The organism is Cytobacillus sp., assembly GCF_032154635.1.
Classification (GTDB): Bacteria; Bacillota; Bacilli; order Bacillales; family Cytobacillaceae; genus Cytobacillus.
Map to the genome: position 1 here is coordinate 1 of NZ_JALDXW010000008.1, position 57,671 is coordinate 57,671.

Annotated in this window: 61 protein-coding genes (1 of these 61 running past the window's edge); 14 read left to right on the top strand and 47 right to left on the bottom strand. The window is 37.4% G+C overall.

Annotated elements, in window-relative coordinates; translation table 11 throughout:
* Window positions 1-449: 449 nt before the first annotated feature.
* From RUH74_RS07575 to RUH74_RS07640, 14 genes are all read right to left on the bottom strand, one after another.
* Window positions 450-1,175, bottom strand: coding sequence for a (S)-benzoin forming benzil reductase (locus tag RUH74_RS07575; protein WP_313799676.1), 726 nt, complete (start codon window positions 1,173-1,175; stop codon window positions 450-452).
* A 114-nt stretch (window positions 1,176-1,289) separates the two neighbouring features.
* Window positions 1,290-3,881 carry an ABC transporter permease gene (locus tag RUH74_RS07580; RefSeq protein ID WP_313799677.1) on the bottom strand — a complete coding sequence of 864 codons (2,592 nt, stop codon included), beginning with the start codon at window positions 3,879-3,881 and terminating at the stop codon, window positions 1,290-1,292.
* A complete protein-coding gene (locus tag RUH74_RS07585; protein WP_313799678.1) occupies window positions 3,878-4,561 on the bottom strand; it encodes an ABC transporter ATP-binding protein in 684 nt (227 codons plus the stop codon). Before RUH74_RS07585 ends, RUH74_RS07580 begins: the two co-directional genes overlap by 4 nt.
* Window positions 4,562-4,648: 87 nt before the next feature.
* Window positions 4,649-5,656, bottom strand: a complete 1,008-nt coding sequence (locus tag RUH74_RS07590) for a sensor histidine kinase (RefSeq protein WP_313799679.1) — start codon at window positions 5,654-5,656, stop codon at window positions 4,649-4,651.
* Between the two features lies 1 nt (window position 5,657).
* Window positions 5,658-6,341 carry a response regulator transcription factor gene (locus RUH74_RS07595; protein WP_313799680.1) on the bottom strand — a complete coding sequence of 228 codons (684 nt, stop codon included), beginning with the start codon at window positions 6,339-6,341 and terminating at the stop codon, window positions 5,658-5,660.
* 93 nt (window positions 6,342-6,434) lie between these two features.
* The gene (locus RUH74_RS07600) at window positions 6,435-6,956 is read right to left on the bottom strand and encodes an RNA polymerase sigma factor (protein WP_313799681.1); all 522 of its coding nucleotides are present in this window, start codon (window positions 6,954-6,956) and stop codon (window positions 6,435-6,437) included.
* A 31-nt stretch (window positions 6,957-6,987) separates the two neighbouring features.
* Window positions 6,988-8,934, bottom strand: coding sequence for a DUF6449 domain-containing protein (locus RUH74_RS07605; protein ID WP_313799682.1), 1,947 nt, complete (start codon window positions 8,932-8,934; stop codon window positions 6,988-6,990).
* Complete coding sequence (locus RUH74_RS07610) at window positions 8,909-9,814, bottom strand: ABC transporter ATP-binding protein (protein ID WP_313799683.1); 906 nt, start codon at window positions 9,812-9,814, stop codon at window positions 8,909-8,911. Before RUH74_RS07610 ends, RUH74_RS07605 begins: the two co-directional genes overlap by 26 nt.
* On the bottom strand, window positions 9,801-10,196 hold the full coding sequence (locus RUH74_RS07615; RefSeq protein WP_313799684.1) for a GntR family transcriptional regulator: 396 nt from the start codon (window positions 10,194-10,196) through the stop codon (window positions 9,801-9,803). The genes RUH74_RS07610 and RUH74_RS07615 overlap by 14 nt, the downstream gene beginning before the upstream one ends.
* Before the next feature lie 211 nt (window positions 10,197-10,407).
* Window positions 10,408-12,474: a formate dehydrogenase subunit alpha gene (gene fdhF / locus RUH74_RS07620; protein ID WP_313799685.1), complete on the bottom strand. Its 2,067-nt coding sequence runs from the start codon at window positions 12,472-12,474 to the stop codon at window positions 10,408-10,410.
* A 193-nt stretch (window positions 12,475-12,667) separates the two neighbouring features.
* Entirely contained in the window at window positions 12,668-14,038 is a 1,371-nt protein-coding gene (locus RUH74_RS07625) for an ABC transporter substrate-binding protein (protein ID WP_313799686.1), read from the bottom strand.
* 20 nt (window positions 14,039-14,058) lie between these two features.
* A complete protein-coding gene (locus RUH74_RS07630; protein ID WP_313799687.1) occupies window positions 14,059-14,871 on the bottom strand; it encodes a carbohydrate ABC transporter permease in 813 nt (270 codons plus the stop codon).
* Complete coding sequence (locus RUH74_RS07635; RefSeq protein WP_313799688.1) at window positions 14,868-15,785, bottom strand: carbohydrate ABC transporter permease; 918 nt, start codon at window positions 15,783-15,785, stop codon at window positions 14,868-14,870. Before RUH74_RS07635 ends, RUH74_RS07630 begins: the two co-directional genes overlap by 4 nt.
* Window positions 15,782-16,915, bottom strand: coding sequence for an ABC transporter ATP-binding protein (locus tag RUH74_RS07640; protein ID WP_313799689.1), 1,134 nt, complete (start codon window positions 16,913-16,915; stop codon window positions 15,782-15,784). The genes RUH74_RS07635 and RUH74_RS07640 overlap by 4 nt, the downstream gene beginning before the upstream one ends.
* A 170-nt stretch (window positions 16,916-17,085) precedes the next feature.
* Between RUH74_RS07640 and RUH74_RS07645 the strand changes: the two genes are divergently transcribed.
* A complete protein-coding gene (locus RUH74_RS07645) occupies window positions 17,086-17,934 on the top strand; it encodes a glycerophosphodiester phosphodiesterase (RefSeq protein WP_313799690.1) in 849 nt (282 codons plus the stop codon).
* A gap of 116 nt (window positions 17,935-18,050) precedes the next feature.
* On the opposite strand, the gene RUH74_RS07650 is transcribed toward RUH74_RS07645, so the two are convergent.
* The 6 genes from RUH74_RS07650 to RUH74_RS07675 all read right to left on the bottom strand — a co-directional run bounded on the left by RUH74_RS07650 (window position 18,051) and on the right by RUH74_RS07675 (window position 24,459).
* On the bottom strand, window positions 18,051-18,818 hold the full coding sequence (locus RUH74_RS07650) for an IclR family transcriptional regulator (protein ID WP_313799691.1): 768 nt from the start codon (window positions 18,816-18,818) through the stop codon (window positions 18,051-18,053).
* Between the two features lie 30 nt (window positions 18,819-18,848).
* Entirely contained in the window at window positions 18,849-21,023 is a 2,175-nt protein-coding gene (locus RUH74_RS07655) for a malate synthase G (RefSeq protein WP_313799692.1), read from the bottom strand.
* A gap of 172 nt (window positions 21,024-21,195) precedes the next feature.
* Window positions 21,196-22,458: a coiled-coil domain-containing protein gene (locus RUH74_RS07660; RefSeq protein ID WP_313799693.1), complete on the bottom strand. Its 1,263-nt coding sequence runs from the start codon at window positions 22,456-22,458 to the stop codon at window positions 21,196-21,198.
* 662 nt (window positions 22,459-23,120) lie between these two features.
* Entirely contained in the window at window positions 23,121-23,981 is an 861-nt protein-coding gene (locus RUH74_RS07665; protein ID WP_313799694.1) for a DUF421 domain-containing protein, read from the bottom strand.
* A gap of 14 nt (window positions 23,982-23,995) precedes the next feature.
* Window positions 23,996-24,202: a DUF1657 domain-containing protein gene (locus tag RUH74_RS07670; RefSeq protein WP_313799695.1), complete on the bottom strand. Its 207-nt coding sequence runs from the start codon at window positions 24,200-24,202 to the stop codon at window positions 23,996-23,998.
* 56 nt (window positions 24,203-24,258) lie between these two features.
* Entirely contained in the window at window positions 24,259-24,459 is a 201-nt protein-coding gene (locus RUH74_RS07675) for a DUF1657 domain-containing protein (protein WP_313799696.1), read from the bottom strand.
* A 188-nt stretch (window positions 24,460-24,647) separates the two neighbouring features.
* Between RUH74_RS07675 and RUH74_RS07680 the strand changes: the two genes are divergently transcribed.
* From RUH74_RS07680 to RUH74_RS07705, 6 genes are all read left to right on the top strand, one after another.
* Window positions 24,648-25,664 carry a DUF3231 family protein gene (locus tag RUH74_RS07680; protein WP_313799697.1) on the top strand — a complete coding sequence of 339 codons (1,017 nt, stop codon included), beginning with the start codon at window positions 24,648-24,650 and terminating at the stop codon, window positions 25,662-25,664.
* A gap of 96 nt (window positions 25,665-25,760) precedes the next feature.
* Window positions 25,761-25,883: a hypothetical protein gene (locus RUH74_RS07685; protein ID WP_313799698.1), complete on the top strand. Its 123-nt coding sequence runs from the start codon at window positions 25,761-25,763 to the stop codon at window positions 25,881-25,883.
* A gap of 150 nt (window positions 25,884-26,033) precedes the next feature.
* A complete protein-coding gene (locus tag RUH74_RS07690) occupies window positions 26,034-27,116 on the top strand; it encodes an endospore germination permease (RefSeq protein ID WP_313799699.1) in 1,083 nt (360 codons plus the stop codon).
* Window positions 27,113-28,573 (top strand): spore germination protein, encoded by a 1,461-nt coding sequence (locus RUH74_RS07695; protein ID WP_313799700.1) that lies wholly within the window; start codon window positions 27,113-27,115, stop codon window positions 28,571-28,573. Before RUH74_RS07690 ends, RUH74_RS07695 begins: the two co-directional genes overlap by 4 nt.
* A complete protein-coding gene (locus RUH74_RS07700) occupies window positions 28,570-29,742 on the top strand; it encodes a Ger(x)C family spore germination protein (protein WP_313799702.1) in 1,173 nt (390 codons plus the stop codon). Before RUH74_RS07695 ends, RUH74_RS07700 begins: the two co-directional genes overlap by 4 nt.
* 76 nt (window positions 29,743-29,818) lie before the next feature.
* Window positions 29,819-29,968, top strand: coding sequence for a hypothetical protein (locus RUH74_RS07705; protein ID WP_313799703.1), 150 nt, complete (start codon window positions 29,819-29,821; stop codon window positions 29,966-29,968).
* 92 nt (window positions 29,969-30,060) lie between these two features.
* On the opposite strand, the gene RUH74_RS07710 is transcribed toward RUH74_RS07705, so the two are convergent.
* The 3 genes from RUH74_RS07710 to murB all read right to left on the bottom strand — a co-directional run bounded on the left by RUH74_RS07710 (window position 30,061) and on the right by murB (window position 32,914).
* Window positions 30,061-30,597 carry a CueP family metal-binding protein gene (locus RUH74_RS07710; RefSeq protein WP_313799814.1) on the bottom strand — a complete coding sequence of 179 codons (537 nt, stop codon included), beginning with the start codon at window positions 30,595-30,597 and terminating at the stop codon, window positions 30,061-30,063.
* A 330-nt stretch (window positions 30,598-30,927) separates the two neighbouring features.
* Window positions 30,928-31,899, bottom strand: coding sequence for an oxygen-dependent tRNA uridine(34) hydroxylase TrhO (gene trhO, locus RUH74_RS07715; RefSeq protein WP_313799704.1), 972 nt, complete (start codon window positions 31,897-31,899; stop codon window positions 30,928-30,930).
* Between the two features lie 97 nt (window positions 31,900-31,996).
* Window positions 31,997-32,914, bottom strand: a complete 918-nt coding sequence (murB, locus tag RUH74_RS07720) for a UDP-N-acetylmuramate dehydrogenase (protein WP_313799705.1) — start codon at window positions 32,912-32,914, stop codon at window positions 31,997-31,999.
* Between the two features lie 395 nt (window positions 32,915-33,309).
* Here murB and vanR point away from each other — a divergent pair, with 395 nt between their 5' ends.
* The 3 genes from vanR to RUH74_RS07735 all read left to right on the top strand — a co-directional run bounded on the left by vanR (window position 33,310) and on the right by RUH74_RS07735 (window position 36,168).
* Window positions 33,310-34,005 carry a VanR-ABDEGLN family response regulator transcription factor gene (gene vanR, locus RUH74_RS07725; protein WP_313799706.1) on the top strand — a complete coding sequence of 232 codons (696 nt, stop codon included), beginning with the start codon at window positions 33,310-33,312 and terminating at the stop codon, window positions 34,003-34,005.
* The gene (gene vanS / locus RUH74_RS07730; protein ID WP_313799815.1) at window positions 33,989-35,122 is read left to right on the top strand and encodes a vancomycin resistance histidine kinase VanS; all 1,134 of its coding nucleotides are present in this window, start codon (window positions 33,989-33,991) and stop codon (window positions 35,120-35,122) included. The genes vanR and vanS overlap by 17 nt, the downstream gene beginning before the upstream one ends.
* Before the next feature lie 92 nt (window positions 35,123-35,214).
* Window positions 35,215-36,168, top strand: coding sequence for a D-alanyl-D-alanine carboxypeptidase family protein (locus RUH74_RS07735; protein WP_313799707.1), 954 nt, complete (start codon window positions 35,215-35,217; stop codon window positions 36,166-36,168).
* Between the two features lie 213 nt (window positions 36,169-36,381).
* Here RUH74_RS07735 and RUH74_RS07740 read toward each other — a convergent pair whose 3' ends face one another.
* The 17 genes from RUH74_RS07740 to RUH74_RS07820 all read right to left on the bottom strand — a co-directional run bounded on the left by RUH74_RS07740 (window position 36,382) and on the right by RUH74_RS07820 (window position 50,687).
* The gene (locus tag RUH74_RS07740) at window positions 36,382-36,801 is read right to left on the bottom strand and encodes a hypothetical protein (RefSeq protein ID WP_313799708.1); all 420 of its coding nucleotides are present in this window, start codon (window positions 36,799-36,801) and stop codon (window positions 36,382-36,384) included.
* A gap of 92 nt (window positions 36,802-36,893) precedes the next feature.
* On the bottom strand, window positions 36,894-37,028 hold the full coding sequence (locus RUH74_RS07745; RefSeq protein ID WP_313799709.1) for a hypothetical protein: 135 nt from the start codon (window positions 37,026-37,028) through the stop codon (window positions 36,894-36,896).
* A 139-nt stretch (window positions 37,029-37,167) separates the two neighbouring features.
* Window positions 37,168-38,883, bottom strand: a complete 1,716-nt coding sequence (locus RUH74_RS07750) for an ABC transporter ATP-binding protein (protein WP_313799710.1) — start codon at window positions 38,881-38,883, stop codon at window positions 37,168-37,170.
* 68 nt (window positions 38,884-38,951) lie between these two features.
* Window positions 38,952-39,407: a threonine/serine exporter family protein gene (locus RUH74_RS07755; protein WP_313799711.1), complete on the bottom strand. Its 456-nt coding sequence runs from the start codon at window positions 39,405-39,407 to the stop codon at window positions 38,952-38,954.
* A 23-nt stretch (window positions 39,408-39,430) separates the two neighbouring features.
* A complete protein-coding gene (locus tag RUH74_RS07760; RefSeq protein ID WP_313799712.1) occupies window positions 39,431-40,186 on the bottom strand; it encodes a threonine/serine exporter family protein in 756 nt (251 codons plus the stop codon).
* Window positions 40,187-40,462: 276 nt separating this feature from the next.
* Window positions 40,463-42,190, bottom strand: a complete 1,728-nt coding sequence (locus tag RUH74_RS07765) for a PAS domain S-box protein (RefSeq protein WP_313799713.1) — start codon at window positions 42,188-42,190, stop codon at window positions 40,463-40,465.
* A gap of 22 nt (window positions 42,191-42,212) precedes the next feature.
* Window positions 42,213-42,674 carry a GAF domain-containing protein gene (locus RUH74_RS07770; protein WP_313799714.1) on the bottom strand — a complete coding sequence of 154 codons (462 nt, stop codon included), beginning with the start codon at window positions 42,672-42,674 and terminating at the stop codon, window positions 42,213-42,215.
* A complete protein-coding gene (locus RUH74_RS07775; RefSeq protein WP_313799715.1) occupies window positions 42,664-43,317 on the bottom strand; it encodes a response regulator in 654 nt (217 codons plus the stop codon). The genes RUH74_RS07770 and RUH74_RS07775 overlap by 11 nt, the downstream gene beginning before the upstream one ends.
* A gap of 83 nt (window positions 43,318-43,400) precedes the next feature.
* Entirely contained in the window at window positions 43,401-44,057 is a 657-nt protein-coding gene (locus RUH74_RS07780; protein ID WP_313799716.1) for a sensor histidine kinase, read from the bottom strand.
* A gap of 9 nt (window positions 44,058-44,066) precedes the next feature.
* Entirely contained in the window at window positions 44,067-45,572 is a 1,506-nt protein-coding gene (locus RUH74_RS07785; RefSeq protein WP_313799717.1) for a nitrate/nitrite transporter, read from the bottom strand.
* The gene (locus RUH74_RS07790) at window positions 45,565-45,852 is read right to left on the bottom strand and encodes a hypothetical protein (RefSeq protein ID WP_313799718.1); all 288 of its coding nucleotides are present in this window, start codon (window positions 45,850-45,852) and stop codon (window positions 45,565-45,567) included. The genes RUH74_RS07785 and RUH74_RS07790 overlap by 8 nt, the downstream gene beginning before the upstream one ends.
* Complete coding sequence (locus tag RUH74_RS07795; protein ID WP_313799719.1) at window positions 45,839-46,150, bottom strand: hypothetical protein; 312 nt, start codon at window positions 46,148-46,150, stop codon at window positions 45,839-45,841. Before RUH74_RS07795 ends, RUH74_RS07790 begins: the two co-directional genes overlap by 14 nt.
* A gap of 5 nt (window positions 46,151-46,155) precedes the next feature.
* Window positions 46,156-46,347, bottom strand: a complete 192-nt coding sequence (locus RUH74_RS07800; protein WP_066394857.1) for a hypothetical protein — start codon at window positions 46,345-46,347, stop codon at window positions 46,156-46,158.
* Entirely contained in the window at window positions 46,337-46,864 is a 528-nt protein-coding gene (locus tag RUH74_RS07805; protein WP_313799720.1) for a Rieske (2Fe-2S) protein, read from the bottom strand. Before RUH74_RS07805 ends, RUH74_RS07800 begins: the two co-directional genes overlap by 11 nt.
* 12 nt (window positions 46,865-46,876) lie before the next feature.
* Window positions 46,877-47,440, bottom strand: a complete 564-nt coding sequence (locus RUH74_RS07810; protein WP_313799721.1) for a 4Fe-4S dicluster domain-containing protein — start codon at window positions 47,438-47,440, stop codon at window positions 46,877-46,879.
* On the bottom strand, window positions 47,441-49,618 hold the full coding sequence (locus RUH74_RS07815; RefSeq protein ID WP_313799722.1) for a molybdopterin oxidoreductase family protein: 2,178 nt from the start codon (window positions 49,616-49,618) through the stop codon (window positions 47,441-47,443).
* A complete protein-coding gene (locus tag RUH74_RS07820; RefSeq protein ID WP_313799723.1) occupies window positions 49,605-50,687 on the bottom strand; it encodes a hypothetical protein in 1,083 nt (360 codons plus the stop codon). Before RUH74_RS07820 ends, RUH74_RS07815 begins: the two co-directional genes overlap by 14 nt.
* A 192-nt stretch (window positions 50,688-50,879) precedes the next feature.
* Here RUH74_RS07820 and RUH74_RS07825 point away from each other — a divergent pair, with 192 nt between their 5' ends.
* The gene (locus RUH74_RS07825) at window positions 50,880-51,209 is read left to right on the top strand and encodes a hypothetical protein (RefSeq protein WP_313799724.1); all 330 of its coding nucleotides are present in this window, start codon (window positions 50,880-50,882) and stop codon (window positions 51,207-51,209) included.
* Between the two features lie 39 nt (window positions 51,210-51,248).
* Entirely contained in the window at window positions 51,249-51,485 is a 237-nt protein-coding gene (locus tag RUH74_RS07830) for a hypothetical protein (protein ID WP_313799725.1), read from the top strand.
* On the opposite strand, the gene RUH74_RS07835 is transcribed toward RUH74_RS07830, so the two are convergent.
* Complete coding sequence (locus tag RUH74_RS07835) at window positions 51,471-52,022, bottom strand: hypothetical protein (RefSeq protein WP_313799726.1); 552 nt, start codon at window positions 52,020-52,022, stop codon at window positions 51,471-51,473. The two genes, RUH74_RS07830 and RUH74_RS07835, sit on opposite strands and share 15 nt — an antisense overlap.
* A gap of 267 nt (window positions 52,023-52,289) precedes the next feature.
* Here RUH74_RS07835 and RUH74_RS07840 point away from each other — a divergent pair, with 267 nt between their 5' ends.
* Together RUH74_RS07840 and RUH74_RS07845 are read left to right on the top strand one after the other, a co-directional pair.
* Window positions 52,290-52,481 carry a hypothetical protein gene (locus RUH74_RS07840; RefSeq protein ID WP_313799727.1) on the top strand — a complete coding sequence of 64 codons (192 nt, stop codon included), beginning with the start codon at window positions 52,290-52,292 and terminating at the stop codon, window positions 52,479-52,481.
* Window positions 52,482-52,585: 104 nt separating this feature from the next.
* Window positions 52,586-52,741, top strand: coding sequence for a hypothetical protein (locus RUH74_RS07845; RefSeq protein ID WP_313799728.1), 156 nt, complete (start codon window positions 52,586-52,588; stop codon window positions 52,739-52,741).
* Between the two features lie 75 nt (window positions 52,742-52,816).
* On the opposite strand, the gene trpA is transcribed toward RUH74_RS07845, so the two are convergent.
* The 6 genes in view from trpA to RUH74_RS07875 are tightly spaced (each overlapping or abutting the next) and all read right to left on the bottom strand, a layout consistent with a single transcriptional unit that may run on beyond the window.
* Window positions 52,817-53,584 (bottom strand): tryptophan synthase subunit alpha, encoded by a 768-nt coding sequence (gene trpA / locus RUH74_RS07850; RefSeq protein ID WP_313799729.1) that lies wholly within the window; start codon window positions 53,582-53,584, stop codon window positions 52,817-52,819.
* Window positions 53,581-54,783, bottom strand: coding sequence for a tryptophan synthase subunit beta (gene trpB / locus RUH74_RS07855; protein ID WP_313799730.1), 1,203 nt, complete (start codon window positions 54,781-54,783; stop codon window positions 53,581-53,583). The genes trpA and trpB overlap by 4 nt, the downstream gene beginning before the upstream one ends.
* The gene (locus RUH74_RS07860; protein WP_313799731.1) at window positions 54,758-55,393 is read right to left on the bottom strand and encodes a phosphoribosylanthranilate isomerase; all 636 of its coding nucleotides are present in this window, start codon (window positions 55,391-55,393) and stop codon (window positions 54,758-54,760) included. Before RUH74_RS07860 ends, trpB begins: the two co-directional genes overlap by 26 nt.
* Window positions 55,394-56,182, bottom strand: coding sequence for an indole-3-glycerol phosphate synthase TrpC (trpC, locus tag RUH74_RS07865; RefSeq protein ID WP_313799732.1), 789 nt, complete (start codon window positions 56,180-56,182; stop codon window positions 55,394-55,396).
* Window positions 56,183-57,208 (bottom strand): anthranilate phosphoribosyltransferase, encoded by a 1,026-nt coding sequence (gene trpD, locus RUH74_RS07870; protein ID WP_313799733.1) that lies wholly within the window; start codon window positions 57,206-57,208, stop codon window positions 56,183-56,185.
* Window positions 57,180-57,671, bottom strand: the 3' portion of a protein-coding gene (locus RUH74_RS07875) for an anthranilate synthase component II (protein WP_313799734.1). The gene runs 120 nt beyond the window's last position; only the last 492 of its 612 coding nucleotides appear in the window; its start codon lies beyond the right edge, outside the window; its stop codon occupies window positions 57,180-57,182. Before RUH74_RS07875 ends, trpD begins: the two co-directional genes overlap by 29 nt.

The window sequence follows — 57,671 nt, forward strand, 5'->3', positions numbered from 1 at the left end:
GAATAGCCCTTTTTGTGGCTTCAGAGATCTTCCCCAATTTATAATCAATCAATGTGCCATCAATATCAAAGAATACTATTTTATAGTTCAATTTTATTAGATTCCTTCCTCTAAAATTAAGCAATTCAATGTAACTGAACTTATTTTACTATTGTAGAATATACCATTATTTGCAATTCCTTTTTATATGTAATGGCTTACTACTTTACAGATATCGTTTCCTGTTTTCGGGCATCATACTACTCTTATAGTTACCGCTATGCTCGCTCTTTCCTGTTTCCGGGCATCATACCACTCTTTTGGTTACCGATAAACTCGCTTTTTCCTGTTTTCGGGCATCATACCACTCATATAGTTACCGCTATGCTCGCTTTTTCCTGTTCCGAGCATCGTTACCCTTGTTTACTTACTGCTGTTTACTTTTTTCCTATTAACAAGCACCAAAACACTTAGAAATTCCGTATATCGGCAATAGGACCAATCTCATTAAAGCTTTCATTCTCTATTATTGATATCAGTTTCTTTGCAGTGTCCTTCGCACTGACAAGCTTTCCTTGTTTTTTATAATCAATGAATCTGTCTAAGAGCGGGAACGCATCTTCACTGCTTGTACGAATGGTTTCCTGCATGCCGGTGTCGATAATTCCTGGGGCAATAGAAATGATTTCGACTGGGTATTTTGCTTTTTCTTGCTCAAGAGCGATGACCCTTGAAAAGTGATCCAAACCTGCCTTTGTCGTGCAGTACGTTCCCCAACCTTCATATGGATTTCTGCCTGCTCCAGATGAGATATTAACAATTCGCTTCTTCCCTTTAAAATTCTCCAGCTTTGAGATGAACGCATTGGAAAAAATCATAGGTGCAGTTAAATTAACTGCCATTGCCTTTGCCATCTCAGCAGCATGTACAGCACCGATTAATCCAATCGGATCAACCATTCCCGCGTTATTTATAAGTGTGATGGATTCAACGCCTTGCGGGATAGAGGCAACGATATCATGTATAAGAGATTCTAAGTTCGCTAATTCTGATAAATCTGCCTGATAAAATTTCACTCCATCAAGTTTATTATCTGTTCTTGCAGCCCCAACAACATACTCTCCTGCTTCGCTCAATTGTTTTGCCAGTTCGAACCCGATTCCTTTTGATGCACCGGTTATGATATACATGTTCATTTAATTTCTCCCCTTTTTTCAATATGTACATATATATGAAGGTAACACATCACTCATAAAAAAAGGAAGTTGAATCCTACATTCTGTAGAAATTCAGCTTCCTTTTTGAAGTACCTATATACTCTCTTGCTTCAATCCATCAATAATATTTTCTTTCTTCACTTTTGAGCTTGAGTAAAGCATCGCAGAAATGACGATGACAAAGACCGCAATCAGACAATATAAGATACTTAACCAAGGGAGGGAAAACGCATAAGTAAAGCTATTCATCGTTCCCTTATAAATTAAATACATGACGATAACGCTAATTGGAATTCCAAAAAGTAATGAGTTGACTCCATAAAAGATGCTTTCATAATTGATCATTTTATTAAAGCCCTTTGGTGTCATCCCAACCGATTTCAGCATCGCAAACTCGCGCTTTCGCAATGCAATGCTTGTCGAGATAGTGTTAAAGATATTTGCAATCGAGATTGCTGTAATTAAAACAATAAATCCATAAGTAAAAACAGACATAAGCATAATCATTTGCTCTTCCTGCTGTCTCTGTTGAAAAACATTATAGACAGAAACCCCATTTTCCTTCATCTCTTCTATTTCCTGCTGGGTTTTCATCGGATCTGAGCTTTTCAGATAAATGGAGGTGGCCATTTCCGGACTATGGATTTGATCAGTCAGTTTTTTCATTACTTGTTCAGAGATAATAACATCTAGGCTGCCTACTCCATCAGAATGAACGCCCATAGGGTATTCATCGGTCGTTGCTGCAACTTCCAAATCTTCCAGCTTTGTCTTCTCTCCTGTTTCCCAGTTTTCATAATGTAAATTTATTTTTTCCCCAATTTTCGTATGAATCGCTTTTGTTTCAACAAACTTTCCTGCATTCATATCTTCATACGTAATTGTGTCAACAATAATACCTGCGATATGCTCTGGATTGTTAAGCTTCTTAACATCCGTGCCAACTACTTTTGCATATGATTTCAAGCCTTCTTCACTTAGTACGAGTAATCGAATATAATACGGAAACCTTTCATTTTCAAGCGAGATTTCCCCAGTTTCTACCATTTCCTTTAATTCACTTGCTATTGCTGATTCACTTATCATTGAAGTTGCATTTAATTCTTTTATCACATTATATTCAGTTACATCCTCGAGCGATGAAACTGATTTTATCAAGTCATCTCTTCCATCCTCAATAAAAACCTGCATATCGAAGTCTAATCCGGATTGGGACAATGCAAGCGATTTCTTCAAGCCCACTGTAAAATAAGATACGGATAAAAATAAAACAATACTAATCACTAATGAAAAAATAGTAGCGCGGTATCTGCGTTTGTTTCTCTTTAAGTTTTTCAAGCCAATTTCTGCTTCAATGCCGAAAAGCCCACGTATAATTTTCGACGTTTTTACTGCTTTCCCAGTGAGCTTCACATCTGCTGTTTGTCGGATTGCATCAATGGCAGAAATTTTTGATGCTTTCACCGCTGGAACAAACGTGGATATAAAAATAGTTAACATAGATACGCCACAAGCAATAAGAATGGAGCCTGGTGTGACAGTGACCATTAACTTTTCGGTAACCCCTAAAGCACCCTGAATAATTGAATTAATAAATATAAAAGTAATTCCGATGCCTGCAAGACCGCTAATAATCCCAATAGGAATGCTAATTAAACCAATAATCACACCCTCAAAAAATACAGAGTTCCTTTTCTGTTTTTTCGTCGCGCCCACACTTGAAAGCATCCCTAAATGGCGAGAACGTTCCGAGACTGATATAGCAAAGGCATTATAGATCAATGAAACTGATCCAATAATAATAACTGCCATAATAATGACAGATAAAGATAGAAGTGTATTCTTTAGTCCGTCATTATTTGTCAAACCGTAATAATGTAGCAAATCATTATTATAGGAAATAGACTTTAACGGAATATTGTTCTTCTTCGCTACATCTTCTGCGTGTTCATATAATGATCGCTTTACTTTTTTTACAATAACCGTTGCATTCACTTTATTTTCTTCTGAGATTGTCTTTTCATCTAAATAGGTGAGTATCGTATAACCTGGTGACCAAGCCGGCTCCCATGTGGGACGCTTGATAAAGCCAACGATAGTATAATTTTGTGTTTTCTCACCATTCAAGCTTTCAATCGATTCTCCATTCTCTGTTTGTAATGAATCATTCTGTGTTAATATAATGTTGTCACCAGCTTGACTTTTCCGTTCACCCACTTCAAGCTGCAACGAATCCCCTAATTTATACTCAACTTTCGCATTTGAAGCGATTTCTTCAGATAGAACGACTTCATTCGGTGACTCTGGAAGTCTTCCTTTACTAACTTCAATGGGGAACTGCTTGAAGCCATCTTCATTGTATTCTTTTACAAATACATACGGCTTGTAATCATTTTCACTGCCTTCTAGGTATGCGTACCCAAGATCTCTAGACAACACAGCCTTCTTTGTTTCTTCGTCCGAATGGATTGCTTGGAGCTGATCTTGATTGACACTTTTATATTGAACATGCCATTCTCCATTACTTGCAATTGTCTGTCTTTGCATCAGATCCATAAAAGAGAATCCGAGCGTTGCAACCGCTGTTACCATTGCAACTGAAATAATAACACCTATAATCGTCACAAGAGTACGTTTCTTATTTTTCTTCAAGTGTCTAATCGTTAATTTATTTACGACATTCATGGACGAATCACCTCATCATTGGTAATCCTTCCGTCTTCAATGGTAATCACACGATCCGCTTGCAAAGCAATGCGTTCATCATGTGTAATAACAATAAGTGTTTGGTTATATGTCTTGTTAAACATTTTTAAAAGATCGATGATTTCACCGCTGTTTTTACTGTCAAGATTACCTGTTGGCTCATCGGCAAGCATAATCGCCGGATGGCTGATCAAAGCTCTGCCAATTGATACCCGTTGCTGCTGTCCGCCTGAAAGCTGATTAGGTAAATGGGATAAGCGGTTTTGCAGATTTAATATGTTTACAATCTCTTCCAATTGTTTCTTATCAACCTTATGTTCGTCCAACAGCAATGGGAGTGTAATATTTTCCTCTACTGTAAGTACGGGAATGAGATTATAAAACTGATAGATTAACCCAATTTGTCTACGCCTAAAAATAGCAAGCTGTGTTTCATTCAACTGATAAATGTCCGTGTTATCGACAAGTACTTTCCCAGTTGTCGGTCTGTCTACTCCCCCTAGCATGTGAAGCAAAGTAGATTTTCCCGAACCAGACGGACCAATAATCGCCACAAACTCCCCTTTTTTGATCGAAAATGAAACATGATCAAGCGCCTTTACTGCCGTTTCGCCTTTTCCATAAATTTTAGACAGATTCTCTATTTTTAAAATATCCATTGTTACCCCTCCATATTTTGCTGATGGTTTTAGTTTATCTGCCTAAAATGACTATCAAGTGACTTTGAACATGACAATTTAGTCACTTTATTTACCCGTTAATCCGCGATAGAACTTCAGTTGAAATTGTGTACCCTTATCCAGCTTGCTCCGAACATGAATGTCTCCATTTTGGCTTCTGATCATGCTGTGAGCCATGGCAAGTCCGATACCAACACTGTCCTCACTTGCATTCTTCCCTTTATAAAAACGGTTAAAAATATAAGGTATATCTTCCTTAGGAATTCCCTCTCCGGTGTCTGCTATCATTATTTCCGTAAAAAGGATATTTTCTGAGAAGCAGATAGTGATGGTACCACCTGATGGCGTATGCTCTACACAGTTTTTTAAAATGTTTATGATCGCTTCACACGTCCAGTTGTAGTCCCCAATAAAGGAAACACTATCTTCCCCTTCGATCGATAACGTTTGTTCCTTAATATCCATCGGAATCATAACTGCCTCTACCGCTTTTTCAATTAGTTTCTTCACTACTATTCGTTCTTTTTTGAATAAAACGGTGCCCGCGTCAATTTTTGAAAGCTTTAATAAGGAAGAAACGAGCCATTCCATTCTATCAAGCTGTATACGTATGCTTTGAATAAATTCTGCCCTTTTTACTGCTGGCAGCTTCGTATCATTTAATAAATCAGCCATCATCATCATCGATGTTAGTGGTGTTTTTAGCTGATGAGAAATATCTGAAATTGCATCTGTTAATAACACTTTTTCCTTTTTTAATTGTGACTTTTGTTCAGAAAGCATGATTGTTACCTTGTACATCTCATTTTTCAATATACTTAGCTCACCTTCTTGATTATCACGAACATCAAGAGAATAATTACCGCTAGTTATTTGCCGTAAATAACTAGAGAGCTTTTCTATTTCTTTATACCGCCAGCGTGTAAAAATTAAGCTGCACCCGATCAGAAGAACGGATGTAATCATTGTGAATAGTACTGCTTTGAATGAAAAAAAAGCTGCAGTGATACTAGACGCTAAGCCAATTATGCTCATTGCCGTCAACAAAATCATAATTTCTCGATTGCGGAGCATCTTACCCACCTACCTTATAGCCCATTCCTCTAACCGTTTTAATCAATGTCGGATTTTGCGGATCATCCTCCAGTTTTTCACGCAGTCTTTTTATGTAAACGGTCAATGTATTGTCATTGACAAAATCTCCTGCAACATCCCAGATTTTTTCAAGCAGCTGATTTCTCGTCAGTACTTGTCCAATATGGTTGGCAAAAATGAGCAATAATCGGTACTCTAAAGCAGTTAAGTTAATTTCTTCGCTATACTTATAAACCTTGCCTTCCAATGAATTGATTCGGATGTTTTCAACTTGAATGATCTGATTTTTTTGTGGCTGTTTATGATATCTTCTCATAACAGAGTTAATCCGAGATAAAAGTTCTCGTATACGAAAGGGCTTCGTAATATAATCATCCGCTCCCATATCAAGACCCATGACAACATTGATCTCATCATCGTTTGCTGTTAAAAAAATGACAGGCATGTCACTCCTATCCTTCACTAGCTTACATAATTCATAACCGCTGCCATCTGGTAGGGCTAAATCGAATAAGCATAAATCCAATTGATCGAATTGTTCTATAATTACTTTTTTTGCTGAAGCAGCATCATAACAAATGACGGTTGTATAGGCATCCTGCTGCAGTGAGTATTCAAGTCCTGATGCAATTGATTTATCATCCTCAACAATTAAAATCTTCATATGATTCTCATCCTGCCTTTAGTTATATAAAAAAACACATGGCATTTTTGTATTAGAATTAGCCATGTGTTTTAGATTTTTATCTTTTAAGCATTATGCAGATAAACTCTCCATTAGCATTTCCTTCAGCTGCTTTCTTACGCGATATATTTTCGTTTTCACTGTATTTTGATTGATCTTTAATAGTTGAGCTATTTCCTTTTCCTTTAACCCGCTATTTATTTTAAGAAGAAATACTTTCCTTTGATCGAGGGAAAGAGAGTTAATAGCTTGATGGATTTGTTCTTTTAAGAGATTCATTTCCACTTCCTTTTCGACGTTCTGATCCATCTTTATATTAGCCGTTTCTATTTCAACATGACTCGCCGTACGATCTTTTATTTTTCTTTCTTTACGGACAATATCAATGGCTGCTCTTGCTGCAATTGCTGAAAGCCATGCGCCAATCTTCTCCGGGTCTTCAATTGTGCCCATCTTTTGATAAGCCTTAATCAAGGTTTCCTGAACGGCGTCTTGTGCCAAGTAATAATCTCTTGTAATACAGTAAGCAACTTGAAATAACCGCTTATTATATAATGTACATAGTTCATTCATATCCACGCAAAAACCATCCACTCTTACCCCTCCCTTCTATCTTAAACAGTTCTTATTTAAAATATTGCTGAACAAAATCTGGAACATGCTCCGTTCTAAAGCTTTTAATATCAATGATCCCATCCTCTTTAAAATAATATCCAATCATGTACGGACCATCATGATATCCACTGGAATTTATTAAACTTTCTTCAAGTCTACTTTGATCTGTCACTTTAATTGCATGACTAATTTTTCCCATTTGTTCAAATAGCTCTTCATAAGAATATCCTTGTGCATAATTAATTTGGAGATCCTTAGTATCAACTATATAAGCATATGAAATATCAGCTGCTGTAACTTTTGCCTGCTCTAATAATCCTTTTTTATTCAGCCATTCCTCAAAGCCCTTATACGAAATGATCCATTCGATCTCCACTGTTTTATCATTCTTTTGCATGATTTCAATAGATGCAACCGGATCTCTTTTGTCTATTGTTTCCTCATAGGTTGCCGAGTTAATGTCATTTTTCAAAATGGTTATTGCTTCCTTCAAATCAGAGGGATCGACTATTACAGCTTTTTTCCGAATGGGTCCATAAGGATGTATTGTAATTTTTTCTACTTGGTCTTCTTTTACTTTGAATATCCTATTTGTTACCCTTTTATATTCCTCTGACTCATGGATCAGTTTATAAAAATGAGCGTATTCCTTCTTGTCTATTGAGTAATCCCGGACAAGCTTCTTACCATTTTTTAATTCATAAACAAAAAAGGCATGCTCACCATTGTCTCTAGCTACATTCTTGTTCTTATTGTAGATAATTTCTTTGTGGAGCCTTCTTATTAAATCCATATTTTCTTGAGTTGTTAAGAAATACGGGTCCTCCAAATTATAGGAATAAGCATTGTCGCTTAAATGAATTCGCTCAACCTCACTTACATTAGGCACCTTTTTTTCAAACTGAGTAAAATCAAATTGAAAAAGAATGACTAACAGAGCCATAACTCCAGCATAAATAATAAGGCCCCTTATATGAATGATAATCCGCCAAGACTTTTGCAGAACCATTTCAGCTACAAAGTAGCCCAGGATGGCACCGAACACATAGCCTGCAATAAGCCATGCGGTATTCCCCTCCATAATTCCAAAATACAATCCGCCTAACAGCATCGTACAAAATGTCATCCCATACTTAAAAATAGGTTTTAACAAAGGGAATACAAGTGATTGTGTGACAGCTTCAAGCTTTCTGTTTTTGTACACCCATAAAGATACACCATATAAAATGAATATGAGTAGACAATAGACAATGATTTCAAATGCCCCTAAGGGTCTGTATTGTACCTGACTGAGTGCAACTAATGGCGAAAATGCTTCAATTTTACTTTCCATCACATATCGATCAGCAAATCCATACAGGTAGAATGGAAGATTGTATGCTAATAGGACAAGCAAACCCGTTGGCAATAATAAAAAAATATACGTTAAAATCCCTTGTATGGCTGAAATACCTGTAATCATTCCTGTAAAAACGCCTGTCAAAAAGACAAGAAGATTAAACATAATTGTGATGCCAAGCCACTTTAAAATATCTGTCCAAGTAAAAAACTCAGCTAAATTCAGAGGATTATACAAAGCCGATACAATAAACGCGATTAGCAAAACAGGAATAATTAAAAGGATCATTCCTGTTAATGCATATTGATGAAAAAGTCGATCCCTTTTAATCGGAAGACTATGCATGAAATCACTAAAGGGCTTCACCTGCATGAATCGGAATAAAAAAATGGCCAATATCACTGGTATTCCAATATTTATAACAGCTTGAATTTCAAAGTGAAAGTAGAATAGGCTTTCTGCTCTTATATATTGTCTTTGTTCTCCTGTCGTTGTCATTAAAATTTCTAATGGGATCGCAATAATTAATCCTATAAAGTGAACGATCGTTACCCAGCCGACACTTCTCAAAATCGTCTTTCTTATTTCTTTATTAGCCAAGGATATTTTCGACTGCATAACCAACATCCCCCATTTCATAAATAAAGATTTCTTCAAGCGTCAGTGGAAGGATATCGAATATGACAGGTTGATATTTTTCTATACTTGCCGTCACTTCCTCTTCATTTCCTTTTACGATTAATAAGAGTATACTTCCCCTTTTCTCTTTATGAAGCACTTTAAAAGAATCCAAAATGCCTTGTGGAATCGGGGCACCGCCTTTAAATGCGATCTGCACTTTATGTGTATCTGATTTGAGGTCATCCAAATCCTTTTCAATCATCATTTGTCCTTTATGCATAATTCCCACAAAATCACATAGATCCTCTACTTCTCTTAAGTTGTGTGATGAAATTAGAACGGTCATTTCTCTTTCAGCCACATCGTCAATCAAAAGACTTTTCACCTTTTTTCTCATGACCGGATCCAATCCATCTAAAGGCTCATCAAGAATCAATACTTCTGGCAGAGTAGATAGGGCGAGAGTAAATGCCACCTGTCTTTGGATTCCTTTTGAAAAACGCTGAATTTTCTTATGTACATCCACTTGAAAAATAGCTACAAGCTCATGAAAGCGTTCATCACTCCAACGTGGGTAAATGCTTGCGTAGAACTGTGCCATTTGTTTGGTCGTGTAATGCGGCAGGAAATAGGGTGTATCTTGGATAAAAAAGATCTTGTGTTTTACTTCTGGGTTTTCGTACACCGGCTGAGAGTCAATTGAAATCAATCCCTCATCAGGCACATAAAGCCCTGTTAAAAGCTTTAAAAGGGTCGTTTTCCCTGCACCATTTGAGCCCAGCAAGCCGTAAATCGAACCTTTGCCGACAGCTAGACTTACGTTTTCTACTGCTTCCTGTCCATCAAATGATTTTCGGACATGATTAATTTTGATCATTTTCTATCCCTCCCCCGATTGAAACATGTATTTCTCTTATCATTTTTATTAATTCGTTCGCTGTTATGCCTAAATACATCGCTTCTGATAACAGCTTCATTAGATCGTTTTTCACTTTCAAAAGCTTTTCTTTATTTTGGCTGTCATTTGCCGGACTGACAAAGCTTCCTTTTCCTTTAATTGAATAAATATATCCTTGTGTTTCTAGCTCGCGATACGCTTTTTGAATTGTATTCGGATTGATCGTCAGCTGTTGGGCCAACGTCCGGACAGAAGGCAGCTGTTCATCTGTTTTTAGCACTTCAGTTATGATGAGTTCTTTTAGCCTTTCGACCAACTGTTCATAAATCGGCTTGCGGCTCCTTATATCCAACTCGAACATATGCACTCTCCCATCTGTATGTAGTGTACTATGATTCATAGTACAGTTAATACAGTTTGATTATAGTACAAATTGACAGGAAATCAATCCCTTTTTTAAAAATGATCAGAGGAAATTTTCAACATGTTAGATAAACTTATAATATTGCTTGATAACGTATAGTTAATGCTAGAAAAAAAAGAAAAGTGCTGAGCACTTTTCCTTTAAACAATTATTTTAATGATCGAATATTCACCGCGCAAGCCTTAAATTCAGCTGTTCCAGAGATTGGATCAAATTCATTGATTGTTAAGACATTCGTTGGAACGTTACTAAAATGGAAGCTCATAAATACAAGGCCAGGTGCAACTTGCTCAGTAACTTTCGCCTTTACCTTCAGGCTGCCCCTTCTTGAGCTGATTTCAACTAGTTCACCCGTTTCAATGCCAAGCTTGGCTGCATCGTCTGGATGAATATCAAGTGATTCCTCTGTTTGTTTAATTTTTACACCGCCTGCATAAAAGCGTGTTTGCGTATGAGTATTATACGATTCATAACGTCTTCCAGTTGTAAGCGTAAATGGATAATCTTCATCGGGCAGTTCAACTGGCTCCGTATACATGACAGGAATAAATGGTGACTGCTTTCCGCTCGCAACTTCCTGATTATGATAACGTTCATGCAAAATAAATGTGCCCGGATGGGACTCATCTGGACAAGGATAATGGAGACTGTATTCTTTCTCCAGTCTTTCGTACGGCATCCCCCCATACATTTCCCAAGCGAGCTCACGCAGTTCATCCCAAATTTCTTCACTATTATTATAGCTCATCGGATAGCCCATCAATGTTGCTAGCTCGCATAGAATGACCCAGTCATCCTTCGTATTTGGGTGGGCTTCAACTGCTTTTCTTACACGTTGAATCCGGCGGTCTGTATTCGTATACGTACCTTCCACTTCTCCCCATGATCTTGCAGGTAAGACAACATCAGCAAGCTTCGCCGTTTCTGTTAAGAAAATATCTTGAACAATTAAAAGATCGAGTTTTTCGAGAAGCTTTCTTGTGTGTGTCATATGAACATCTGCCACTAACGGATTTTCACCAAGGCAATATAGGGCTTTAACTGCTCCGGTTTCCATTTTATCAAATGCTCTTGTTTGCGTATCGCCTGCAATTGAGTTAATTTCCATGCCCCATGCTTTTTCAAATCGGCCGCGGTACTCATCATTCGTTATGCTGACCGCACCAGGCAGCTGATTGGGCAAGCATCCCATGTCGCCTGCTCCCTGCACATTATTCTGTCCGCGAAGAGGCATGATCCCGCTTCCTGGTTTTCCGATATGACCAGTTAATAACGCTAGATTTGCGATATCAAAGACATTATTAACTCCACAGTGATGTTCCGTAATTCCAAGTGTGTAGGCTATCATTGCTTTGTCCGCTTTTGCATATTCCCTTGCTGTATCAATAATGTCTTGAGGATTAAGACCAGTTATTGTTGCAGCATATTCTGGCGTATAACTTTTCACTTGTTCTTTTAAGGTATCAAAATCAACAGTAAATTGGTTAATAAATGCCGGATTATATAATTCTTCCTCAATAATGACGTGAATCATCGCATTCATTAACGCGATATCTGAACCAACGTTAATTTGCAAATGGCGGTGGGCGCTTTTCACCATATCAATCCGGCGAGGATCAATCACGATGATTTTCAATCCGGACTTCACTGCTTTCTTCATACGATTAGCAATGATCGGATGGGCCTCTGTCGTATTCGAACCCATGAGCAAAAGCACCTCTGTATGATCAAAATCTTCTAATCTATTCGTTGGAAATCCACTTCCAAATACAGTTGCCAGACCGGCAACGCTCGGAGCGTGTCACGTTCGGTTGCAGCCATCAATATTATTGCTGCCGATGACTGTTCTCATAAATTTCTGAGTTACATAATTCACTTCATTCGTGCTTCTAGCAGTTGCAAACATCGTAATGGCTTCAGGACCAAACTGTGATTTGATTGCTTGAAGCTTCCCCGCAATAAATGCATAAGCTTCTTCCCAAGTTGTTTCTACTAGCTCACCTGCCTTGCGAATTAACGGGGAAGTTAACCGACTTTTATCATGAACATATTCATAAGCAAACGAACCCTTGACACATGTTTGCCCTTTATTAACAGGCGCTTCCTTATCTCCGCGTATTTTCACAATTTTATTATTGTCAACTTCGACAACGAGCCCACAGCCTGTTCCACAATAGCCGCAGACTGTTTTTACCTTTGCAGCCTCACCCATCATTTATCCTCCCTTTACGTAAGAATAGTTGATTTCATCATCTTCCCTATTATTTTGAAAGCGATTCCAATATTTTTTAAAACGCTACAAAATTCACGAAATACACTTTCTATTATACTACATTATGAATATTTTAAAAATAGGTTTGTGGGATAGAAAAGAATCAGCTCAATCTTAAGAACTGATTCTTTCAATATTATTTCTTCGTTTTATTGGCGATCTCTATTGCCCGATTTGTTCCCTCCGCCGCCTGATCAAGCACTTCTTGCGGATCGGCACCTTGATACAGATTTTCAAGAGCAGTAACAATTTGCTGACGGGATTCTGGGAAAACGGAAATGAGCGCACCTTGGGTCGCAACCGACGGTTTTGTTTGCTGAAGCTGATCTACTGTAACCTTTAATTGCGGGTATTTCTCCCATTCCGCCTTAACAATATCCTCATTGTAAGCTGCTGGGTTTATCGCGAAATATCCAGTTCCAATATGCCATTTTGCCTGAACCTCAGGTGTAGTAAGATATTTCATGAACTCCCACGCTGCCTCCTGCTCTTCCTTTGCAATGCCTTTTGACATCCATAAGGATGCCCCGCCAATGGCAACCCCTTGACGATCTACTTCATCTGGATACGGAATAAACGCAACCCCCACCTCAAATGGAGAATTATTAACAGCAGCTGCAACACCTGCGGACGAATCCATATACATCGCTACTTTTCCTGTCTGAAAGGCAGCACGGATATCATCCCAATTCGTGCCATAATTTCCAAGAGTACCTGCCTTGTTCATGTCATTTAGGAAATTAAAGACACGCAATCCCTCTTCTCCATTAAATTCTGCCTCTGTCGCATCGTCTGCTCGGCCATTTTCCTTGTTAACATATAGCCCACCTTGTGTAGCAACAAGCTGTTCAAAGAACCAGCCATATGTTAGCATGGAAAAACCGTATTGCTCACCAGGCTTTGTCAGTTTTTCTGCTGCGGCTTTTACTTCGTTAAATGTTTGCGGCGGCTTTTCAGGATCAAGCCCTGCTTCTTTAAATGCATCCTTATTATAAATCATTACTGGTGTGGAGGAATTGAATGGCATAGAATACAATTTTCCATCTACACGATAGTAGTTTAAAATATTCTCTTCGAGTTGAGAGAGATCATAGTTATCTTTATCAATAAACGATTGCATTGGTTCAATATAGCCACTGTCAATCATAAACTTTGTGCCGACCTCAAATACTTGTGTGATTGCCGGTGCATCCTTTGTTCCGCCTACACTGCGAAGCTTTGTTAATGATTCCTCGTAAGTGCCCTGAAATTCAGCATTGACTGTATACTTCTCCTGTGAGCTATTGAAATCAGCTACTATGCGATCAAGTGCTTCTTGACCTGCACCTGACATCGCATGCCAGAAGTTGATTTCCATTCTGCTAGGACTTTCCCCTGTTTCCTTTTCCTCAGAATTCTTCTTCGATGGTTCTGGTTCTGGCTTGCTTTCATTATTCGAACAAGCTGCCAGTAACATCATGCTGAAAATTACACTGAAAATAAAGAGTAGCCTAACATTCTTTTTCATGATGGCCAACGCCCCCTCATTTACTTTAATGCCCCTTGGGTTAATCCTTTTTGCAATTGCTTTTGACCGATAAATAACAGCAGCAATGTTGGAATTATAACGACAATGACTCCAGCCATGACCACCCCCCATTCGGTTGCGACCTCTTGGGACTGAAGCTGCTTCAGCCCAATTTGGACTGTTCGAACTTGATCGTTGTTTGTAACTAATAAAGGCCACAAATACATATTCCATGTCGTTAAAAATCCGTACGCTCCTAAAGTGACCAGACTTGTTTTTGAAACGGGAAGTATCACACGCCAAAAGAAAGCAAACCGGCTTAAACCCGCTATTTGTGAGGCTTCAAATAATTCTTTCGGAATCGTTTTAAAATGCTGCCTCAATAGAAATGTCCCGAAAGCCAATGCGAAAAATGGGACAGTCAGTCCTTGATACGTGTTTGTCCAGTCCAACTTTTGAATGGTGAAGAAGTTCGGAATCATTGTTGCTTCCCAAGGGATCATCATCGTTGAAATAAATAGGAAGAAGATAAAATCTCTTCCTTTAAAGGGAATGAATACAAATGCATACGCGGACATACTGCAAACAATTAATTGCCCAATCATTACCCCAGTTGAAACTACAAAGCTATTCATTAAATACTTCATCAATGGCAAACGTTCAAATACCCTGAAATAATTATCTAACGTGAATGTTTGAGGAAAAAACTTGCCTTGCATGATTTCTCCGCCTGTCATAAAGGAGATCATGAATGCATACAGAACAGGGAAAAAAAGCAGGAAGGCAGAGAATAGCAGCAGAAAGTAGAAAACGATTTTTCTCGGAAAGCTCATTGATAATGCACCTTCCTTTCGCCAAATTTAAATTGAAAAATTGTGACGATCAGTATACACAAAAATAAGAAGACAGCCTGAGCACTCGCTGTACCAAACTGATAGTTTACAAACGCCTCCCGATAAATGGAATAGACTATTAAATTGGTAGCCTGTGAAGGACCGCCTTTAGTCAAAATATCAATTTGTCCAAATGATTGAAAAGCATTAATCAATGAAATGGTAATAATAAAAAACAAGGTTGGCGATAGCATGGGGATTGTTATTCTTCGTAGCTGATACCAATAGCCTGCCCCATCAATTTTTGCACTTTCATATAGATACCCATCAATATTTTGCAGACCGCCTAAAAGTATTAGGAATGAAAATCCTGTATTCAGCCAAATCGTAGAAATAGAGACGGATAACAAAGCCCAGTCCGGATCCAAAAGCCATTGAACCTCTGGTAAATTTACAAGACTTAATAAACGATTAAACATACCAATGCTCGGATGAAAAAGAAAAAGCCAGACTACAGAAGAAGCTGCAACAGAGATCCCCATCGTTGAAGAATAAATGGTTCGAAAAAAACCAATGCCTTTCAGCTTTTCATTCGCAATTAGCGCTAAGAATAATGCGAGAATGACACCTGCTGGAACTGTATATAAAACAAATAATACCGTCGCTTTTATACTATTTCGAAAGGCTTGTGATTCTAATATATACGCATAATTTTCCAATCCGACAAATAGAGCTGCACTCCCATGCTGATCAGTTAGAAAGAAGCTTAAATAGATTGTCCGAAACATCGGATAAAAAACAAACACTATAAACAGCAGAACCGAAGGGAATAAATAGAGCAGTGCGGTTCGGGCATTTAATGATTTTCTCCAGAAGCTTTGTTTCTCATAAAAACTGGCACTGCTCTTTTTCATAAAAACACCTCTTTATCGAGGATATTATTCTCAATGTCTGTTGGAGTTTTTAGAAGCTCATTCGTTTTATGATCAAATAAACATAGTGATTCATAATTCAATTGAATAGGTATTAAATCACCAACTTGTAAGCGCCATTGCCCATTCCATTTAGCCATCCACTCGTAACTGCCAATTTTAAATGAAAAGATCGTTTCATTGCCAAGGATTTCTACATTGATCGCTTCTACTACTTGACGATTGTCAGGGCTCGTCTCCTTTGATGCGACTCTTATATGCTCAGGCCGAATGCCTACGAGTATCTGCTCTTTATGTAAAAGCCTGCTATCTTCGTCCGGAATCTTAATTTTCCATTCATCCCCAATACGAATTTCAGATTTCTGTCTATTTACTTCTCCATCAGCAATATTCATGGGTGGGGAGCCAATAAACGTTGCAACAAACGGATTTACTGGATGATTATAAATATCGATTGGTTTGCCGATCTGCTGAATTTTCCCATCATGAAGAATCATAATCCGATCCCCCATCGTCATTGCCTCTACTTGATCATGGGTAACGTAAATCATCGTAATCCCGAGGCGCCTTTGAATTTGTCTAATTTCCGATCTCATATGAGCCCTTAATTTTGCATCTAAATTGGATAGGGGTTCGTCCATTAAACAAATAGGGGCTTCATTGACAATTGCTCGCGCGAGGGCAACCCTCTGCCGCTGACCGCCAGAAAGTTCACGCGGCTTTCGGTTTAAATACTCACTTAAGCCAAGCATGGACGCTACTTCATTACATCGAGTCTTACGTTCGAGTTTTGGTATTCTCTTCACATGCAAACCGAAGACAATATTTTCCTCAACAGTTAAATGAGGATAAAGTGCATAATTTTGGAAGACCATTGATATATCTCTTTTACTAGGAGGCAGGTGATTCGCTTCCTTTTCACCTATTCGCAAGCTCCCTCCTGTTATCTCCTCCAGGCCAGCAATCATCCGCAGCATTGTGCTTTTTCCACAGCCTGAAGGACCGACTAGTACGAAAAATTCACCTGGTTCTATCACTACATTAATATTAGAAATGACCTCTGTTTTTTTATCGTAAGTCTTTGAAACATTCATTAGCTCTACTCTTTTCAATTACTCATCCCTCCATGCCTTTTGGGAGCTTTATAGCTAGATTTATTAGATTGGATAAATCTCTCTCCTTCATATTCTAATTCCGCAAAATCTTAAATATGCTAACAATATCAAAATTATATTAACAAGGAGTCTTTCAACCTATTAAGTGGGAGGAGAAATTGTAAACGATGAAGAAAAAAATAATATTGGCATGGGTTTTACTTCTATATGTCAATGGAGGCTGCTCGAAATCTGTTACACCTAATCCTTCTAGTTTTTCTGATTCATTTATCGTCATCGGCCATCGTGGTGCGTCTGCCTATGCGCCAGAACATACAATCATATCCTATCAGTTAGCATACGAACTTGGTGCTGATTTTATTGAAATTGATTTACAAATGACAAAGGATGGCGTACTTGTTGCTATGCACGACAATACGGTTGATCGAACAACGAACGGAAATGGAAGCGTAGAATCTCATTCAGTAGAGGAGTTAAAGAGACTTGATGCAGGTTCATGGTTCAACAAAAATTTCCCATTGTATGCTGACTCTGAGTATGAGTTTTTAACTGTTCCGACTCTTGAGGAAATTTTTGCATATTTTGGAAAAGAGGTTAACTATTATATCGAGACCAAGTCACCGGATAAATATCCAGATATGGAGGAAAAGCTCATCCAACTAATTCGAAAGAATGATCTTATTGAAAAGGTGATTATTCAATCCTTTAGCGAAAAAAGCCTGATTCAAATACATGCTGCTGAACCAAGGATTCCATTAATCCAGCTTCTCTCCTATCAAAGTCCTGCAAAAATAACTGAATCGGACATAATTAAATGGAAGGAATATGCAGCTGGCATTGGTCCAAATTATCAAATGATTGATAAAGCCTATGTTAAAGCGGCAAGGAGAGCGGGATTACTTGTACATCCGTATACGGTTAATTCAAAAAAGGATTTGGATCGACTAATGAAATGGGGAGTCACTGGCGTGTTTACAGATTTTGCAGATTCACTTTCCGAGGAGTGGAAAAAGTGATCTAGTTCAATATGGTGTTCACACCAAAAGGTTTTACAAATTAAAAATAACCATAAAACCATACCGCTAATTAACAAAAAATCCGAAACACCCTTTAAGGCATTTCGGATCTTTCTTCAATTTATAAACCCAAGCCTTGCCGATATACGCTTTCCAATTTCTATCACCCGAGGCTGAAGCTCTACTAACCTTGCATCCGTCATTCTAATTGTCGGTCCGGAGATGCTGACAGCAGCTTCAACTTTACCTAAATGATCAAAAATCGGAACCGCAATACATGTAATCCCATATTCATTTTCCTGCAAGTCAAGTGCATATCCTTTCTTCTTCACTTCGGCAAGCTCATCGATAAACACATTTTTATCTGTAATGGTTTTATCCGTATGAATGGGCAGCCCTTTTCTTTCTATTATTTCCTGGACTATTTCTATTGGCAAATGTGCCAGGATCGCTTTTCCAACAGATGTACAATGCATCGGTGCTCTCTTTCCAACCTTGGAGTGCATACGCAGAGCTTCATTACCATCTAGTTTTTCGATATATACGACTTCTCCTCGATCATACACGACAAGATGAATTACTTCATTCGTCTCTTTTTCAAGTTCTTGTAAAAATGGCTTCGCCTCATTCCTCAAATCAAGTGATTCTAACAGTCTTGAACTCACTTCTAAAAATTGATAGCCTAATTTATACCATTCTGTCTCTTTATCCTGTTCAATATACCCATATTGGACAAGTGTGGACAGGATTCTGTATACAGAGCTTTTGTTAATATCCATTTGATTAGCAATTTCTGTTACTCCAAGCCCGCCTTTTTTTATGCTAACAAGGTTAATAATATCTAGTGCCCGACTAACAGATTTCACCATATTTTCTCGATCCAATATTTCTCAACTCCTGATAATAACGCATGATTACTGTTTGATCGCAAACTTTTCCTTTGCTTCCAGCCTACGGCGATGCAGGATCGGCTCTGTATAACCGCTTGGCTGTTCATATCCGAAGAATACCAATTCACATGCAGCTTGGAAAGCAACAGATTCTTCATAATTAGGCGCCATTGGACGATACATCGGATCCCCAGCATTTTGTTTATCCACGACTATCGCCATTCGTTTTAAAGTTTCTTCTACTTGTTCCCTCGAACATACTCCATGATGCAGCCAATTGGCTACATGCTGACTGGAAATTCTTAATGTTGCTCGATCCTCCATTAACCCAATATTATGAATATCAGGTACCTTTGAACAGCCAATTCCTTGTTCCACCCAACGCACAACATAGCCAAGAATTCCTTGTGCATTATTATCCAGCTCCGCCTGTACTTCCTCAATCCCCCACTCTGATTTAGATGCTACCGGAATTTGCAGGATTTCATCCCGTAAGCTTTTCAATTCTTTTAATAATTTATTTTGTTCATTTCGAACATCGACTTCATGATAATGAAGGGCGTGCAAGATGGCGCCTGTTGGGGATGGCACCCAAGCAGTGTTGGCTCCAGCTTTTAAATGACTGATCTTTTGCTTGATCATTTCAGCCATTAAATCAGGCATCGCCCACATTCCTTTCCCAATTTGAGCACGACCTTGAAAACCTGTAGCCAGCCCATTAGTCACATTTGACTTTTCATAGGCATGCAGCCAAATCGATGACTTCATCTCATTTTTTGGTATCATTATCCCAGCTTCCATTGATGTATGAATTTCATCCCCTGTTCGGTCAAGGAAACCTGTATTGATAAATGCCACTCGTTCTTTTACTTCTCGGATACAAGCTTTTAGGTTAAGTGAGGTTCTGCGCTCTTCATCCATTAAACCAATCTTTAGCGTGTTTCGTTGTAAACGAAGTAAGTCCTCCACTCGATTAAATAATTCATTTGCATAGGCTACTTCTTTTGAGCCATGCATTTTTGGTTTCACAATATAGATGGATCCCTTTTTGGAATTTTGAAAATGACCATTTCCCATTAGCGAATGTTTAGCAATTAAGCTTGTTACAACCGCATCAATAATGCCTTCATACACTTCTTCCCCACTCTCGTCTAAAATAGAAGGATTGGTCATTAAGTGGCCAACATTTCGAACAAACATTAATGCCCGCCCTTGCAATACGAAAGATTGGCCATTCGGTCCAGAATACCTGCGGTCAGGATTCAGCTTTCTTATTACTGTTTTATCATCTTTTGTAAAGGTCGCAGAAAGGTCCCCCTTCATTAACCCCAACCAGCTGCGATAAACTTGGACTTTATCCTCCGTATCAACGGCCGCAACAGAGTCTTCACAATCCATGATCACAGACAATGCTGCTTCAAGAAGGATATCCTTTACACCTGCCTCATCTCTTTTTCCAGTTGGATGATTCCGGTCAATTTGTATTTCAAAATGCAAGCCATTATTTCTTAATAATATCGCTGAAGGATTATCTGGATCCCCTTGGTATCCCGCAAATTTTTCAGTATTACTTAATTCGCTTACCTTTCCCGACTTCATTGTAGCAATTAATTGCTCCCCAACAATTTGATATTGAACTACATCCTTATGTGATCCAGCAACTAATGGGACGGTTTGGTCAAGAAATGAGCGAGCAAAGGCAACAACTTTTTCACCTCGAACGGGATTGTAGCTCCCGTCTCGATGGGCCCCATTCTCCTCACTAATTACATCCGTTCCGTATAGGGCATCATATAAACTGCCCCAACGAGCATTAGCAGCATTGAGTGCATAGCGATGATTGTTTACAGGCACAACTAGCTGTGGACCAGCCTGAACAGCAACTTCCTCATCCACTCCTGTCGTTGTAATTTCAAAATTTGCACCTTCGTCTTCAAGATAACCTATCTTCTCAAGAAAAGTTTTATATTCCGCAAAATCAAAGTCTTTATTTTCCTTATGCCATATATTGATTTTGTTTTGCATCTCCTCACGTTCAATAAGAAGCTGTTTATTAACAGGTGAAAACTCCTTCACAATTTCTCCGAAGCCACGCCAAAATTTCTCCTGCTCCATACTCGTTCCAGGAAGTGCTTCAAAATTAATAAAGTCGTATAGCTCAGTGGCGACTTGCAAATTTCCAATTCTTTGATAATTCATCTTTCTTCATTGCCTCCTTATATTTGTTGTTTGTTATTACAAAACACCGTTCTATTCTCTCGGTATGAAAAGAATACCATATTGGAATGAATTATTTCAACAATTTTCTGAAAATTTAACAATACAAAAAGAAAAGATCACAGGTGCCATTTGCATCCGTGATCTTTTCTTTTTATATACGGCGAGCATGTCCGTTAAAATGTTCTTTCCAATAGCCGCTTGTCATACTAGCAACAGCAACACCTGTAGAGGACTGAGAACCGATGAATTTTCCTCCCCCGATATAGATGCCCACATGGCCATCTTTTTTATATGTATCGAAGAACACCAAATCTCCTGGTTTTAAGTCACTAGGTGATATTTTACTTCCTGAATATCTTAAAGATGAAGTACTAGCTGGAAGATTAATTCCACCTTGAGAGAATGCCCATGAAACAAAACCTGAACAGTCAAATCTTCCATTCGCTATATCTGATGCTGATCTCCCTGCACCAAAAACATAAACAGAATTTCCGATATATTTATATCCAGCAGAAATAATTGTGCTTAAATCCCCGCGTGCAGAAGGCACAAAATTTGAAGGACTGCTTTCATTAGATGATGAATTTGAATTATTAGAATTTGAATTAGAATTTGAATTTGAGCTAGAATTTACAGGAACACTTTTTGGCGTGAATTGGCTCGCAATTCTATGTCTTATTTCTGCTTCCCTTGCTGCAAGTTCACTATCTTTATATTGTAAGCTTTCTTTAAGAGCTGCTATTTTTTTCTCCTTAGCTTCAAGATCTTTCTTTAATGCATCATTTTGTGCCTTTTGCTCATTCATTAATGCTTGCATACCTTCAAGCTCTGTTTTCATTTCTTGTAATTCATTTAACTTTTTTTCTATTTTCACTTGATTCTCTTCTAAAACTTTTTTATCTGCTTCATGCTCAGCTAAAATATTTTGATCTGCCTGAACGATTTTTGTTACCGCCCCTACTCTTTCAATGAAGTCACCAAAGCTAGTTGATCCAAGAAGGACCTCCACATAGCCAATCGGAGAACTTCCATTTTCCTGGTAAGAAATCGCACGTTGTTTTAAAATTACACTTCGTTTATCAATTCTTTCTTGAATGACAGCTTTTTCCTTTTTTAGTTCTTCGATTTCTGCATTCGTACTATTAATATCTGCTTCTGTTTTATTAATTAATTGTGTGTTATCAAGAATGGCTTGGTCAATTCTTTTTAATTGAGCATCCAGTTTTGCTAGTTCTTCAAGTACTGAAGTTAATTCCTGATCAGCCTTTGAAAGGCTAGATTGTATACCATTTCGCTGTTTTTGAATAGATGATTTTTGTGTTTGTAAGGAATCAGCTTTTACAGACGGAAGAGCAAACGCTCCTCCTAATCCAAGCATTAATGTCGTATTTAAGATTACTAGTTGCTTTTTCATCAATTTGCCTGCCTTCCGAAATAATCTAGTTGTTTTTATATGTACATTTAAATTTTCAGATAATTATGTAATTATTTTCTTGTTTTTTCGATTAATTTTGACAGAATCTACATTCCTTTCACTTGCATGTTGAATTATATCATCATAATTTGACAGGAAGATGTTATTAATATTACAAGAATATTTCATTCGGTTCCAAAAAATTGAAAGATAGTTTTATTATGTATATTTACTGAAAAAACCGGGTAATTATTGGTAATTTATGTAACCGTTATGAATAGAGCAAAGGAGATTTCATGAAGTAGAAGAGGAAATGGGCCGTATTCCCTTTCCTGAGATAGAAAAAGAAACCACTTTCCAAAACAGGCAAGTTATTTGCAGAAGATAGAAGAAATGAACCGTTTAAACCTGAAGATTATTGATTGAAGGTAGTGAATATATCTCTAAACCTTGAAGTGGTAAGACTCCGCTTCAAGGCATAGAAGGAAAATATCTGAACCTTATAAAATTTATTTAGGTGAAGACAAAACAGGGACTACGAACTCCTCTCAATGTTACCCATTATCAATGACTCACGTTGGCAATGGATAAGTCGATAACAACAATCTGTTATTTTGTAACTCTCCTTCTATGGACCATTGGCTTTTTAGCTGCAGGTTTCTTTAGTTATTTAAGTATGGCTCTAATATTTTTATTGCCTCATTCAGCTTTTTGGCATTTTTCTCATACATTTTTTTAGCATTTTCGGATTCAGTCTCAAGACTAAATATTTCCAGATCAGCCTGGCATTTTTTCATCATTGCCATCAATAATGGCCTCGTTTGTGGAGATGGCACTTTGATTTTATCATCGAAAAGATCCACTGTTAGTTCACCATACGAGTCAACTTGTCCATAAAAGACATTATCTAATGTCACATTAAGCTTTTCTAATTCAAGATCCAGCCATTTTCTGCTTTTCCCTACCGCAGCAAGTGCATCGTAGACAATTTCTCCATCTCTTATAATCATTTGTGGTGCTTTTTCATTTGTCACCTTTAAATTTAAGTCTTTAGCCGTTAAAGGTCTTTTTTCCTTTTTAAGTAGTACACTTAGATCTCCTGTTGGTTCTAAGCATGCAAATTCCACATCAGCTATATCAAAAACATTTTTTTGCCTAAGTAAACTTCCTAGCTCATCTGTAGAATATTTTTCTTTCTTTAAGTTATCCTCCATAATTTTCCCATCTTTAATAAAGACCGTGCTTTTACCTTCGACAAAATCACGGAATGAATTACTTTTTAAGGATAGAAAATCCACCAAATACGTTATGCTTCCGAATAAAAATATGGCTAGAATTCCATGAGCCATATTACTCCCTAGTCCCATAATTACTTCTCCAGCAATACTACCTATAGTTATTCCAGAAATATATTCAAAAAAGGAGATTTCTGAAATTTGCTTTTTCCCTAATATTTTTGTAAAGAAAAATAATACGATCATAAATAAGATAGAACGAACAATGATATGACTCCAATCCGACATAGTCACACCTCCCCTTATGATTGTTTATACTGTGGTTCCTCTAACACCATTTCATTCACTCGGAACTGGAGATCCTTCTTAATCTCATTTATGGTATTCATCATGTCATGGAACGTCCGCTGAGCTGCAACTTCTTGTGAGTTCAAAGCTAAACCTGATAGCTGTGATTCTATTGAACGAATAGTTGCTACACATTGATTTACACTAGAAATTGTTGTCATTCTTCCACCCCTTTAAAATAATGAAAAGGTTGGCGAGAAGCCAACCATTTAAGCAGTTACTTATATTGCGGCTCTTCTTGCTGAATTTGCTGCAAACGTGGTTGAATATTGTCAATAATCGACTGTGTTTGCTGAGCAGCATCTTGATATAACTGCTTTGCAGCTTTATTATCCGTTGCCAATGCAAACGTTTCAAAGCTAGCTTGTGCGCTTTTTAAACCAGCTATTGTCTGTTTGATATTTGTAGCTACTGTCATTTCAATTCCTTCTTTCATTAAAGAATAACTTACAACGAATATTATTGCTTTTTTCTTCAGCAATATTTAAACTATTTTTTTCCAAAACAAAAAAACTCTATTTGGAAATAGTGGAATATCGGATTAATCGAATAAATCCTAGGCACAAAGAACATAATTTAAGAAAAACGTTTTGGAGTGATTTGGTTATGGATAATATCAATCCAATCAGTTCATCGGAGCTAGGTACTCTTTGGCTTACTTACCAAGAAAAAACTCTTATACTAAGAGTATTAGAATACTTTATTGCGAAGTCTGATGATCAACAAGCTATTAATATTATGGGTGGCTTATGGCAAGAACTTCATTATTATGTCAAAAAAATAGAGCGCATTTTTAAAAATGAGGGGGTAGCTATCCCTAAAGGGTTTACTAGTGAGGATATTAACTTAGAAGCACCAAATTTATATGACAATGGTTTTGATATAATGTTCATTCGAATATTAAAAGAAGTAAGTATGGGGATGTACACCATTAACATGAATATGGCTTACCGTGATGATATAATGGCTATATTCGAAGGACTAACTGCTGTTACCCAAAAAATTTATAAACTATCTACATTGTATTTGCTTGAAAAAGGAATACTAACTCTTCCGCCTAAAGTAACCGTACCTAAAACAACAGATTTTATTAAAAGCAAAGACTATATAAAGGGTTTTAAACTTTTTGGTGAGAAACGATCCTTAAATGCCATTGAATTAGGTTATCTACATCATGGGATTGAAACAAATAATATAGGCATGCAGCTAATTACTGGTTTTGCACAATGTGCAGAAGATGAAGAAGTTAAAAACTATTTTAATAAGGGAAAGGAACTGGCAAAAAAACAAATAAAGGAATATGAGGAAATTCTTTTAGAAAGTGACATTCAGTTCTCTGCTACCTCTGGAAGCACCGTTACTGCATCAACGATAGCCCCTTTTTCGCAAAAGCTGATGATGTTTTGCGTATATCTTCTTAATAGTTTTGGGATCGTTGGAGGAAGTTTCGGAGCAGTATTTAGTTTAAGAAATGATGTCATCTTGAAAACTACATTATTTGCCAAAGATATTTTCTTCTATGCAAATGATGGGGTTAAAATTATGATAAAAAATGGTTGGTTGGAGGAACCACCGCAAATGGAGGATCGCCCTCAAATAATAAAAGGCAAAAATAAAAAATGAATGCGAGATTCCTTTCTCTTGAATAAAAATGGATTCATCGATAAATAATAAAACTAGTGTTAACTTCTAACACTAAATATATATGTGGAGGGATACATGTTGAATATTCTTTTCCGCTTAATATCTGCAATATTAACACTGTTTTTTAAAGGTGCATTCTTTGCAAAAAGATTGAATTGGAAGTTAGATGAATTGTTAAGAATGCCTGCATATCATTAAGCATAAATATTCTTTTCGTATCGCTCTTTTCTCATATTCGTGTAAGTATAAGGCAGGCATATTCGTATGCTTGCTTTTTTTATTTTTTATTTACATAATAACACCCAAATTACAAATACTACCATATATTGAAATATTGGTGGTGTATACATGCAATTTTCCAGACTACAGCTGTTTTTTGTTTTAATCTTATTCATTGGAATTTCAAACCATGTACTTATCCTCCCTCATTTATTGAGTAGTGCGAAGCGAGATTCATGGGTTTGTGTCCTTTTGGCATATTTAATCATGCTTTCCTGGGGGTATATAATCTACCGTATTATGTCCAAAAATACACAAAGACAAAAACTTTACTTCTGGCTACAAGAAAGATCCGGAAAACAAATCTCAAAAATCATCCTTTCATTATTTATGTTATATATTGTTTCTGTAGGTGTTATATCATTTTATGATTTAATTCAAACAGTACAAATTTACTTTCTTCCACTGACACCCAATTGGTTAGTTATGCTGCCCTTCCTCATCCTTTGCGTTTGGACAGCTTACAGCGGGATGAAATCAATCGTATATATATCTACAGTATTATTGCCCCTTGTCTGGCTTTTGGGGCATTTTGTTGCCTTTTCCACGATGGATTCTAAAGATTATTCCTATGTTTTCCCGGTATTAATTAATGGTTATGATCCTATTATTAAGGGGACTATTACTATATTAGGAGGTAGTGTGGATCTCCTAGTTTTACTACTTTTGCAACACCATTTAAATAAATCGTATTCCTATTTGTCTATTCTTATCCTTATTTCTATTCTGCTCGGACTTGTTCTCGGTCCCACCCTTGGATCTCTTGCTGCATTCGGACCGAGCATTGCTGCTGACATGCGATTCCCAGCATTTGAACTATGGCGGCTTATTACTCTCGGTGAACACATTACACATGTCGATTTTTTAGCTGTATTTCAATTACTAAGTGGTGCGGTCATCAGAATTTCTTTATGTTTATATTTAGTTTCAGATGTTGTAGAACCTAGTTCAAAAAAAACTAAAAGATTAATATTTATACTTTTCTCCATTGTTTTATCAAGCGTTACCGTTTTTCCAATTAGTGACATGTGGGTTCAAGAGATTGTCGGTAAATATTTTTATATAAGTTCAGTCATATTGGCTTTCTTCTTATCATTATTCCTGTTTATTATCAGTTATTTACCTTCGCGGAAAGGAATAATAAATACATGAATATCGATAGAACAAATGTAATAGCGACTTTAAATCAATCTTTAAAAATGGGGAAATTAAACGGAAACGAGTTAAAAGGGATGTTGTGCTCATATTCCGATATCTATTTTATCCCAATTAATACAGATATCGATATTCAGTTCTTTTATTGCATTGGAATGATTGATTCTGTTCAGCTTAATGAGATTTTTAATAACCTTCTTCTGAATTTTGAGCATGATGATAACCTTGCATACAGATCACATGATGAAGATATACCTCCAATCATTCAAATTGACAATGCTGAAGAAATGATGAATAAGGCATTTTCTGGTTTTTTGATTTTGTACAAAGAAGGTATGCCATATTTTTATGGAGTTGATCTTTCAAAGCTTCCGCAAAGAACACCTGAAGAGTCCAATACAGAGGTATCTATTAAGGGGCCAAAAGATGGTTTTACTGAGGAACTGCATGTGAATATTTCACTTATTCGAAAACGAATAAAGACATTTGATTTATACTGTGAATCTTTCGAAATAGGGACCTTAACCCAAACCAAGGTTGCACTACTTTACCTTAAAAACAAGATAAACATCGATACAATAGATGAAGTGAGGAAGCGCTTAGAAAATCTTCATACAGAAAGTGTTTTAAGCAGTGGGCAATTAGAGCAATGGATTTCAGACCGTACATTTTCTTTATTCCCTTTGCTCGATTATATCACTCGTCCAGATTTTGCAATTGAATGCCTATTGCATGGAAGGTTCATCATTATTGTCAATGGCTCTCCCTTAGCTCTCATTGGGCCAATAAATATTTTTGAACTCATTAAATCACCAGAAGATGTCCATTTTCCTTTTTACCTTGTTGCATTTCAACGTATTCTAAGAATATTAGGATTAGTAATCGCCATATTCCTTCCAGGTTTTTGGATATCATTGGCTTCTGTTAATATGGATCAACTCCCGTTTTCTCTTTTATCAACGGTTGTAGTATCAAGAGCAGGTTTACCTTTTCCGATCGGCTTAGAGGCATTTATCATTCTCGGCTTATTTGAGTTTCTTAGAGAAGCGGGCATTCGTATGCCTACTGTAGTAGGACAAACCATTTCAATTGTTGGCGGGTTAATTATTGGGGATGCAGCTATTCGAGCAGGGTTGGCCTCTCCAACTATGATAGTCATTATTGCGATGACCGCAGTAGCAAGCTACACACTCGTCAATCAATCATTAGTAGGTTCTGTGAGTATACTAAGAATTCTAGTTATGTCCATTTGTATTTTTTTAGGGATTTATGGGCTGTTCATTAGTGCTCTATGTATACTTGTTTACATTTCCCGGCTTGAATCATTTAAAAAAGCCTACCTTGAACCGATAGCTTCCTTAAACTTTAAAGAAATGTTTTCAGCTTCACTAGTTAACCTCTTAAAACAGAAACATTTGCCATCGAAAATATTGCAGAAAAGGAGAAAAGGATGAAGAACATATTTTTCAAATCACGAATCCTATTCTTACTTATTTCTTTATTATTAATTTCAGCATGTACCAATGATATTAATGAAGTTCAAAATCTGAATTACGGAACAGCAATAGGAGTAGACTATAAAGATAATAAATACCATATTTATATACAAATGCTAAGCTTAACTTCCATAGCAAAAACAGAAGAAGGCACAAATGCACCTCCTCAAGTATATATATCAGAAACAATCGGAGAAACGTTCATTGATGCCTTTTTCAAGGCCTACCGAACTTCTCAAGAACGGATTATTTGGGCGCATGTAACTGCTATTGTGCTTAGTGAATCAGCCTTAAAAAAAGGGATAGAAAATATCTATGATGGCTTAACAAGATATTATGAATTTAGACCTACGCCTTGGGTTTTTGGCACGTTGGAACCGGTTGATGACATATTATCTACCAATGGTTTTTTCAATCAATCATCATTGGAAACCATATTGCATAGTCCGGAGAGTTCATATAAACAAGGTTCATGGATTAGACCCCTGAAATTAAATAAATTTGCTAGAGAGCTATTGGAGCCTGTCCAAACAACATATATTCCTACATTAACAATCAACAAAGAACAGTGGAAAAAAAATAAAAACGCCGAGCCAAAACTGGAAATAAATGGTTCGTTTTTTCTTAAAAACAAAAAATTTATTGATTTTTTTGAATTAAACGAAATTAAAGGCATTCGCTGGATTGCATCCGAAACAGAACGGACTGCAATTTTAGTTCCAAGCAAAGAGAATCCTGAATTTCTTGCAGTTTTTGAAGAACAATATATAAAAATCATTCCCATTAAAGTAAATGGAAGATATAAGTATGATGTAGTTTTCTATGCTAATGGATACATTAGCAATCGACTAAAAAATAACGTTTTGCATATTAGACATATGCAAAATTTTGTTAAAGACAGCATAATTATTCAAATAAAGGATTTATACCATATGGGTGTAGAAAAAAACATAGATTTTTTAAACTTAGAGCATCAATTATATCTAAAACACCATACTGACTGGAAACAGATGGCTGCGAAAAACGAGCCATTTTTTGAGGAAGATAGCATTAATGATTTCAAAGCATATATTTCACTTGAGCATTCCGGCTCTTTTAAAAAACGAAAAATAGAAATACATGATTAATTTTGAGATGGATGTTAAATAATAATAACTCAAGTGTTGTCATAACACACTAAATTGAATATGGAGTAGATAGAGTATGACAGACAAACGACCTATTGAGTTTACAGGAAGAGTATTGGATCAAAGAAATGATCTTACTGGACCGGACGATAATGGAAAGGCGACCTATCCAAAACGCCCTAATCATGTATCCATACAGCAGTCTACTGAAAAAAGACACAAATAGTTTTTCTTTAGAAGAAACGCTTTCACACGGTTCATCCTTTAGATAATCAAAAAACCATTTTGAATAAAGTATAATCAAAATGGTTTTTTTAATTATGTTAACTGCATGGTAGTTATACATGTGCCATCACTTTCAAAAGTAGAAAGCTCTGACTCCACCACTTTACTATCATTCGAAATTTTCACGTGATACTTTTTATTTCGAGGTAACCATAAATCAATAAATCCGTTTGCTTGAGATGTCATTGTTTCATCTATTATTACGTTGCCATCTGCATCTTCAATATACATGTCAAATTCTGCTTCTACCATTTCACCTTGACAACCTGTCAAGCTGTGATTTGTTCATGGATGAGTTTCATTAACGTAGGGTGCGATCGATACAAAAAATTCGTTATCTGGTAAGTCATAGGTTAACTGATTCTCATCGCTGTCGGTTACAATGAGTTCCTTGGATGTGATAGAAGCATTCTGATCTTTTATATTACCTACACTGTAATCATGGACTAGTTCCTTAATGTTTTCTAACTCGTCTTTTTTTGAAGAGGTCTCCTCATTCGCGTTTCCACCGCTACATGCTGCTAAAACAATAGAAACCAATAAAATAAGACCCAAGATTATTCTTTTCATTTTCATCTACCATTTATCCTCCTTTCATAGTCAATGAATACTATACCCAAAAAGTATGCAGATTTTATGCATTTTAAATAGTTGAAAACATGTATTTTATTTTAATTTGACGAATAAATGATAAGTGAAAGATTCTCCATTCATTATACCATTTTTACATAGGGACTATAACTGCTATTGGGTGCTAGTGACCCGCTGTTTCCTCTTCTTACCGCGGACTCAAAATTTTCTGATCACCGGGTATTTGCAGCCTAATCTAGTATGTTGTAACCATTCATGAAAATAAAAATTCCCGATAAAATGTGAGATCATATCTTATCGGGAATCGTTTTATCTAATTTCTAGTGTTTCGGCAATTACCTTCAATCTCTTAGAAACCTCTTCATCACTTAGTTCATGCTCTTTCACATAACGGTTTCGTGGATGAACGCGACATTCATGTGTACATCCGCGTAAATAGTTGTGCTCACTTTCTTCAGAGCAAATAATTTGTTTGTTGCATTCAGGATTGGCACAGTTTACATAACGTTCGCATGGTTCTCCCGTGAAGTAGTCTTTACCTACAATGACATGCTCATTCTGATTTACCGGAACACTAATTCGTTCATCAAACACATAACATTGTCCATCCCACAGCTCGCCTTGAACCTCTGGATCTTTTCCGTACGTCACAATGCCCCCATGAAGCTGACCTACATCTTGGAATCCCTCTTTTACTAACCAGCCGGAGAATTTTTCACAGCGAATGCCGCCTGTACAATAAGTTAAGATTTTTTTATCTGCAAATTCCTCTTTATTCTCCTGTATCCATTGAGGCAATTCACGGAATGCCTTAATGTCTGGTCTAACAGCTCCTCTGAAATGACCTAAATCGTATTCATAATCATTTCTGGCGTCGATGACGACTGTGTTCTCATCCTGCATTGCTTCATAAAATTCTTTCGGGCTTAAATATTGGCCAGTTACTTCCTTCGGATTAATGTCGTCTTCTAAACGAAGTGTAACAAGCTCCTTTCTAGGACGTACATGCATCTTTTTAAATGCATGGTTTTCGGCTTCATCTATTTTAAAAACCATTTCAGCAAAACGAGGATCTGCTTTCATAGCTTCCATATAACGACCGGTTTGTTCTATTGTCCCCGATACCGTTCCATTAATCCCTTCCTCAGCGACAAGAATTCTTCCTTTTAGCTCAAGCTCTTTACACAACTTCAAATGATCAGTTGCAAACTCTTCAGGATTATCTATTGAAACATACATATAATACAAGAGGACTCGATACGGTTGATTTTTTTCTGACATTTTAAGATTACCACCTATCATTTTATTAATATTTGCAAGATATTAATGCATTTAGGCAGATTAAAACATACCCTATTGCTTTTCTTACAAGTTTTTTCTAAGACTCTTCACCCATTATAATTACTTCTGTTTCCAAATTAATATCAAAATTTTTCTTAACTGTCCCTTTAATTATATTAATTAAATCAATATAGTCTTTTGAGGTAGCTTGATCGATATTGACGATAAATCCGGCATGTTTTTTCGATACCTCTGCTCCTCCAACTCTAAAGCCTTGAAGCTTACAATCCTGAATTAGTTTTCCAGCATAGTACCCAGGCGGGCGCTTAAAAACACTACCGCAAGATGGGTATTCAAGCGGCTGTTTTGATTTTCTGGCATTGGTAAATTCATCCATGTCCTGTTTTATCATTTTGTACTCGCCACGATTTAGCTGAAATTCTGCCTCTAAAATAACATAATCCCTGTTCATGAAAATGCTCTTACGATAGCCTAGGTGCAAATCTTCCTTTGATAAAGTAAGTATTTCGCCATCCCTCGTCATAACCCGTGCTTTTTCAAGCACATCTGAAATTTGCCCTCCATAGGCGCCTGCATTCATATATAAGGCTCCACCAACACTTCCAGGAATTCCACATGCAAATTCTAAGCCAGTTCGCTCATGTTCTAATGCGAAGTTAGAGACGTCAATAATGGAAGCGCCACTTTGAGCTGTAATTACATCATTTTTTATACTTATTTGATTAAACTTAGTGAGACATAATGTAATTCCGCGAATGCCGCCATCTCTCACAATCACATTCGAACCGCTTCCGAGAATGGTGACTGGAATATTGAACTTTTTCGCCTGCTTTAAGACTGACTGTATTTCAGCAAAACTAGACGGTGTAATAAATAGATCTGCCTCTCCACCGAGCTTAGTAAACGTATGATTACTAATCGGCTCCGATACTCTAATATTTTCCTCTATTACATCAGCCGAAATACTGTTGATAAACTGCTGATATTCACTCATCATTTTTCTCCTTCAATCATAAATAGATATCCTTTTCTCTATATTTAATGATACCTATCCCTAAAAGGTGTATCGATTAAACGGCTATCTCTCATAGGACATTAGTAGGTTTGATACTAAATTGTATAAAAACCTTTTGCTACTATAACATACTATCTTCATTTTTTCATCCTTTCGAAACCGTTATTGATTTCCACCATTTCCATACCTAAAAAACGATTAATCTCATCACTGCCATTTTCAATGTTCAAAGTACTAGATTCGTTCTTCCAGTAATCATTCTTTTTTTGCTTAATTATTTTTACATTTGCATCGACTTGATCAAATAGTTGAATCCAATCAAAAAGCTGGTAAAGTATGTATGAAAGGGAGATCTTTTCTGGAGGAACTATAAAATGAAGAATACTATTTTAGTCGTTGATGATGAAAAGGAAATTGCAGATTTAATCGAAGTTTATTTAAAAAATGAAAATTATACCGTTTTTAAGTTTTACACTGCGAAAGAAGCTCTTAATTGTATTAACAAGGAAAAACTGGATCTTGCCATACTTGATGTGATGCTGCCGGAAACAGATGGATTTGCCATTTGTCAAAAAATCAGAGAAAAATTCCATTTCCCTATTATTATGCTAACTGCCAAGGATGAAGAAATTGATAAGATTACTGGCTTAACATTAGGAGCGGACGATTATATAACAAAACCCTTTCGACCTTTGGAGCTGATTGCCCGTGTAAAGGCTCAGCTTCGGAGATTTACAAAGTATAATCAGCAGGATACAGAAGACAATGAACATATCATTGCTATTTCAGGTTTAGTCCTTGATCAGAATACGAGAAAATGCCAATTAAACGAAAAGACTTTATCACTAACACCTACAGAATTCTCCATTCTTTGGTGTCTATGCGAAAATCGAGGTCGTGTTGTTCGTTCAGAGGAGTTATTCAAGGAAGTATGGGGTGAAAAATATCTTAACAGCAATAATACAGTCATGGTTCATATTAGACATTTACGTGAAAAAATGAATGATTCTGCCGAAAAACCCAAATATATAAAAACGGTCTGGGGAGTGGGGTATACGATTGAAAAATGAATTTAGCAAACTAAAAAGGAAAATCATTCTGCAGATTACTTTAATTTTACTCTTTACGATCATTGTTGGTTATTTCATTTATTATGCTGTAATTGATGGTGTCTTGCAGGCTCCTTTTGCCAATATGTTCATTAGCTTTTGTGAGAACGTGCTTCAGCTCGATTTCTATACTGCACAAAATATTTACTCTTCATTATTTCGAGTAAATAAATCAATGTGGCTTGCGCTTGGATTCATTCTATTACTTTTAGTAATGTTTTACCTCGCACTTTCTCGTTTTACAAGGTATTTTAACAAAATCAGTGATGGTCTGGACAGTCTTACTGAAGAATCAGAAACAGAAATCCTACTCCCTCCTGAACTTGACTTCATGGAAAAAAAACTCAATGCAGTCAAAGGTAAACTAGAAAAACGGGCAAAAGATGCAAAAGAAGCAGAACAGCGAAAAAATGATCTTGTCGTCTATTTAGCCCATGATATAAAGACTCCACTGACCTCTGTCATTGGCTATTTAAGCCTTTTAGATGAAGCAGCAGATATGCCAATTGAGCAAAAAGCGAAATACTTGAAAATCACATTAGAAAAAGCCACTCGTTTAGAACAATTGATCAATGAATTTTTCGAAATAACGAGATTTAATTTACAATCGATTATGCTTGAGAAAGAAACAATCAATCTAAACTATATGCTCATGCAACTAGCAGATGAATTTTATCCTCTACTAGCCCCAAACGGAAAACAAACAATTGTGGAGGTAGAGGAGGATCTTAAGATCGATGCTGATGCAAATAAATTAGCAAGGGTTTTTAACAATATCTTAAAAAATGCCATCGCCTATAGCTACGAAAATAGCATCATTGAAATTGGCGGTACTAGGAAAAATGAACAGGCAATAATTACTTTTACAAATAAAGGAAAGATCATTCCTCCTCATAAGTTAGATATGATTTTTGAAAAATTCTATCGGCTGGATGTCTCCCGTACTACTCAAACAGGTGGTGCAGGGTTAGGGCTGGCTATAGCTAAAGAAATTATTCATGCTCATGGCGGCAGCATTTCTGCAGCAAGCAATGATGAAAGAACTATTTTTACAGTTGCGATTCCGATCCATTCTTAAGAAAATCTTAAGATTTCAATAATGGAAAATTAAAAACTAACTCCTTCTTCTATGTTTTAATTAGTGAAGCAATGAGATAAGGAGTTGTTTTTATGAGAAAAAGAAAACGTACAAATAGCACTGCTTGGATCATTACTTTTCTGATAATCTTAACGTTTTTTCTTATACCGTTTGAAAAGATGGATGGACTGATACGGGACAGGCTTAATCAATTCACGAGGGAATTTTCTTCAGAAAGTGATACCACACTTGAAGTCAATGAAACATTAAGTAATAATCTGCATAGTCAAAATGCCATTTTAATCAATTTGAATGCACAAAAAATCTTGATGGAAAAACATAGTGAGGAAATAATCTTCCCTGCCTCCCTCACAAAAATCATGACTACCTTGGTAGCTATAGAGAATATATCTGATTTGCAAAAGCGGATTTTTCTTCCCGAAAGCATGTTTTCTGACCTCTACGCTGCTAATGCATCCATGGCAGGATTTCTCCCGAACGAAAAGGTTGCGGCCATTGATCTTCTTTATGGAACCATGCTTCCATCCGGTGCCGAAGCTTCTATTGGACTGGCGAATGAGGTTGCCGGGTCAGAGACAGCGTTTGTTCAGCTTATGAATGAGAAGGCCAAGCAGCTCGGTATGAAGAACACTCACTTTACAAACGCTACTGGTCTTCATCACAGAGATCACTATTCAAGCGTGAAGGATATTTCGGTACTTTTGGAGTATGCATTAAAAAATAATACCTTTCGAACCATTTTTACAGCAGAAAGACATTCTACATCCCCTTCAAATCTTCATCCAAAAGGAATCACGTTTAAGAGCAGTATGTTTAGAAATATCGATTCCGCAAATGTATTGAGCAAGGAGATTATTGGAGGAAAGACCGGCTACACGGAACAAGCTGGATTATGCCTGGCAAGCATCGCTGAAATAAATGGGGAGGAATACCTCCTAATTACTGCTGGTGCTGATGGAAATCATCATACGGAACAATACAATATTACAGATGCAATGTCAGTGTATAAACAATTGAGATATTAAATATATGAACACAATACCAAAAATGAGAACCTCCAATTTTTATTAGCCTTGGGGTTCTCTTCTACTTTTTGACCTTTAGATTTGATGTTTTTTTGAATCATTTTTTATTACACCTTACCTAAATTCTTTATTACAACTCTAAATTCCTGCAATCTAAAATCATTGTTTAAAATACGACCAAAATAAAAAGCATTACTATAAAAGCAATGCTTGCTATTTCAACAATTTACCAAATCCAGTGAGTATATTTACACCTTTTTTCAAATCTTGGCTTGCAGCATGAATGACCTTTATACCTAAACCGAAGATTGATGTGTCTTGCTTCTTTAAATCAGCTAATTCTTGTTTTGTTAGTGTTAGCTCTTTTTTCATGTCCTCTAATTGTTTTTGTAAAACGTAAAGCTTATGATCTTCTTGCAGATAAGGATCCTGCTCTTCTTTCAATTCATCCGTTGACTTGCCTATATCTCCAACTAACTCCATAAGCGTTTCATCCTTTATTAATTTGTTTGCCATTGGCAATAAAGAGCCGAAGTTTAGAGAATCTTCATTTTCCAGCAGACTTTCAACTAACTTCATTACTGATTCATTCTTTAAGAATTGCTTTTCTGTTCCTTCACTACTACTTGTCATTTGAAAACTCACACCCCATTTAATTTGTACAAAACTATAGTCCACTTCTAATAAATACACTGGGGAGATCATCTCCCAGTGTACTTACTTCATTATGCTGCTGATGCTCGTACCAATAACGAACGAATGGCACTTCCGATAGCCGATGCTTGACACTCAATGCCAAGAAGTTTCGCCAATATCCAAGCCAACAACAATATAACTAGAAGAATAAGGATTACTAGCATAAATAGTCCCCCCTTTCACAATATTTAAGGGACCCTTACAGTTCATGATATGTTCACATAATGGACATGCTTAAACAAACATCCATGCCTGTAGAAAATGGGCAAAGAAAAAGCACAAGCATATGCTTGTGCGTTACGTTTATCTCTGAAATTGAACTTTATGAAGATTTGCAAATATGCCGTCAAGGTCAATCAATTCATCATGTCGTCCCTCTTCTGCAATTCCGTCTTCCGTTACCACAACGATTCGATCAGCATTGCGAATCGTTGCTAGTCTATGTGCAATAACAAGTGTTGTACGGTCTTGTGCAAGTTCAGTCAGTGCTGTTTGAATTATTTGTTCTGTTTCTGTATCTAAAGCTGATGTGGCTTCATCAAGGATAAGAATAGGCGGGTTCTTCAGAAACATTCGTGCGATCGCAATCCGCTGTTTTTGACCACCTGAGAGCTTCAATCCTCTTTCCCCAATTTGTGTTTCATAGCCAAACGGAAGGGAAGCAATGAAATCTTCCAAGTGGGCTCTTCTAGCCGCTTCTTCAATTTGTTCATCCGATGCCCCTAGCATTCCGTAGGCAATGTTTTCTTTTAATGTCCCTGTAAATAGAAATACATCCTGCTGCACAATTCCGATTTGTGATCGCAGCGATTTCTTAGTCATTTCTCTAACATCCATGCCATCAATTGTTATACTTCCACTGTTCACATCATAAAAACGTGGAATAAGGGAGCAAATTGTTGTTTTTCCAGCACCGGAAGGACCGACAAACGCAACTGTCTCCCCTTTATTTATTCGAAGGTTAATCCCTTCGAGCACTGATTTATGCTCATCATAACTGAAGGAAACGTTATTAAACTTAATATCTCCACGAAGGGTAGCTACCTCAATGGCATCCTCTGCATCTTCTACCTCTGGTTCTGTATCAATTAATTCAAGGAAGCGTTTGAACCCTGCCATTCCTTTCGGATAAAGTTCCAGCAAGGCGCTAATTTTATCAATCGGTTTTAAAAGGACATTTACATAAAGAACAAAACCGACTAATTCTCCATAGGATAGTTGGCCTGTAAAGCTCAGCCATGCACCAAAAACAAGAACGATTAACGTCATTAAACGAGTCAACATATAAATGCCAGAGGAACTAAAACTCATAATTTTATAAGCAGAAAGCTTTGCTAAACGAAATCTCTGATTATTCCTTCTGAATCTGCTAATTTCATATTCTTCGTTTGTAAAGGATTGAACAACACGCACACCCGAAACACTGTCTTCCACTCGGGCATTCACATCAGCAATTTCGCCGTACATTTTCTTCCATGCTTTATTCATACGGATATTGCAGAAGGAAATAAGCCAAATAAGAAACGGTGTAATAATAATCGTAACTAATGCAAGTTTCACATTAATCGTAAGCATAATCCAAAACGCCCCAACAAATGTCATGATTGCAATAAATAAATCCTCTGGTCCATGATGGGCAAGTTCCCCAATATCAAAAAGGTCATTTGTCACACGGCTCATAATATGACCTGTTTTTGTATTATCAAAGAATCGGAAGGATTGACGCTGAACATGCTGAAACAGCTGCTGCCTCATATCTGTTTCAATATTGATGCCGAGCATATGCCCCCAGTAGTTTACGATATATTGTAAAAATGTACTTACTAAATATAACGTTAATAGTCCTGCACTGACGGATACAATTTTCGACCAGTTTCCGCTTGGCAATAAATCATCAACAAACCATTGTACTGCAAGTGGGAAAGCGAGCTCCAAAATCGCGACAATGACAGCACTGCTAAAATCAATCGTAAAAAGCTTTTTATGTGGTTTATAATACGAAAAAAATCGGCGAATCATCACATTTTTCTCCTTGTCCTCCAAATATAATCACTTGGATTATATGGTGTGGTTGATAAACATACAAGTTAATTGACTTCATTTGCTTTTTTCTTTTGTTTAAATTTGATCTTCATTAATAGCTGATAGAGGACTTCTGAAATAACAAGTCCAACGGCAATTGCACCAGAAATCATAAATGCTTTTGCTGCTAGCTGAATAGCTACATTATAATCATTGACAACAAAATGACGCATTGCATCATACGCTAAACCGCCTGGTACAAGTGGAATAATTCCAGCAACACTGAAAATAATAATTGGTGTTTTATACATTCTAGCAAAAATCTGGCTGATAACTGCAATCACAAAGGCAGCAACTAAGGATGCGACAACCGCATCGAATTCCTTATTTACAAGGAAGATATAAACAAACCAGCCCGCCATGCCTACAAACCCGCATTTAAGCAATGACTTTTTAGGCGCATTAAAAAGAATACCAAACGCTGCAGAGGCAATAAAACTTGTTATTAAGTGTACGATCATTTACTGCATACCTCCGTTTTACACTAATAAAAGGCGACGACGACTGCAATTCCAGTACCAATCGCACAAGCAGTTAAAAATGCATCTGCCCCTTTTGATAATCCTGACACTAAATGCCCCGCCATCAAATCTCTTACCGCATTGGTAATTAATAGACCTGGAACAAGCGGCATAACGGATCCAATTATAATTTTATCAAGCTGTGTTCCGACACCCATTTTTACAAAAAGAAAGGCGATTAGCCCAATTACGAGTGAAGAAACAAACTCAGAGAAAAATCTTACTTTTAAAATTTGATGAATAAAGACAAAACAAACAAATCCTAGTCCCCCAGCAATGACGGCTGGAATAAAATCACTCCACTGTCCCAAAAACATCATTAAGAAGCAGCCGCTCGCTATGGAAGCTGCAATGATTTGCTGATAGATTGGAAAAGTAAAATTTGCATCTTGAATTTCCTTCAATCGATTAAGCGCTTGTTCAGATGTCATCTCCCCGCTGCTTAACTTTCTGGAAACGCCATTTACAAGTGTTACTTTATATAAATCAGTTGTTCGCTCTGATATTCGAATAAATTTTGCCGGCTCTGTTCCATCAATGGAAAAAATAATCCCAGTTGGTGTTACATAGCTATGTGATTGAGGTAAACCGAAAGATGCAGCAATCCTTGTCATTGTATCCTCTACCCGATACGTTTCTGCCCCGCACTGCAGCATAATTTTTCCAGCAAGCAAACAAAGCTCAATCACTTCATGTGTTTGGGGAAACCTATTTTCCACCCTTTTCCCTCCTACAACAAACAATTAATTATATTTCTTCATAATAAAGGAAATGTGTCATGAATTAAAGAGCAATCAAGAAAGTTTTGTCCTTCATGACAATATAAAAATCTTCGAAATATAATTATATCTGCGAAAAAAGAAATTTATCTACGATAATGTAATGATATCTACGAAAATGAATGTTTTATCTACGAAATACCAGAAATATCGATTTTTCGACAAAAAGATTATAAATCAACCAAAGAAAAAAAACTGCCAAGCTGGCAGCATTCTTTATAGTGGGACGTCCAAAATAATCTTAGTCCCTTTATCCTTCAATGACTGGATCGTAATGTTTCCTTTAACGGCTTTCGCTCTTTCTTCCATACTAAAAAGACCAACACCCCGAGAAACGGCTTGTATGTCAAAGCCTTTGCCTTTATCCTCGATCATGACTCTCACTTCATCTTCCATTTCTCGAATCGTCACGGTTGCTTCTTCTGTATCCGCATATTTCCGTATATTCGTCAATGCCTCCTGAATTATTCGATAAATGGTGATTTCTTTATTCTCATTTAGTCTTGTATTCAAATAGCAATCAAAATAAACATTTATATGGGTATGATCAGAAAAACGGACAAGAAAAGAACGGATAGCAGGAATTAATCCAAGATCATCAAGAACAGAAGGGCGCAATGTCCAAGAAAGATCCCTAAGTTCTTCGATAATTTCAGCTGCTTCATCCTGCATTTGATCTAACAAAGGATGATTCACATCGGATTGTAAACGATTGATTGTAATTAAATGGCTATAAAGGTTTTGCCCAATTCCATCATGCAGTTCTCGAGACAGCCGTCTTCGCTCTTCCTCTTGCACATTAATAATTTTCGTCATCATTAATTGGAGCTCTTCCTCAGCTTTTTTTCTCTTTGTTATTTCATGTCGAATAGCCAAGTATTGGTACGGACGCCTATGTTCATCAAGAAACGGAACAATGGTCGTGTCCACCCAATAATATGTGCCATCTTTGGCACGGTTTTTTATTTCCCCCTTCCACACGATCCCAGATGCAATCGTCCTCCATAAATCGGCAAAGAATCGTTTATGATGATATCCAGAATTAATAATCCTGTGATCTTTTCCAATTAATTCATCCCTTGAGTATTTTGAAATACGGCAAAATTGGTCATTCACATAATGAATGATACCTTTTTGATCAGTAATAGCAACGATAGACGATGCATCAAGAGCAAATTTAAGATCGCTTAACTCATTGACAGACTTCTTCAATTCATCAACAACTTGCTTATACTCCGTTATTTCATTACGGATAGCTAAATATTTATAAGGTTTGCCTTTTTCATTAAGGAAAGGAACAATGGTCGTATCTACCCAGTAATAAGAACCGTCCTTCGCTTGATTCTTAATTTCACCACGCCATACTTCCCCATTTCCAATAGTCTGCCAAAGTTCTTTCATAAATTCCTTTGAATGGTAACCAGAATTAATCATTCGATGATCTTTTCCGATTAGTTCCTCTGCCGAATACTTAGACACTTCACAAAATTTATCGTTCACATATGTGATAATTCCTCTTTGGTCAGTAAAAGCAACAATGGTTGATTCATCTAGGGCATATTTTAAATCAACAAGTTCATTCAAATGATAGGCATGTGCAGATTTAAGTCTTGATTGATCTTTTACACTATTAAAAACGATAAGAAAAAATTGATTCGTTCCGAAACAAAAGGCATTAATACGAAAAAACAAAGAAAAATCATGACCCATCCGATGTTTACCAAGCTGATGAATAATCATTCCTTCTTTAGCTGTATACACATCGATCTCGGGCATAAACTTATTTAGCTCTGATCCAGTCATTTCACCATATTCATATCCAAATATGTGACATGCCTGTTGATTCGAATATGCAATAAGCCCCTTTCCATCCACTAGAATAGTCGCATTCCTTGAAGCAGGAGTATTGTTATTATTAAGTTGTATCTGACTATCCTTGTCCATATCTGTTCCCCCTGATTGCCATTCAAAACAAACTGCTTATCATCCCTTCCAAAGTTAAGGCAGCCTGCCTGACAATATTTTGTTCCCTTTCGTTTATCGGCGTGTTCGTTCGTCTTCCTACCAATAAAACACCCTTTGGCGCACCTTTATAAAAAATAGGTACTGCAAAAGCAAAAACGAGCTTTTCAGCAAGCATGATCGGATATTCAAGTGCTTTCCCATGTATATTCTCGGGAAAATGATTGATTGTTATCGGACTTCCTGTCGCAATCACTTTCCCCGCAATTCCTTTTCCATATCGAACAGTAATTTTCTTATATTTATCATTACTATTCCCTGCGGCATAATGCCATCTGACATCAGGTCCTTCTCTATTCTGTAAAGCAAAACCAACAAAATCAGCAGCGATTTTAGTTAATATAGATTCGCATGCATGTATAATATCTATTGACGGATTTGATTGCACTCCCCCTTCAAATTCCATATCCTAATAACCCCTTTTTCAATGCAACTTCAACTAGCTCTGGTCTTGTTTTCATTTGCAGTTTTTCCATCAAATTTCCTTTGTGTGTTTCAACCGTTTTGACACTAATAACTAGCTGTTCGGCAATTTCTTTATTTGAAAACCCTTTTGCAATTAAAGTCAACACTTCTTTTTCCCGGTCAGACAGAAGGTTAAACGTATCTACATTCCCATTTTTCACATTTCCAATGTATTCTTCCATTAATCTTTTCGTTGCTGAAGGATGCAAGTAAGCGTTTCCTGCAGCAACAGAGCGGATGGCCGAAAGAAGTTCTTCATGTGGTGCACTTTTTAATATACATCCCGATGCCCCGGCTTGAATGGCCCTAAATAAGTATTCCTCATCATCATGCATCGTGAGGATGAGAATAGCCGTTTCAGGCAACAGCTTTTTTAATTCGATTGTTGCTGATAGACCATCTTTCCCATGCGGCATGCTTAAATCCATGACAACGACATTTGGCTTTAATTCAAGTGATTTCTGAATGCCTTCATTTCCTTCAGAAGCTTCCCCTATAACTTCTAAATCAGAATGATTGTTTAAAAGCATTTTCAACCCCATTCTTACGACTGCATGGTCATCACAAAGCAAAATTTTGATCATGCTAGCTCCCCCTATCTTTGTTCGATATATACAGCAGTAAATACATAACAAGGGATTGCAGTCGCAAATCCCTTGTTTTTGTTCTATATGAATGGAAGATAAAGTTCGACTACTGTCCCTTTGCCAAGTCTTGACGAAAGATGCCATTCTCCCCCGATTAAATGCATTCTTTCCTTCATTGCAGCGAGACCAGTCGATTGCTTCCATCCCTTATCAATATCAAATCCCTTGCCATTATCTTTAATGATAATGGATAAATGATCTAATTTCCATGTAAAAGTCATTTCTGCATTCACTGTGTCTGCATACCTTGCAATATTTGCTAAAGCTTCCTGGCAAACTCGAAAAAGGGTGATTCTTTGTTTTTCCATTAAAGGAATTTCTTTGCCCGAAGTTTCTAGCTTTACCTCAATCCCATATGTGGAAGTGTATAATTTTAAATAGCTTTTTATCGCAGGAAGCAATCCTAGTGTCGTAAGAGTAGGAGGGTGCAGCTCGACAGCCAGAAGCCGGATTTCTTGAATTGTTTTTTCAAGCAATTCAGCCATATCACTGACATATCCCTTCATTTCAGCCTGTTCAACCGCATTCCCTATAAACTGCATCCCTGTATAAAGACTATATAAAGTTTGTCCGACCCCTTCATGCAGTTCAAGAGCAATTCGTTTAATCTCTTCTTCCTGAGATTGAATGATATAGGAACTAATATCGTTTTTGACTGGCTGTCTTTCCATGTCCATCACCCCTCCTTACGCTTTTCTCTTCTTTAGATTTGAAATATCACTGAACATGCCAGCATATTGAACAACTTCGCCTGCATCGTTCTTTACCGCACTGATCGTCAGCCACTGGAGATATTCTTCCCCATCTTTGCGGCTATTCCATATTTCTCCTTGCCAAAATCCGTTATTTTCAATTGAACGCCACAGATCATCATAAAAAGTCTTTGGTTGTTTATTTGATTTAAGAATATTCGGATTCTTGCCGATTGCCTCAGCGGCATCAAAACCTGTAATCTTTGTAAATGCTGGATTGACAGAAATGATCTTTCCATTTGTATCTGTAATCATAATGCCTTCTACTGTATGATTTAAAACTTCATTAGCAAGACTCATTTTTCCTTGGAAATACATCCAAACAACTAATATTAAGCTTGCAAGCGCCACTTCGGAAAGAGCCATAAATCCAATTGCATAATGACCAGTTAGATTAAACAACAACGTTAGAATAATCGGTGGGAAAAATCCTCCCAAGCCACCCATTGCTGAAACGATCCCGTTCACAATCCCAGCTTGTTTACTAAAGTACATCGGTACCAGCTTAAAGATCACACCGTTTCCGATTCCAGCACATAGTGCGATTGTTAAGCACCCAAACGTATACCAGCCGATTGATGGTGCAAATGATAAGATCATAGCCGAAACCGTGTAAACCCCGAAAACAAACATCAGTAGAATCAGTGAATGAAAACGGTCTGCCAGCCAGCCGCCAATTGGTCTCATGAGTGTAGCAATAACAATAAATCCTGCTGTTCGAAATCCTGCATCCACCTTATCAAGACCAAAGTTCGCAACAAGAAAGTTTGGCAGATAGATTGTGAAAGCGACAAAAGAGCCAAATGTAATAAAGTAAAACAAGCTTAAAAGCCAAAGTTTTTCATTTTTATATACACCTTTAATTTGTTCTAAAAGCGGTGTTTTTACTTTTGCTTCTTGCTTATCCCCTAAAAGAAAGTTAGCTAGAATGAAAACCCCTAGAATAATTAAATAGAATTGTATAGTTGTTGACCAGCCAAATTTTGTTGCTACAACTGGGGCTGCAAATGCAGAGATCGCTGTACCTAGGTTCCCAGCACCGTATATGCCATTGACAAAACCATGTTTTTCCTTTGGATAGTACTTAGGAAGAGATGTGACCCCAACAGAGAATACAGCTCCACCTATTCCAAGAAATAATCCGCCAACCAATAAATCTGCTAAAGAATTTGCAACACTAATATAATAAACTGGAAATAATAGCAGAACAAAGCTGATAAGGAAAATTTTCCTTGCTCCAAATTGATTGGCATAATATCCGAGAGGAACACGTAAAATTGATCCAAGAATAACTGGAATGGCTGTTACAAGTGCCAATTGATGATCAGGTATTGCGATATCTTCTTTAATAAACGGCAGTAAAGAAGATATCAACACCCAAATCATAAAACCAACAACAAGATTTAATGTTTGTAAGGGGAGCTGTATTTTTCTATGCATTTTGACCACGCTCACTTCTAATAACATAATTTAATCCTGTTTCATGGTCATATGCAGACCATACATTTTCACTCATTCTTACATCTGCCTTTAATGGCACAGCAAAGAAATATTTATCATCAAAATAAATGCGCAGATGTGTCTTATCAGGGCATAGCCCTGTTTTTGTTATCGTTTTTTTCACAAAAGGTGCTTGATCTTCCCCAGGCTGGTCTAAGATAGCTACTTCAGCCCGGTGGAAAATGAATGACTCGATTTTTTCTATTTCAGTGGGTCCCACAGCTACCGCACCCTCTCTTTGCCGGATAGATAAACATTTTATAGCCTTGAAGTGTATCCCAGAATTTCTCTTCTGCATGTTCCTCGATAAAGGCAATCGTTTCTTCTTCTGATTGCCATTTGCTCATGCCTTTTACTTCAGCTACGACAATTTCCATGTCTTCCTCAATTTTCTCATCTAAATACCAATTTAAGCGGACACCTTCAAATAGCTTTGATAACATTTGATCTACTTCTTCTGAAAAATTCCCTATAGATTTTCTAATAAAGCAAAAGTCAAGGTATGTTTCACTGTTCATTTGATTCACGCCTTTACATTTTTCATCTTTTTATAAGCAAATAATGCGATCGGAAACAACACGATATTTAACCCGCAAAATATCAAAGTGTTGACATAATTTTCATAAAAGAATTGATGGACCATATATTGTGTAAAAATAATGTTTAGGAACAAAATGACTGCAAGGACAGCAACTCCTACGTAACTACGCTTCATAACGCTTCACCCTTACTGCATAAATTGCACCATTTTCTACTTTAACCTGAATTTCAGGAAGCGGACGTCTTGGCGGCCCTGCTGTTGGTGCACCTGTTTCTACATCAAAAAATCCGTGATGGCAAGGACAAACCATTTGGTTTTCTTCCTTTACCCAAAAGACTGGGCAGCGAAGATGAGTACATGCATTTTGATAGGCAACATACTTATTTTCATTTAGTCTGATAATAATCGCATCATCATGCTCACCAGGGAATTTAAATTCTAACGAATCTCCTACCGCCAATTTGCTTACATCTGTAATTTTTTTACGTGGATATTCTTTCTCACCAAGACCCATTAATTCTTTTGCTGCTACAGCTCCCCATGGAAGGGAAGAAACTGCGAATACACCTGCAGCACCAGCTAATGTTTTCATAAATCCGCGTCTATCTAGTTTTCTTTCGTTATTCCGTTCAATATTGTGTGTGTAATTATCTTCATTAAAGGGAATTTTATTATTTTTATCTGATGGCATTCCGAATCCCTCCTAAAATAGCTTAGTAACACCCTGTAAAATTCCAGGGAGATTTACTTTCACGTTTGTTTCACCTTCTAGATAAGGCAGGCTCGTTACCCATTTGCCATTATCTAAGTGGAATTGTTGCTTTTTCTTTTCAATCTCTTCATCTGTTAGCCATTGAAGTGTATTAGATGGACAAACACTTGCACACATTGGCGGAATGCCATCCTTTGTCCGGTCAATACATAAATCACATTTATACATTAGGTTTTGTTCTGTATCAAATTTCGGTATGCCATATGGACAAGCAATCGTACAGTTCTGACATCCGATGCATTTTTCTACTAAAGCTGATAAAACAGCTCCAGTTTCATGAATTTGAATCGCTTGTGCCGGACAGCTTCTTGCACATGCCGGATTGACACAGTGAAGGCACATTAAAGGCATCGTCTGTCTGTTAACTAGAGGGTTTACATCATAAACATAGTTTCTGTTTCTCTCTTCATGGCCCCCGCATTGTGTACATGCTGCAAGGCATGAGCGGCAGCCGATACAGTTTTCTAGTTCTAAATACAGCCTTTTTTTCGTCATTTATTGCACCTTCTTCATTTGAGCATTTTCAATTTTCTCTAATTCTGCTGCACATGCTTTAAATTCTGGCATTCTTGAAATTGGATCCAATGCTGCAATTGTTAATAGATTAATAGATTGTTCGTGTCCAAAGTGATAGGGAACAAAGACCGTATCTTTACGAATCGCTTCCGTCATTTTCACTTTGTAGATGGCCTCGCCTCTACGTGTAAAAAGACGGACTCGTTCTTCGTGGGCTATTTTATATTTAGCTGCTGTTTCCGGATGCACTTCCACATATGGTTCTGGGCACATATCACGCAGGAACTGAATTCTTCTTGTTTGGTTTCCAGAAAGATAGTGGTAAACAACACGTCCAGTCGTTAAGCGGAGAGGATACTTTTCATCCGGCTCCTCTGCAGGCGGTCGGTATGGAAGTGCACAAATTTTTGCCTTTCCATCTGGATGATAAAATTTCTTATCTAGGAACATATGTGGTGTTCCCGGATCATTTTCATCTTTGCAAGGCCAGAATACACCATCTTGTTTATCAATTTTATCCCATGTCGCTCCATAGTAATCTGCATAACCGCCTTTACTTGCCAAACGGAATTCATCTGCTACATCTCTTGCTGTTTTAAGATGTGAGAAATATTTCCCTTTTCCTAATTTCTCAGCAAGCTCAACTTGAATTTGCCAATCAGGCTTTGATTCACCTAGTGGTTCTTGTGCTTTATTAATTTTGATAATACGTCCTTCAATATTGGTAACTGTTCCTTCATCCTCTGACCATGTCACCGTAGGGAGAACAACATCTGCAAATTCTGCTGACTCAGAAAGATAGAAATCAGCACAAACCATAAAATCTAGGCCTTTTAATGCTTTTCTGACAAAGTTTAAGTTGGGAGCAGATACAGCTGGATTTGAGCATAATAGGTATAGACCTCTAATTGTTTTTTCTTCCATTAATTCGAACATTTCATAAGCAGAAACACCTGCCTCTGGCATTTCATCTGGTGTGATCCCCCAGACTTGGCATACTTCCTTTACATGTTCAGGGTTTGTTATTTTTCGGTAGCCTGGCAATAGATCTGATTTCTGACCGTGCTCACGACCGCCTTGGCCATTTCCTTGACCAGTGAATGTGGCAACACCTGATTTAGGACGTCCGATTTTACCTGTAACAAGCGCCATATTTGTATAGCCTGAAACATTATCCACTCCTTTATGCTGCTGCTCAATTCCGCGAGCAAACATAACAACTGCATTTGGGGATTTTCCGTAAATTTCAGCTGCACGAATGATTTTTTCCGGCGCAACTCCAGTTAATTCACTTGTATATTCTGGTGTAAACTCTTTAACTAGCGCTTTTGTTTCTTCAAATCCATTCGTATGATTATTGATGAATTCTTCATCTGCATAGCCATTAAGAATCAACTGGTTGACGATTCCGTTTGCAAGTGCAAGATCTGTACCCGGTTTTAAGTCAAGGTGAAGATCCGCCCTTCTTGCAATCGGTGTTTCACGCGGATCTACAACAATTATATAGCCGCCTCTTTCCTGTACATTCCAGACACGGAACATGGATGTTGGATGGCATTCTGCTGTGTTGCTCCCTGCAATAAACAAGCAATCTGTTTCATGAATATCAGTCCAAGGCAATGTTGAACCTCTATCAACCCCAAAAGATCTTAGGAATCCACCGGCAGCACTTGACATACAGAAACGGCCATTATAATCGATATAACGCGTTCCGAGAGCTACACGTGCAAACTTCCCTGTTAAGTAGCACTTTTCATTTGTCATTGACACACCGCTGAATACAGATAGTGTGTCTTTCCCATATTGCTTTTGCAGTTCAGTATACTTCTTAGCAATTAAATCGTAAGCTTCTTCCCAGCTTGCTTCACGGAAACCATCTTTCGTTCCCTTTAAGGAGGCATCATCACGAATGAGCGGTTTTAGGATTCGATCCTCATGATTGGTTTGCTGGTAAGCAGTAACCCCTTTCGGACACATCTTTCCAACTGTAACCGGCCAATCATATCGTGGCTCAACCCCAATGATTTTATTTGTTAACGTATTCACTCGTAAATTCATACCGCACTGCATTCCGCAATAACTGCAATGCGTTTTTACAAGCGTTTCATTTGGATGTCTGATATTCTCTATTTCCTTAAAAAATTTATCCCTTTGCATTCTGGTTTGCCTCCTTCACTTTTACCTCGTGGGTAGGGAAGCCGGAAAATTGTGCAATCCGGTATTTTCTGCGACAAGGAAGACATAATTCAGCGAGATGGTAGCCTTCCTCTGTTTTAAAATGAATATCGTTTACGCCGAGCACTTCGACGACATCTTTTGATTGTTCAGTAGAAACAAATTCTGTTTCACATACTTTGCATTTTTTCATGGATTTCTCCCCGTAGTACTCACGGTAATTTTTCGCAAATACACTTAACGGACGGAACGGGATATGTGCCAGTTTTCCGAATGGAAGATAGATTAAAGTAATAATAACTGTCCATTGATGGATTAAAGACATGGCTGGCTGGCCATGGCCATCCATAAACATATTTAAAAAGGTTAATAGCAATCCTGTCACACTTACCAATATCAACATAACTAATGGCAAGAAATCGTACATGAATTTCTGTTCTGCTCTTGCCTGCATATTCTTGAAACGGCGGTAAAGTACCATGCACACACCTGCAATTACCATGACGGCAGTAATATTCAGGGCATTATAGGAAAGGTTGGCGATAATACCATCAGCCGGAACTGTTAAGATTTGCATTCCGAAAAGAATAATATTGTACATTCCATTATCATCCATCGTGAAGTACATCCAGCCAAATACGAGCGGGAACGTTACACAGCAAGCGAGGATGCATCCCCATCCAATCAATAGGTGCTGCGTCCATCGGTAAATTCCCCTATTCCAGATAAAACGGTATGTAGCTAAATGCTCTACAGATGTTTTTGGTGTTGTTTTTCTAAATAGCAGCTTGATGCCTTTTTTAATAATTATTTTTGTCGGCGGTCTTTCTCCCCAAGCAATAAATCGGTAAAAGAACCCGCCAAGAAAGACAATGGTTCCAACCATATAGCCATATAAATTTAAATCGATATGCGTGAACATCCTTGTGCCAATGAATGTTAAGACGAAAAGGCCACAGATTGCTAGAAACATAGATTTTGCAAATTTTGAAGCAAATGCGTTATCAATTGAATGAACTGGCTTTTCGTTAACAGCAGCTTTTGCCTGCATTTCTTATTCCCCCTCAAAACGTTTAACTTACCTTTATTGTAGAAGCTTGCAGGATTTTAATGTATCAGGGAACTTCCCTATCTTAGGGGAAAAATCCCCTGATATTAAAAATTTGTAAAAACCAATTTTTAAATGAACATTCGAAACCTTTTGATTATTCATTCGTATCCTTAATTATTGGAGGGAATGGATATGAAGAAAAAACTGTTGAAATTTGTCATAACATTGATTGTAGAGATTGGGCTTACCATTCTGCTTGCTAAATTTTTTTCTGTGCGTTTCATTGAAATCATGTTTTTCACGGGGATTGCATTTTCTACCATTACTATCTGGTTTTCAAGCAGCGGTGGGGCAATGACAAGGCATATTGACAGTCAGACTAGTGCGATGACTGGAATTATGATAAACAGAGAGGAATTTAATTTACGACCTAACTATGTTGTCTTTGCTTCAATTACGTTTCTTGCAATCGGACTCATTTTCTTTGTATTATTAATAACAAATGTGATCCCTCCATCTTAGGTAGATTATGGAGTCAGACGTAATAAAGGAGTGTTTTTAATGACAAAATCAAAAGCGAAGAAAGTTCGTGAGAAGTTAATACGTGAAGGAAGAAGAAATCCAGAAGAGAATCGCAGTCCCTTTGTATTTGCTGATATGCGGACAAGAAAAACGAAAACGAAAAAAGATTTGCTCTATCAGAAAAAACAAAAGAACCATTCACCTTATAATGACATAAGTGATGGTTCTTTTTATTATATAAAGAAGATTATAATGGCAAAATCAGTTTACTTTTAATTGATTTTCTTTATAGGAAAAATATGATTGTAGATCCCCTTGATAAACTAGTTTTTTTGAAGATGCATGTTTTAAATCCTGAGGGGTAATCATACAAAGGTGTTTGTTTGTTTCTAAAAGCTTGCCTTCTTTTAAAATCGTTGCGACAAAATGAGAACAAAAATAAGCATGCTTACGTTTAATTCGTTTATTTAGAGCGACTGCCAATAAACCTAATAAATTATAGCGGTATTTTTGCTTATTTTCTTCAATTTCCTTAATTAAGCGAAGCATATTTTCATACTGTATGTCTGTTACCGAATAAACATACACTGCACATGTAGCATTTCGGAATAATTCCGAGCGCATATCTTCCTTTACAAACCCACCAATAAATGGGTTTTTCGGCCTCTTTCTGCCAAAGCTATATACTTCCGTTAAATCACAATCAAAGCCAATAGATGCATGATTATGACTCTCCTTTGTATATAACCTTATCATTCTAGTAAATAATGTCCCTGTATCGGTCAGCAGAAGATATACCTTCCTTTCTCCCATAAATCATCCTCCTGCAATCACTTATCACTCGTTCTATATGCTTTCATTAAATCAAAATCTAACAATCGCCATAAGAAGCTAGAGAACTATTATTCTCTAGGACTTGAGAAGTAGGGATGAATCTTCTATGACAAAATCATAACAAATTCTGTCCCACTATTCATATCCAATATTATACAAAAATTAAATAGAGTTGGGTATTAAAATGTAAAATCAAAGATTCTTTAGAATATACATGAAGAAAGCGAATGAAGGAAGGAGAAATTCATGACTTTTTGGATCCTATTGTTTGTTATTCCAATTTTTCTTATTGCGATGGTTGAGGAGCTGATTTATTTTTTTGTAAACAGAAGGGTCTTTGGGCCATCAAACTTAGAACTTTCTTTAACCAAACTGTTCAAGCAGATTGCTAAAAAGTTCAAAAAGGTCATTTACCCTAAATCGATCAAACAAGAATAAATCTATTTATTTAAGGGGCTCCACCTAGGATGCCAATTTCCACTGACTAACTCAACTAATATTGTGCATATTAATAATGTAATCATTTTGCAGGAGGTTTTACGATGAATAAGCAAGGACATTCTAATCCTGATCAGACTAGGGAACAAATCGAAAAACAAGATAAGCACAACGATCTCGAACTTGGTTCAGAGTTTCAAATTGGAAATAATTCTTCGCAAAGTCAGAAAAAAAGCGGAAAACAAGTGAATAAGAAATAACGTAAAAAATCCCCGTTTATTACAATGGGGATTTTCCCTTTATTTCTAGTATTATTCATTGTTTTATTGCCCTTACTATTTCGCTGCTCTTATAAGCCCTTCGATCGATGACAACTCATTTTTACTAAAAAACTCAACAATCTGACTGCCAACTATGACGCCATCACAATGTTGAGTCATTTCCTCAACATGCAATGGGGTTGAGATGCCAAACCCTGCAAATACTGGCAGAGTACTGACGCTTTTTATCCTTTTCAAATACTCCCCTACTTGGTTATCAAACTCCTGTCTTACCCCTGTAGTTCCATTGACCGTTACTGCATAAACAAATCCCTTTCCCTTTGATGAGATCTCTCTAATACGATCAAGTGGACTCGTTAATGTTACAAGTCTTATGATTTCAATGCCATATTTTTCTGTTAATGGTGCAATCAGCTCTTCTTCCTCAACAGGTAAATCAGGTAAAATAAGTCCATCAATCCCTGCGTTATAACTGTCTTCAATAAAATTTTCAATTCCATAAGCAATGATTGGGTTCATATAGGTCATAATAATTAGGGGAATATGAACAATCGGACGAACAGTTGCAATGGTTTGAATAACCGACTTCAGTGTAGTCCCTTCCTCTAATGACCTTATCCCTGCCGCTTGGATTACCGGTCCATCAGCAACCGGATCAGAAAATGGGATGCCAATTTCAATAGCCGTTACTCCTGCTTTTTCTAAGAAGGTTATTTGTTGCGGCAATGCATGTAACCCTCCATCTCCTGCCATGATATACGGGATAAACGCTTTCTCATTATTTTCTTTTACCCCTCTCATTACCTTTTCAATTCGATTCATTTTACGCTTCCTCCCGTTTTAGCTCTAACAGTATCCATATCTTTATCACCTCTGCCAGATAAGCAAACAACTATTCCTTCATCCTCATTCATTTTTTTTGCAAGCTTAAGTGCATAGGCAACAGCGTGGGCGCTTTCCAACGCAGGAATGATTCCTTCTAATTGGCTAAGAAGCTTGAAAGCCTCTATTGCTTCTTCATCTGTAATCGATTCATATTGGACACGGCCAATATCCTTTAAATAACTATGTTCAGGACCGACCCCAGGATAATCAAGCCCCGCTGAAATAGAGTGAGCTTCTAGAACTTGGCCATTCGTATCTTGCAGCAAATACATGAACGCTCCATGGAGGATACCTGGACTCCCTTTCGTCAATGATGCGGCATGTTTGTTCGTTTCTAACCCGAATCCTGCTGCTTCCACACCGTACATTCGAACACTATCATCGTTTATAAATGGATAAAACATCCCCATAGCATTGCTTCCGCCCCCAATACAAGCAACTACTGCATTAGGTAGCCTTCCTTCCTTTTCCATATACTGCTGTCTCGTTTCCATCCCAATTACACTTTGAAAATCACGGACAATCATTGGGTATGGATGAGGCCCCATTACGGATCCTAGAATATAATGAGTGTCCTCTACATTCGCAACCCAGTAGCGAAGCGCTTCATTAACAGCATCCTTTAAGGTGGCACTTCCTGAATCAACACTGATCACCTTTGCACCTAGAAGCTCCATTCGAAATACATTTAATTGCTGCCTTTTAATATCCTCTGCCCCCATAAAAATAATGCAATCTAGATTCAATAATGCGCATGCGGTTGCTGTAGCAACTCCGTGCTGGCCTGCACCTGTTTCTGCAACAACTTTTTTCTTCCCCATCCTGGAAGCTAAAAGAGCCTGACCCAAGGAATTATTGATTTTATGTGCGCCAGTATGATTTAAATCTTCACGCTTTAAGTATATTTTCGCCCCATTAGCCATTATCGATAGTCGTTCCGCAAAATATAACGGTGTTTCACGCCCCACGTACTCTTTCAAAATCCTCCTTAATTCAACCTTAAATGGCTCATCTTCTCTCGCTTTCTTATAAGCTTTCTCCAATTCGACTATCGCTTGCATTAACGTCTCAGGTACAAATTTCCCTCCATACATTCCATAGTGTCCGCGTTCATCTGGCAAGGTGTAAATCTTCATTTCTCTTCCTCCCCTTTACTTCATCTATAAATCGTTTGATTTTCTCCCTATTCTTTTTCCCGTCTAGTTCAACTCCACTGCTTACATCAACCATATAAGGGTGAATGATCCCAATGGCTTCTGCTACATTTTCAGCTGTTAGTCCTCCTGCCAAAATGACTTTTTTTCCTCTCACCTTTTGCTCAGCTGCTACACGCCAATCGAAAGCGGCGCCATTCCCGCCTCGGTATTTACCTTTCGGACTATCTAGCAATAGATACTCACATTCATATTCATCAGCTTTTAATAAATCTTGAGCTGAAACGATGCTTAATGCTTTTATGACTGGAATAGAAAAGCTAGCACAATCGGCAGGTGACTCGTCCCCATGGAGTTGAATAGCATTGAGTCCAGTTTCCTCAATAATACTCTCAATCGTTTCCTTTTGTTCATTCACAAAAACACCTATTTTCAAAAAACCTTCGGGCAGATAACGGATAATGTCCTTCGCGCGTTCAATAGTAATTTTTCTTTTACTTTCAGCAAACACAAAACCAAGAGCATCCGCACCATATTCAAATGCGGCTAATGCTGAATCAAGATCTGTAATCCCGCATATCTTTACCTTCATTTAATCCCCTCCAATATGAACGTGTTTCATCTCTTTAAATAACTCTTCAAGGTTATCCGCCTCCATAAATGCTCCGCCAACAAGAATGCCATTTGCCCCTGCAGCCGTCACCCGCTGCACATCTTCAAAAGATTTGATCCCGCTCTCACTAATTAGAAAAGCACCCTCTTTTCTAATGATGGGACCTAGCGTTTCAGTAATGGACAAATCGACTTTAAAGGATTTTAGATCTCTGTTATTTACACCTATTAACTTTGCACGAGACTTTAGGGCTATTTCCATCTCCGCTTCATTATGAACTTCCATTAATACTTCAAGTCCCTGCTCCATAGCAAAATGCGAGAGCTCAAGCAATCTCGATTGTTCTAATGCTGCCACTATTAATAGAATTAAATCCGCTCCAACCATTTTCGCCTTGCTAATTTGTACTTCATCGATAATAAAATCCTTGCAAAGAATCGGAACATCCACTGCTTCTCTACCTGCAGCCAAATCTGAAAAGCTTCCCTTAAAGAAAGGAGTGTCAGTTAATATAGAAATGGCAGCTGCACCGAAATGAACATAATTAAGAGCTTGATTTTGTACATTCATATTTACATTCATATCCCCTTTTGATGGGGATGCCCGTTTAAATTCAGCGATGATTGACAGATGCTCTTCTTTTTGAAGCCTTTTTATAAATGATCTTTTTTTATGCTGAACTGGTATTTGAACACCTGTCATATTCTCTTTTAATTTCACAATCTGCTTTCTTTTTTCTGCCAAAATCGCATCAAGAATCGATGTCATTTATATCACCTTCTTTTGATAAGATCTGCTTGCGGTAATCAGCTGCTGCAATTTATTTAGAGCAGATCCTGAATCAATACTTTCTCTTGCTAGTTCAATTCCCTTTTGAATTGTATCCGCCTTAGCAGCTGCGAAGATACCAAGCCCTGCATTGAGAAGAACGGTTTCCCTATACGGTCCTCTTTCACTTTTTAGCACTCTAAGAAGAATATCCGCATTTTCACTTGGATCCCCTCCTCTGATCGAATCATTTGAGTAACAGGATAGCCCAAATTCTTCTGGGACTAAGACTTTTTCCTTGATGCATCCATTTTCTAGGATAGCTAAATAATTCTCTCCCTGTAGAGAAGCCTCATCCATATAGCCCGCTCCATTTATGACAACCGCCCGTTGTCTGCCAAGCATTTTTAATACTTCTGCGAAAAGCACAACCATATCACGCCGATAAATACCAAGCAGTTGTGTTTCTAATTCAACTGGGTTTGTCAATGGGCCAATTAAATTAAAAATGGTTGGAATTCGCAAATCTTTTCGCACTTTCATGATTCGCTTTAATTCAGGATGGACATGTGGCGCAAATAAAAAGGCAATCCCTACCTTTTCTAAAATTTCCTCAGTCGTCTCTGGCGAAAAATTTAAGTCGATGCCTATATGCTCCAGTACATCTGCACTACCTGTTTTACTGGAAATGCTTCTGTTTCCATGTTTAGCCACTGGTATTCCTGCACCAGCAATGACAAAGGCGGAGGTCGTACTAATATTAAAGCTCTTCACTCCATCTCCTCCCGTTCCACAATTATCCATAATACTCGGTATTCTCTTGTTAAACTTTAGTGCTCTCTTTCTTAAAGCTGCTGCAACCCCAGCAATCTCTGCTGCCGTTTCTCCTTTCATTTTCAGTCCGATTAAAAAAGCAGCAATTTCACTGTCGGTTATTTCATTTGAAAAGAGGCTCTCTGAAGCAATTTTTATTTCTTCTGAGGATAAGGATTTCCCTTCAGATAGTTGCTGTAGAATTTCCTTCATCCTTCTTCTCCCTCCCAATATGTTTTAAGAAATTTCCAATTATTTTTTTGCCTAGTACCGTGCCAATTGATTCCGGATGAAATTGCAGGCCAAAAACGGGATATTTCTCATGCCTTATCGCCATAATTTCATTGTCTTCCATTGATCTTGCAAGCACTTTAAAGCTTCCAGGCAGTGTATCTGAAACGATCACTAATGAGTGGTAGCGCATCACATCAATCGGCTGTGGCATGTATTGAAATAAAGATGAGCCAGTATGTTTGAGTTTTGATATTTTTCCATGCTTAATTTCCTTCGCCCGATCAATGCTTGCTCCAAATACATGCCCGATCGCTTGATGCCCAAGGCAAATCCCTAGAATAGGTATTCTTTGGGAAAATACTTTAATTATATCCAGACAGATCCCTGCATTTTCGGGTCTTCCAGGCCCTGGAGAAAGGACAATAGCTTCGGGATTGAATTC

Excerpts from the sequence above, each read along its gene's own strand:
- RUH74_RS07575 (WP_313799676.1), bottom strand. The coding sequence starts at position 1,175 with ATGAACATGTATATCATAACCGGTGCATCAAAAGGAATCGGGTTCGAA.
- RUH74_RS07580 (WP_313799677.1), bottom strand. The coding sequence starts at position 3,881 with ATGAATGTCGTAAATAAATTAACGATTAGACACTTGAAGAAAAATAAG.
- RUH74_RS07585 (WP_313799678.1), bottom strand. The coding sequence starts at position 4,561 with ATGGATATTTTAAAAATAGAGAATCTGTCTAAAATTTATGGAAAAGGC.
- RUH74_RS07590 (WP_313799679.1), bottom strand. The coding sequence starts at position 5,656 with ATGCTCCGCAATCGAGAAATTATGATTTTGTTGACGGCAATGAGCATA.
- RUH74_RS07595 (WP_313799680.1), bottom strand. The coding sequence starts at position 6,341 with ATGAAGATTTTAATTGTTGAGGATGATAAATCAATTGCATCAGGACTT.
- RUH74_RS07605 (WP_313799682.1), bottom strand. The coding sequence starts at position 8,934 with ATGCAGTCGAAAATATCCTTGGCTAATAAAGAAATAAGAAAGACGATT.
- RUH74_RS07610 (WP_313799683.1), bottom strand. The coding sequence starts at position 9,814 with ATGATCAAAATTAATCATGTCCGAAAATCATTTGATGGACAGGAAGCA.
- RUH74_RS07615 (WP_313799684.1), bottom strand. The coding sequence starts at position 10,196 with ATGTTCGAGTTGGATATAAGGAGCCGCAAGCCGATTTATGAACAGTTG.
- RUH74_RS07625 (WP_313799686.1), bottom strand. The coding sequence starts at position 14,038 with ATGAAAAAGAATGTTAGGCTACTCTTTATTTTCAGTGTAATTTTCAGC.
- RUH74_RS07630 (WP_313799687.1), bottom strand. The coding sequence starts at position 14,871 with ATGAGCTTTCCGAGAAAAATCGTTTTCTACTTTCTGCTGCTATTCTCT.
- RUH74_RS07635 (WP_313799688.1), bottom strand. The coding sequence starts at position 15,785 with ATGAAAAAGAGCAGTGCCAGTTTTTATGAGAAACAAAGCTTCTGGAGA.
- RUH74_RS07645 (WP_313799690.1), top strand. The coding sequence starts at position 17,086 with ATGAAGAAAAAAATAATATTGGCATGGGTTTTACTTCTATATGTCAAT.
- RUH74_RS07655 (WP_313799692.1), bottom strand. The coding sequence starts at position 21,023 with ATGAATTATCAAAGAATTGGAAATTTGCAAGTCGCCACTGAGCTATAC.
- RUH74_RS07660 (WP_313799693.1), bottom strand. The coding sequence starts at position 22,458 with ATGAAAAAGCAACTAGTAATCTTAAATACGACATTAATGCTTGGATTA.
- RUH74_RS07665 (WP_313799694.1), bottom strand. The coding sequence starts at position 23,981 with ATGTCGGATTGGAGTCATATCATTGTTCGTTCTATCTTATTTATGATC.
- RUH74_RS07670 (WP_313799695.1), bottom strand. The coding sequence starts at position 24,202 with ATGACAACAATTTCTAGTGTAAATCAATGTGTAGCAACTATTCGTTCA.
- RUH74_RS07675 (WP_313799696.1), bottom strand. The coding sequence starts at position 24,459 with ATGACAGTAGCTACAAATATCAAACAGACAATAGCTGGTTTAAAAAGC.
- RUH74_RS07680 (WP_313799697.1), top strand. The coding sequence starts at position 24,648 with ATGGATAATATCAATCCAATCAGTTCATCGGAGCTAGGTACTCTTTGG.
- RUH74_RS07685 (WP_313799698.1), top strand. The coding sequence starts at position 25,761 with ATGTTGAATATTCTTTTCCGCTTAATATCTGCAATATTAACACTGTTT.
- RUH74_RS07690 (WP_313799699.1), top strand. The coding sequence starts at position 26,034 with ATGCAATTTTCCAGACTACAGCTGTTTTTTGTTTTAATCTTATTCATT.
- RUH74_RS07695 (WP_313799700.1), top strand. The coding sequence starts at position 27,113 with ATGAATATCGATAGAACAAATGTAATAGCGACTTTAAATCAATCTTTA.
- RUH74_RS07700 (WP_313799702.1), top strand. The coding sequence starts at position 28,570 with ATGAAGAACATATTTTTCAAATCACGAATCCTATTCTTACTTATTTCT.
- RUH74_RS07705 (WP_313799703.1), top strand. The coding sequence starts at position 29,819 with ATGACAGACAAACGACCTATTGAGTTTACAGGAAGAGTATTGGATCAA.
- trhO (WP_313799704.1), bottom strand. The coding sequence starts at position 31,899 with ATGTCAGAAAAAAATCAACCGTATCGAGTCCTCTTGTATTATATGTAT.
- murB (WP_313799705.1), bottom strand. The coding sequence starts at position 32,914 with ATGAGTGAATATCAGCAGTTTATCAACAGTATTTCGGCTGATGTAATA.
- vanR (WP_313799706.1), top strand. The coding sequence starts at position 33,310 with ATGAAGAATACTATTTTAGTCGTTGATGATGAAAAGGAAATTGCAGAT.
- RUH74_RS07735 (WP_313799707.1), top strand. The coding sequence starts at position 35,215 with ATGAGAAAAAGAAAACGTACAAATAGCACTGCTTGGATCATTACTTTT.
- RUH74_RS07740 (WP_313799708.1), bottom strand. The coding sequence starts at position 36,801 with ATGACAAGTAGTAGTGAAGGAACAGAAAAGCAATTCTTAAAGAATGAA.
- RUH74_RS07745 (WP_313799709.1), bottom strand. The coding sequence starts at position 37,028 with ATGCTAGTAATCCTTATTCTTCTAGTTATATTGTTGTTGGCTTGGATA.
- RUH74_RS07750 (WP_313799710.1), bottom strand. The coding sequence starts at position 38,883 with ATGATTCGCCGATTTTTTTCGTATTATAAACCACATAAAAAGCTTTTT.
- RUH74_RS07755 (WP_313799711.1), bottom strand. The coding sequence starts at position 39,407 with ATGATCGTACACTTAATAACAAGTTTTATTGCCTCTGCAGCGTTTGGT.
- RUH74_RS07765 (WP_313799713.1), bottom strand. The coding sequence starts at position 42,190 with ATGGACAAGGATAGTCAGATACAACTTAATAATAACAATACTCCTGCT.
- RUH74_RS07770 (WP_313799714.1), bottom strand. The coding sequence starts at position 42,674 with ATGGAATTTGAAGGGGGAGTGCAATCAAATCCGTCAATAGATATTATA.
- RUH74_RS07775 (WP_313799715.1), bottom strand. The coding sequence starts at position 43,317 with ATGATCAAAATTTTGCTTTGTGATGACCATGCAGTCGTAAGAATGGGG.
- RUH74_RS07780 (WP_313799716.1), bottom strand. The coding sequence starts at position 44,057 with ATGGACATGGAAAGACAGCCAGTCAAAAACGATATTAGTTCCTATATC.
- RUH74_RS07785 (WP_313799717.1), bottom strand. The coding sequence starts at position 45,572 with ATGCATAGAAAAATACAGCTCCCCTTACAAACATTAAATCTTGTTGTT.
- RUH74_RS07795 (WP_313799719.1), bottom strand. The coding sequence starts at position 46,150 with ATGAACAGTGAAACATACCTTGACTTTTGCTTTATTAGAAAATCTATA.
- RUH74_RS07800 (WP_066394857.1), bottom strand. The coding sequence starts at position 46,347 with ATGAAGCGTAGTTACGTAGGAGTTGCTGTCCTTGCAGTCATTTTGTTC.
- RUH74_RS07805 (WP_313799720.1), bottom strand. The coding sequence starts at position 46,864 with ATGCCATCAGATAAAAATAATAAAATTCCCTTTAATGAAGATAATTAC.
- RUH74_RS07810 (WP_313799721.1), bottom strand. The coding sequence starts at position 47,440 with ATGACGAAAAAAAGGCTGTATTTAGAACTAGAAAACTGTATCGGCTGC.
- RUH74_RS07815 (WP_313799722.1), bottom strand. The coding sequence starts at position 49,618 with ATGCAAAGGGATAAATTTTTTAAGGAAATAGAGAATATCAGACATCCA.
- RUH74_RS07820 (WP_313799723.1), bottom strand. The coding sequence starts at position 50,687 with ATGCAGGCAAAAGCTGCTGTTAACGAAAAGCCAGTTCATTCAATTGAT.
- RUH74_RS07825 (WP_313799724.1), top strand. The coding sequence starts at position 50,880 with ATGAAGAAAAAACTGTTGAAATTTGTCATAACATTGATTGTAGAGATT.
- RUH74_RS07830 (WP_313799725.1), top strand. The coding sequence starts at position 51,249 with ATGACAAAATCAAAAGCGAAGAAAGTTCGTGAGAAGTTAATACGTGAA.
- RUH74_RS07835 (WP_313799726.1), bottom strand. The coding sequence starts at position 52,022 with ATGGGAGAAAGGAAGGTATATCTTCTGCTGACCGATACAGGGACATTA.
- RUH74_RS07840 (WP_313799727.1), top strand. The coding sequence starts at position 52,290 with ATGACTTTTTGGATCCTATTGTTTGTTATTCCAATTTTTCTTATTGCG.
- RUH74_RS07845 (WP_313799728.1), top strand. The coding sequence starts at position 52,586 with ATGAATAAGCAAGGACATTCTAATCCTGATCAGACTAGGGAACAAATC.
- trpA (WP_313799729.1), bottom strand. The coding sequence starts at position 53,584 with ATGAATCGAATTGAAAAGGTAATGAGAGGGGTAAAAGAAAATAATGAG.
- trpB (WP_313799730.1), bottom strand. The coding sequence starts at position 54,783 with ATGAAGATTTACACCTTGCCAGATGAACGCGGACACTATGGAATGTAT.
- RUH74_RS07860 (WP_313799731.1), bottom strand. The coding sequence starts at position 55,393 with ATGAAGGTAAAGATATGCGGGATTACAGATCTTGATTCAGCATTAGCC.
- trpC (WP_313799732.1), bottom strand. The coding sequence starts at position 56,182 with ATGACATCGATTCTTGATGCGATTTTGGCAGAAAAAAGAAAGCAGATT.
- trpD (WP_313799733.1), bottom strand. The coding sequence starts at position 57,208 with ATGAAGGAAATTCTACAGCAACTATCTGAAGGGAAATCCTTATCCTCA.